Source organism: Aeromonas simiae (assembly GCF_014892695.1).
Lineage (GTDB): Bacteria > Pseudomonadota > Gammaproteobacteria > Enterobacterales > Aeromonadaceae > Aeromonas > Aeromonas simiae.
The window spans coordinates 1,771,892-1,828,102 of record NZ_CP040449.1 but is presented as its reverse complement, the minus strand read 5'-3'; the positions used below and the strand labels follow the sequence as shown (position 1 = coordinate 1,828,102).

Here is a 56,211-nt window from a genome sequence, read left to right as displayed (position 1 = left end):
TGTTGAAGTTGTATTTCTCTTTGGCGGTGAGCGCGTCTTGCATGGCGTCAAAAACCCGGGACAAAAACAGGCGGGTATTATAGCCGTGTCCCGGGTCAGGGCAAGTCAACCCTTGCGGCGGGTTGCGACGGGGCAGACGTAGTCGTCAGGCTTTAAGATCAGCATGTCGCAGTGGAGCTGATCCACCACCTGCTCGGCGGTATTGCCAAGCAGGGCCGCCGAGAGCCCGGTGCGACCAACGCAGCCCATGATCATCAGGTTGGCATTGAGCTCCCTGGCCAACTCGGGCAGCACCTCCTCTGGTAATCCCTCGCGGACTCGGGTCCATGCCTCGCCAATACCGAAGTGCGCGGCATGCTGATGCATCAGCTGCTCATGATGGGTACGGATGGCCTCGCTGTAAGCACGGGGATCAAACTCGGGAAGTTCGATGGCGACATTGACCGGGGTACCCGGGTAGGTGTTGACCAGATAGAGGCTGGCTCCCAGCAACTCGGCCACCTCGAGCCCCTCGGCCGTGATGCGCTCGTTGAGCTTTTGCTGTTCGGTGTCCTCACTGGTGCAGTTGATGGCCGCGATAATATGGCCGCCACGAACCCATTGCCCCTCCTTGACCAGCAAGATGGGGCAGGGGCATTTGCGCAGCAGGTGCCAGTCGGTCGGGGTAAAGATGAAGGTTTGCAGAAAGCTGTGATGGTGGGTGGCCTTGACCACCAGATCATACCCCTCGGTCAGCACCTCTTGCAGGATGCACTCGAACGGACGACTGTGCCACACCACTTTGCTGGCGACCTTGAGCCCTTGCGCCTGGTAGGGGGCAAGCAGTTGTTCGAGCCACTCGCGACGCTGGGCGATGACACCATCTTGCATCTCACGGCGCTCCTCGGCCGAGAGCATGGAGGTCATTTCATAGGAGAAGTCGTAGATGGGGAGCAGCAGGGTCAACTCGGCATCTTGCTCTAGCTCAGCCACCTTGACGGCGCGGCTAAGGGCAACCTGCAGCTCCTCTTCCGGGTTGGCGACAACCAGAATTTTGCGGTATTTGACCATATATCCTCCCTTGCAGCACAGCCTCGGTAGACGGTAGTTCGGCTATTTACAAGGGTAGATCAGATAGGAGAGAAGGGGCGTGGGCCGGATCACTTTGTGGTGATCCGGCGGGGGAGATCAATTGCAGTCGGTCGGGGTGCTGCCAGCCATGTTGGCCAGCGCTTGTGGATCGAGGACGGTGATGTATTTGCCCTTGACGCTGATGAGACCGGTCTTCTGGAAACGGCCGAGCAGGCGGCTGATGGTTTCCACCGTGAGGCCAAGATAGTTGCCAATGTCGCCACGGGTCATGGAAAGGCGGAACTCACGGGCGGAGAAACCCCGCTCGGAAAAACGCATCGACAGGTTGTAGAGGAAGGCGGCGAGACGCTCCTCCGCGTTTTTCTTGGAGAGCAGCAGGATCATCTCCTGATCGCCCATGATCTCATTGCTCATCAGGCGCATGATCTGCTGACGCAGCTTGGGCATCTTGCCTGAAAGGTCATCGAGGACATCGAATGGGATCTCGCACACCATCGCGGTTTCTAAGGCTTGCGCGAAAGAGGGGTGGGCCTGCTTATGAATCGCATCAAAACCCACCAGATCACCGGCCAGATGGAAGGCGGTGATCTGCTCATCCCCCTGCTCGGTGATGGTGTAAGACTTGATGGTACCGGAGCGGATGGCGTAGAGCGACTTGAGCTCATCACCTGCCTTGAACAGCTCTTCGCCCTTCTGGATCGGCTTTTTACGCTCGATGATGCTATCGAGCATATCCAGCTCATTGTCGTTGAGCGTGAAGGGGATACAGAGTTGGCTGATGCTGCAATCCTGGCAGTGGATGGCACAACCGCCGCTCTGCACGCGTCTGCCAGCTTTCTTTTCCGGTATCATAGGCGCTTCGAAAGAATTGATTTATGTCAAAGAGTCTACCATTAACCACCCACAGTTGGATAGAGTCCTAAAGGAGTCTAATTCCCACCCAGAGGGCATGCAGGCCGAACAGGATCAGCAAGATGGCACTGCCCAGGCGCAGGCTGCGCAGGGCGAGCCAGTAGCGCAGCCGATCGGCTAATCCTCCCAAGGCAAACAGGGTCGGCAGCGTGCCGATTCCAAAGCTGAGCATCACCAAGGCCCCCTGACCGGCGCTGCCGGCAGCGGCGCTCCAAGTCAGCATGGAGTAGACCATGCCACAGGGGAGCCAGCCCCATACCATGCCAAAAGGGAGGGCTGCCAGCGGGGTGCGTAGCGGCAGGCAGCGGTTGGCCAGAGGGCGGATCAGCGGCCACAGGCGGGCCCCGAGCCGTTCGATAGCCAATACCCCCTGCCACCAGCCAGCCAGGTAGAGCCCTACCGCCATCATCATCAGTGCGGCCACCAGTTGCAGGCCGACCAGGGCGTGACGGCTCTGGCCAAGTTCGGCCAGCGAAGCCAGCAGCCCGCCCGCAAGCGCCCCGGCCAGCACATAGCTGGCGATGCGCCCTGCGTTGTAGCAAAGCAGGTAGGCCAGACGCGGTGTGAAGCGCTGATGGTGGGCCGGAATGGCCATGGAGAGCGCCGCCGACACGCCGCCGCACATGGCAAAGCAGTGGCTGCTGGCGGCCAATCCCATTAAGAGGGCGCCGAGCAGATCAAGGTTCGCGCCGGTCATCCTGCGGCTCCTTGGTGGACGGCTCTTCGTCGTCAAACAGAATGCTCGAGCCTTGACGATCGAGATCCTCAAACTGCTCGGCACGGATGGCCCAGAAGAACAGTACCGCCGCGATGATGACGAACAAGATGGCGATGGGGATGAGCACGAAGATGATGTTCATAGCTTGCCGAGCCTCATGGAGTTGCCGACCACCACCAAGGAGCTAAGCGACATGCCGGCCGCCGCCAGGTAGGGAGGTAGCCAGCCACTGGCGGCCAGCGGCAGCACCAGCAAGTTGTAGCCGAGGGCCCAGGCGAAGTTCTGACGGATGATGCGCCGGGTGTGGCGGGCGAGGTGGCGCGCCTCCAGCAGCTTGGTCAGATCGTCGCCAAGCAAGATGGCATCGGCACTGTTTTTGGCCAGATCGGTGCCGCCGGCCATGGCGAACGAGGCGTGAGCGCCAGCGAGCACAGGGGCGTCGTTGATGCCGTCACCCACCATGATGCAGATATCTCCCTTGGCTTCGCGCCCCTTGAGGTAGGCGAGCTTGTCATCGGGGGTGGCCCCCTTGATCAGTGCATCGATCCCCAGTTCGCTGGCCACCCTGTCGGCTTGTGCCGAGCCATCGCCGGTGAGCATGGTGATGGCGAGCCCCTCCCGATGCAGCGCCTGAATGAGGCCGGGGGCATCGGGGCGCAGGGCATCGTCCAGCTCGAAGCGGGCCACCAGCAGCCCCTCCTCTTCCAGCCAGATACACAGGCCGCGCTCGAAGGCGGTGGGGGCCTTGAGCCAGTTGGCGCTGCCGAGACGATAGCGCTTGCCGGCGATGGTGCCGGCTACGCCATGGCCCGGAGTGAGGTGATAGTCGGCCACCGGGAGCGGCGCCTCATGGCGGCGAAAGGCGCGCGCGATAGGGTGTTCAGAGCGCGCCTCCAGGCTGGCGGCAATCCGCAGCAGCCGCTCGGCTGCCTCGGGCTGCATCGCCTGCACCCGGCTCAGGCGGATGGTGCCGCTTGTCAGGGTTCCGGTCTTGTCCAGCACCACCCGGGTGGCCTGGGTCAGCACCTCTAATACCTGAGCGCGGCGCAGCAGTATGCCGGCGCGGGTGAGGCGGGCGGTGGCCGAGGTCAAGGCGGTGGGGGTGGCGAGTGAAAGGGCGCAAGGGCAGGTGGCCACCAGTACGGCCAGGGTGATCCAGAAGGCCTTCTCGGGCGCGTGGACATGCCAGAAGGCCCAGACGGCGGCAGCGATGAGCAGTAGCGCCAAGATGAAGTAGCGCGAGAGGCGGTCGGCCATCACCGCCAATTGCGGTTTCTCCTCCAGGGCGGCTTCTTGCTGGCGCAGGATTTGGGCGATACGCGAGGCCGAGATGGGGCGGGAGACCTGTACCAGCAGCGGACTGTCGCTACAGAGGGTGCCGGCATAGACCGGCTCACCGGGGCGGCGAGCCACCGGCAGTGACTCGCCGGTCAGCATTGATTCATCTAGGCTAGCTGTCCCCTCGAGGATGAGGCCGTCGGCTGGCACGGTGGCGCCAGCCAGCACCCGGATGGTGTCTCCGACGGCCAGGGTCTTGGCCGCGACCAATTGCTCTTCGTTGCCGCTCACCCGTGTGGCCATCACCGGCACCATGCGTGCCAAGTTGGAGCTCGACTCCGAGGCCTTACGACGTGCCCGCAGTTCAAGCAGGCGGCCAAGCAGCAGGAAGAAGACGAACATGGTGATGGAGTCGTAGTAGACCTCGCCGGTGTTGAACACGGTGGCCCACATGGAGGCGAGAAAGGCGCCGATGAGGGCCAGCGATACCGAGACATCCATGGAGAGGTGCCCCTGTTTCAGGCTGCGCCAGGCCCCCACGTAAAAGGGTTGGGCCGAGTAGAGCATGATGGGGGTCGACAGCAGCAGGCTTATCCACTTGAAGTAGATGAGAAACTCCTCCTCCACGCTGACGAAGAGATCCATGTAGAGGGCGATGGAGCACATCATCACCTGCATCGAGCCGAGCCCCGCCAGCCCCATGCGGTAGAGGTAGCCCTTGACCTCGTGGGCGTAGCGCTCCTCCTGCCTGTGGGTCTGGAAGGGGTAGGCGCGATAGCCGACGGCGGCAAACCCCTTGAGGATCTCGCTTAACGGGAGTTGCTCGGGATCCCAGCGCACCCGAGCGCGGTGGGTGGTGGTATTGACGTTGACATAGCGCAGCCCCGGCAGGGTGAACAGATGGCGCTCGATGAGCCAGGCGCAGGCGGCGCAGGTGATCCCCTCGACGGTGAGCTGAATGTCGCGCTCGCGGCCATGCTCGCTGACAAAATCCTGCTGCACCTCGGCCAGATCGTAGTGGGCGAGGGCGGCCAGATCGGCCGGGAGCAGATCCCCTTTGGCGCCGGGAGCGCTGCGGTGCTCGTAATAGCTGGCCAGCCCGCAGCCGAGGATGGTGTCGGCCACCGCCTTGCAGCCGGGGCAGCAGAAAGGTTGCACCACGCCCTTTATCTCAAGGTCATAGCCGGGGGCGGTGACCGGTTCACCGCAGTGGAAGCAGGCGCTCATCTCAGCGCCCCTTGGGGTCGAAAATGTGGCCGTTCGCCAGGGGTAGGTGGACTGTCTCCTGCAAGCGCCACTCGCTGTCGAAGGCGTCGATGCGCACCTGCCACTTGCCGCTCAGGGGGGCGTCCAGATTCAGGCGATAGGTGCCGCTGCCGTCGGCCGTCAGCAGATAGGTGCTATCGCGTCCCGGCAGGGTGGGGTGAAAAAGAGAGAGACGCAGGGCCTGATGGGGGGGGATGGCGCCCGTCAGCTTGCGCAGGGTGATCTCGCGGCCGTTGACGGCCAGCACCATGGTGATGCCGAGCGCCTCGGCCCTGTCAAACTTGCTGAGATCCTGATTGATCTCCTTGCCCTGCTTGTAATAGTCCTCGGCCACCAGGTTGACCCCGTCGCGACCGGCGATGATGGCGGTGTAGATGCTGGCCACCACGGCGCACAGGGGCAGGAAGATGAGAAACCAGGGCCAGAATTGGCGATACCAGGGTTGGGGCATGAGCAACTACCGTGAAACGAATGATTAACCGCGCCGGTTAAAATTGGCCTCCCCAAGATAACAAAAAGCCCCGACGAGTCGAGGCCTTTTGCCGATAAGTCGCGGCAGAGTCACGCTTTTATGCTAGTGGGAGAGGCTGTAGACGTAAGAGGCGAGCAGGTGCACCTTGTCTTCTCCCAGCACCTCATGCCAGGCCGGCATCACGCCGTGGCGACCATAGGTGATGGTCTCCTCAACCGTTTGCCGCGAGCTGCCATAGAGCCAGCTATTGTTGGTCAGATCCGGGGCCCCCAGCATCGGGTTGCCCTTGCCATCCGGGCCGTGGCAGGCAGCGCAGATGGTGGCAAAACGCGCCTCGCCCTTCTTGGCCTGGATGGGGTTGACGGTGCGGCCAGAGAGGCTCAGCACATAGGCCGCCGCCTCCTTCACCCCGTCTTTGCCGAGCACGTCGCCCCAAGGGGCCATGATCCCCTGACGGCCGTTCATGATGGTGGTCTTGATCTGCTCAGGCTGGCCGCCCCACAGCCACTCGCCATCGGTCAGGTTGGGGAAGCCCTTGCCGCCACGGGCATCGGAGCCGTGGCACTGGGCGCAGTTTTGCAGGAACAGGCGCTGACCCACCTTAAGGGCGTTCGGATCGTTGGCTATCTGCTCGATGGCCTTGTAGGTCTTGCCGTCAGCCTCGTAGGTCAGCTCGCGGAACTTGGCGCCGTAGAGGGCGTCGGCCTTGGCCTGCTCGCGATCATACTGCACTGCCAGCCCCTGCTCGCGGGCGGCGGCGGTGGCCGCCTTGGAGTCGCTTAAGGAGCGCACGTCTTGGTTGGAGCTCTGCCAACCGAGCAGCCCCTTGAAGTTGCCAAGGCCGGGGTAGGCGATGAGATAAATGAGGCTGACCACGATGAGAATGATGAACAGATAGCTCCACCACTTCGGCAGCGGATTGTTGATCTCGGCGATGCCGTCGAAGGTGTGGCCCATCGGCTTACCCTCTTCGACCCCCATCTTATCCTTGAGGCACCACCACAGCAGGGCGAAGCAGCCCAGTATGGTACCGAGGGTGATCACGGTGACAAAAATACTCAACAGAGTGCTCATTCTTGTTTCGCTCCTGCGTTCTTATTCCCATCGCGGGTCGGCTCTTCGTCGGCGAAGATCAGGTTGGCGGCCTCATCGAAGCTCGCCTTGCGGCGTTTGCTGAAAGCCCAGAGGATGATGCCGACCATGAGGATGATCAGCAGCAGGGTGTAGAGGCCGCGGAAAGTGCCGTAATCCATATCCCTTGCTCCTTACTTGAGGGCCGTGCCGATGGACTGCAAATAAGCGATCAGGGCGTCCATCTCGCTCTTGCCCTTGACCGCCTCGCCAGCCCCTTGGATCTGCTCGTCGCTGTAGGGCACGCCGAAGTGATCGCGAAACAGGGCCAGCTTCTTGCCGGTCAGCTTGCCATCTAGCATGTTCTGCTCCAGCCAAGGGAAGGCGGGCATGTTGGACTCGGGCACGACCGAGCGGGGATCGCGCAGGTGGGCGCGGTGCCAGTCATCGGAATAGCGGCCGCCGACCCGGGCCAGATCGGGGCCAGTGCGCTTGGAGCCCCACAGGAAGGGGTGCTCCCAGACGCTTTCGCCGGCGACCGAGTAGTGGCCGTAGCGCTCGGTTTCGGCGCGGAACGGGCGGATCATCTGACTGTGACAGACGCTGCACCCCTCGCGGATATAGATGTCGCGCCCCTCCATCTGCAACGCGGTGTAGGGTTTGAGCCCCTCGACCGGCTCGGTGGTCTGCTTTTGGAAAAACAGCGGGGTGATCTCGACCAGGCCGCCCAGGCTAATGGCGAAGACGATCCCCAGCGCCAGCATCGGCACGCTCTTTTCAAATATCTCGTGGCGGTTGTTGTTGCTCATGACATTACCTCTTCAGTCAGGCCGGCTGGGCGATGGGCTCGAGCGAGCCTTTGGGGGCGGTGATGGTGCGATAGGCGTTGTAGGCCATCAGCAGCATGCCGGCCAGGAAGAAGCAGCCACCCAGGAAGCGCACGAAGTAGAAGGGGTAGGAGGCCTGCAGGGCTTCCACGAAGCTGTAGGTGAGGGTGCCATCCTCGTTGACGGCACGCCACATCAGCCCCTGCATCACGCCGGAGATCCACATGGCGACGATATAGAGCACGGTGCCGACGGTGGCCAGCCAGAAGTGGACATTGATAAGGCGCACGCTGTACATGCGGCTCTGGCCGAACAGGTTCGGGATCAGGTGATAGACCGAGCCGATAGAGACCATGGCAACCCAGCCGAGCGCGCCGGAGTGGACGTGACCTATGGTCCAGTCGGTGTAGTGGGAGAGGGCGTTGACCGTTTTGATCGCCATCATGGGCCCTTCGAAGGTCGACATGCCGTAGAAGGAGAGGGAGACGATCAGAAAGCGCAGGATCGGGTCATAGCGCAGTTTGTGCCAGGCTCCCGACAGGGTCATGATGCCGTTGATCATGCCACCCCAGGAGGGGACGAACAGGATGAGCGACATCACCATGCCGAGTGACTGGGCCCAGTCGGGCAGGGCGGTATAGTGCAGATGGTGCGGGCCGGCCCAGATATAGAGGGAGATGAGCGCCCAGAAGTGCACGATGGAGAGGCGGTAAGAGTAGACCGGTCGCCCGGCCTGCTTGGGCACGAAGTAGTACATCATGCCGAGGAACCCTGCGGTCAGCAGGAAGCCCACCGCATTGTGGCCATACCACCACTGCACCATGGCATCCATGGCTCCCGAGTAGAGGGAGTAGGACTTCATGGGGCTGAGGGGAACCTCCATGTTGTTGACGATGTGCAGCACGGCAACGGTGATGATGAAGGCGCCGAAGAACCAGTTCGCCACATAGATGTGGGAGGTGGTGCGCTTTATCAGGGTGCCGAAGAAGACGATGGCGTAGGCCACCCAGACCACAGTGATGGCCAGATCGATGGGCCATTCCAGCTCGGCATACTCTTTCGAGCTGGTATAGCCCTGTGGCAGGGTGATGATGGCCGAGAGGATGATGGCCTGCCAGCCCCAGAAGACGAACGCTGCCAGTGGCCCGCCAAACAGCCGGGTCTGGCAGGTGCGCTGTGCCACATAAAAGGAGGTGGCCATCAGGGCGCTACAGCCGAAGGCGAAGATGACGGCGTTGGTGTGCAGCGGGCGCAGGCGGCTGTAGGTCAGCCAAGGGGTGTCGAAGTTGAGGGCAGGCCAGATCAGTTGGGCCGCGATCAGTACGCCCACCGACATGCCGACAATCCCCCAGATGATGGTCATCACGGTGAATTGGCGGACAACGGTGTAGTTGTACTCGGGATGGGTTGTCGTATGGCTCATCGTTATATTCCGCTTCCGATGCTGTTGTTCTCAAACTGTGGTTCGGGTGGAACCGCTAGCAACTGGGTCAACGTGACGTCATTACCCGATCTGTTGCTCGTTGTTAATGAAACGAAAAGCAAAAGAGAGGGAAATGAAAACTCGCTGCTGATGATACTGAAGCAGTGGGTAAAATAACAGTATAAACAGTGATATATTTGGCTCAGAGCAGCGTCGTTACTGGCTTTTATCCATTCGTGGATTGAGGTGGCAATGGCCTGTTTTGACGGTTTTTTCAGTGTGGAAATGAGATGCAGGGCAAACTTACTCAACGGAAATTGTTACAAATTGTGATCATGTTGGCACTTTTGCTGGGACTGGTGGTGTATCGCACTCTCACCCCGCCGGTGACGACGCAGGTGCATGATGCCACGCCCTGCGATCTGTCACAGGGGGCGTGTCGCCTGCCATTGGGCGATAGCGCTGTGTTGGTGAGCAGCAGCGAGCAACCGATCCGTTCCGAGTCTCCTTTTCTGCTGCGCCTGCATGCGCCGGCGATCGCTCCGACAAACGCCTATATAGAGGGGCGCAGCATGTTCATGGGACGCATCCCGCTGCTGCTGCGGCAAGAAGGGGGGGATTGGGTCGCTGAGGGGATGGTGGGCGCCTGTACGCATGCCGGTATGGTGTGGCAAATCGTGGTCGAATTACCGGGCCATTCCCCCCTGATGATCCCTTTTTTGGTCGCTGATCAATGACAAGAGCATGAAAAATCATTTGAAATTTTTTCTGCGACAGTTAACGTGCATCCATTTCACCTCACGACATTAACCACATGAGTGACAAGAACGCCTTTTATTTGCGCCTGCAACAGCAGGTCAGCGCCCTCATTGAGGGGGAGTCGGACGCGATAGCCAACATGGCGAACATCAGCGCCCTGCTCAATCTTGAGCTGGAAGGGATTAACTGGGTCGGATTTTATATCCTGCGCGGCGACACCTTGGTGCTCGGTCCATTTCAGGGCAAACCGGCCTGCATCCGCATTCCGGTCGGTCGTGGGGTGTGCGGGACGGCAGCCGCCGAGAACGCGACCCAACTGGTCGCAGACGTGCACCAGTTTGCCGGTCATATCGCCTGCGATGCGGCCAGCAATTCGGAGGTGGTCATTCCGGTTCGTCATCAAGGTCGAGTGGTGGCGGTGCTGGATATCGACAGCCCACTTTTTAGTCGTTTCGATGCAAATGATGCGGCGGGTCTCGAGGGAATCGTGGCCATGTTGGAACGCGGTTGGTCATCCATCGCATGAGAAGTTCGCAAACCGGCCCAAGCTCTTTATAATGGGGCCTTTGTCGTACAGGGCTGAGCCCGGTCATTTTTAAGCCAAGGTTATACATGGAAAACACTGAAAAGCTGAAGAACAGTAAAGAGGTCATTGCCTATCTGGTGGAGAAGTTCCCCGCCTGCTTCATCGCCGAAGGGGAAGCCAAGCCGCTCAAGATCGGCATCTTCCAGGATCTGGCCGAACGTCTGACCGACGATCCCAAGGTATCCAAGACTCTGCTGCGCTCAGCTCTGCGTCAATACACCTCCAGTTGGCGTTATCTGCATGGCCTCAAGGCCGGTATGGCCCGTGTCGATCTCGACGGCAATCCCGGCGAGCTGCTGACCGAAGAGCACATCGAACATGCCAAGCAGGCACTGAAGGAGAGCAAGGACCGTGTCTTTGCCAGCCGTCGGGCCTCCAATGCTGCCGCCGGCAAGGCCGATAACGCCGACAAGGCGGACAAATCCGATAAGCCCAAGAAGCCCCGTCGTCCGCAGCCGCGCAAGGTGGCCGCTCCGGTGCTGACCCCGGTGAACGCTGGCGAGCTCAAGATTGAACAAGGCGTCAAGGTGGTTCTGGGTAAATCTCCGATGGCCGCCACCATCAAGGAGATCACCAAGGATGACGTGCAAGTTCAGTTGCAGACCGGCATGATGCTGCGTGTCAAATTTGAACACCTGGTCCTCTAAGGAGGCATTTTTTGAAGCAAGGCGTCATTCGTTATTCCATCATCGCCTGTAGCCTGGCCCTGGCCGGGTTTGCCCAGGCGGTCGAGCCCGTGCTCAAGGAGAGTGACCTGCCGGTTCTCAACCAGGAGAGTCAGCACGCCACTGCCAGCAAACGGATCACCAATCTGTTTACCCGCTCTCACTACAAGCAGTTCCAGCTGGATGCCGCCTTTTCCGGCCAGATCTTTGACAAGTATCTGGAGGGCCTCGATTACAGTCGCAACCTGTTTCTTGCGGCTGACATCGAACGCTTCGAGAAATACCGCAGCGGATTTAACAAGGATCTGGAGCGGGGTCGTCTCGATCCCGCTTATGACATGTTTAACCTGAGCCAGCAGCGTCGCTACGAGCGTTACGTCTATGCGCTCAAGCTGCTCGATACGCCGTTTGATTTCACCCAGAAGGACGAATACGTCTTTGACCGCGCCAAGTCGCCTTGGCCCAAGAGCAGCGACGAGCTCAACGAGCTGTGGCGGCAACGGGTTAAGTACGATGCCTTGAGTCTCAAGCTCTCCGGTAAGGAGTGGCCCGAGATCAAGGAGCTGCTGGCCAAGCGTTACAACAACGCCATCAAGCGCATGTCTCAGACTGAGAGCGAAGACGTGTTCCAGCTCTTCATGAACTCCTTCGCCCGCGCCATTGAGCCGCACACCAGCTACCTCTCCCCACGCAATGCCGACCGGTTTAACTCCGAGATGAACCTCTCGCTGGAGGGGATTGGCGCCGTGTTGCAGGCCGAGGATGACTTCACCATCATCCGCTCTCTGGTGCCCGGTGGCCCGGCCGCCAAGTCCAACCAGCTCAAACCCGATGACAAGATCACCGGGGTCGGGCAGGCGGACGGCAAGGTGGTCGATGTCATCGGCTGGCGCCTCGATGAGGTGGTCGATCTCATCAAGGGGCCCAAGGGGAGCAAGGTGCGCCTTGAGATCCAACGGGGCAAGGGGGCCACGGTCAAGACCGAGGTCATCGAGCTGACCCGTGACAAGGTGCGTCTGGAAGACAGGGCCGCCAAGTCCAAGGTGCTGAGCGCCGAGGGCAAGAAGATCGGGGTCATCGAGATCCCGAGCTTCTACGTCAACCTGCACGAGGATGTGATCAAAGAGTTGGCCACCCTCAACAAGCAGAAGATTGACGGCTTGGTGGTCGACTTGCGCAGTAACGGTGGCGGCGCCCTGACGGAGGCCTCCGCCCTGAGCGGCCTGTTCATCAATGCTGGCCCCGTGGTGCAGATCCGCGATCACATGGGGCGGATCACCGTCAACAGCGATGATGATGGTCAGGTCTACTACGGCGGCCCGATGAGCGTGCTCATCGATCGCTACAGCGCCTCGGCTTCTGAGATCTTCGCGGCAGCCATGCAGGATTACGGCCGCGCCGTCATCATCGGTGAGAACTCGTTTGGCAAGGGCACGGTGCAGCAGCACCGCAGTCTCGCCAAGGTGTATGACTTCTACGACGAGCCGCTTGGCCACGTCCAGTACACCATCGCCAAGTTCTACCGCATCGACGGTGGCAGTACCCAGAACAAGGGGGTGGTGCCGGACATCGCCTTCCCGACGGCCATTCCCCATGAGGAGACCGGCGAGAGTCAGGAGCCCAATGCCTTGCCGTGGGACAAGATTGCCTCGGCGCGCTATCAGCGGGTAGGGAGCTTCTCGTCCCTGCTGCCTCAGCTTGACGAGCGTTATCAGGCCCGCGCCGCGCGCGATCCGGAGTTTGCCTACCTGCAACAGGACATTGCCGAATACAAGAAGGAGAAAGACAGAAAGTCGGTCTCCCTCAATGAGGCAGAGCGCCGTGCCGAGCAGGAGAAGCAAGATGCGATGGCCCTGGTGCGTACCAACGAGCGCTTAAAGCGCATGGGTAAGCCGCAGGTGAAATCCCTAGATGCGCTGCCGGCTGACTATGAGGCGCCGGATGCCTTCTTGCAGGAGGCGGCGTATATCACCGCCGATCTCAGCAGTCGGATCACGGGAAAGAAAAAGGGTTAAATGCCCACAAACAAAAACGGCCAACAAATGTTGGCCGTTTTTTTATCCATCAGCGGATCAGCGAGCGCGCTTGAGCGAGAGCTGCACCGAGCCCACCGGTCGGCAGCAGCAGGGGAGGCACTCTCCGCTGGCCACGAAGGCCAGCGGTGTTTGCAGGTAGTCGACGGTCCCGGCCAGCAGCGGTGTGCGGCAGGCGCCACAGTAGCCGCTGCGACACTGATATTCGACCTCGATACCGTGGCGCTCGAGAGTCTCGAGCAGGGTTTCCCCCGGTGCCGGCTGCATGGGGCCCGCCTCGGTGTGGATCCGCGGACGTTGCTCGACGTCCAGCGGGCGCGCGATCACCGTCATCAGAGTTCGAAGTCGCCGAGATCTTCGTGGCTTACCTCACTGTCGATCTGGCCGACCAGGTAAGAGCTGATCTCGACCTCCTGTGGGGCCACCTGCACGTTGTCGGAGGAGAGCCAGGTGTTGATCCAGGGGATCGGGTTCTGCTTGGCGGCGAAGGCCGGTTGCAGGCCGACCGCACTCATGCGCAGGTTGGTGATGTACTCGACATACTGGCACAGGATGTCCTTGTTCAGGCCGATCATGGAGCCGTCTTGGAACAGGTATTCGGCCCACTCCTTCTCCTGGATGGCGGCCTCCTTGAACAGCGCGAAGCACTCCTGCTCGCACTCTTGGGCAATCTCGGCCATCTCGGGGTCGTCGTTGCCGCTGCGCATCAGGTTCAGCATGTGCTGGGTGCCGGTCAGGTGCAGCGCCTCGTCGCGGGCGATGAGCTTGATGATCTTGGCGTTGCCCTCCATCAGCTCGCGCTCGGCGAAGGCGAAGGAGCAGGCAAAACTGACGTAGAAGCGGATTGCTTCCAGCGCATTGACACTCATCAGGCACAGATAGAGCTTCTTCTTGAGCGTGCGCAGGGTCAGGTGCACTGTCTTGCCGGCAATGGTGTGGGTTCCTTCACCGTGCAGATTGTAAACGGCAGTCGCCTCGATCAGGTCGTCATAGAAGTGGCTGATGGAGCTGGCGCGCTTTAGGATCTGGTCGTTGGTCACGATGTCATCGAACACCAGCGCCGGATCGTTGACGATGTTGCGGATGATATGGGTATAGGAGCGGGAGTGAATGGTCTCGGAGAAGGACCAGGTCTCGATCCAGGTCTCCAGCTCCGGCAGCGACACCAGCGGCAACAGGGCGACGTTGGGGCTGCGTCCCTGAATGGAGTCGAGCAGGGTCTGGTACTTCAGGTTGGAGATGAAGATGTGCTGCTCGTGGGGGGGGAGGGCCTGGTAGTCGATGCGATCGCGCGATACGTCCACCTCTTCAGGGCGCCAGAAGAAGGAGAGCTGCTTTTCGATCAGCCGCTCGAAGACTTCGTGCTTCTGTTGATCGTAACGAGCCACATTGACCGGCTGGCCGAAGAACATGGGCTCTTTGAGCTGGTCATTCTTGGTTTGACTGAAGGTGGTGTAGGCCATGGCGATAGCTTCTTCTTTTCAAAAAATAAGTGGGAACGAGGGGATAAACCAAAGCAGCAGGGCGGGAGTATTACCTCCCGCCCATCGTATCAGATCTTGCATGCACCGCTGGCACAGCCGTCATCTTGCAGATCGGTCTGCGTGTCGTCGGCACCGTCACGGGTGTTGTGGTAGTAGAGGGTCTTGACCCCGTACTTGTAGGCGGTCAGCAGATCCTTGAGCAACTGCTTCATCGGCACCTTACCACCCTCGAAGCGGGCCGGATCATAGTTGGTGTTGGCGGAGATCGCCTGATCCACAAACTTTTGCATGATCCCGACCAGTTGCAGGTAGCCATCGACGCTCGGCTGTTGCCACAACAGTTCGTACTGATCCTTGAGGCGGCTGTATTCCGGCACCACCTGCTTGAGGATGCCATCCTTGGAGGCCTTGACCGACACCAGGCCGCGCGGCGGCTCGATGCCGTTGGTGGCATTGGAGATCTGGCTGGAGGTCTCGCTCGGCATCAGGGCGGTCAGGGTGGAGTTACGCAGACCCACGCGGCGGATCTCTTCGCGCAGCGATTCCCAGTCGTAGTGCAGCGGCTCGTTGCACAGGCCGTCGAGATCCTTTTTGTAGGTGTCGATCGGCAGGATGCCCTGGGCGTAGGTGGTCTCGTTGAAGGAGGGGCAGGCGCCAAACTCGCGGGCCAGCTGTACCGAGGCCTTCAGCAAGTAGTACTGGATCGCCTCGAAGGTGCGGTGGGTCAGGGCCAGACCGGAGCCATCGGAGTAACGGGCGCCGTTTTTCGCGAGGTAATAGGCGTAGTTGATGACGCCAATCCCCAGGGTACGGCGGTTCATGCTGCCCTTCTTGGCGGCTCCGATCGGGTAGTCCTGATAGTCGAGCAGGGCATCCAGAGCACGCACGGTCAGCTCGGCCATCTCTTCGAGATCTTCAAGCTTGTTGATGACGCCGAGATTGAAGGCGGAGAGGGTGCACAGGGCAATCTCGCCGTTCTCATCGTCGATGTTGTTGAGCGGCTTGGTCGGCAGCGCGATCTCAAGGCACAGGTTGGACTGGCGTACCGGGGCCACGCTCGGATCGAACGGGCTGTGGGTGTTGCAGTGATCCACGTTCTGGATGTAGATGCGGCCGGTGCCGGCGCGCTCTTGCATCATCAGGGAGAAGAGATCGACCGCCTTGAGGGTCTTCTTGCGGATCGAGGGATCTTGCTCGTACTGGACGTAGAGCTGTTCGAACTTGTCCTGATCGGCAAAGAAGGCGTCGTACAGGCCCGGCGCATCGGACGGGGAGAACAGGGTGATGTCACCGCCCTTGATGAGACGCTGGTACATCAGCTTGTTGATCTGCACCCCGTAGTCCATGTGGCGAACCCGGTTCTCTTCTACGCCGCGGTTGTTTTTCAGCACCAGCAGGCTTTCGACTTCGATGTGCCACAGGGGGTAGAACAGGGTCGCAGCACCGCCGCGCACGCCGCCCTGGGAGCAGCACTTTACCGCCGTCTGGAAGTACTTGTAGAAGGGGATGCAGCCGGTATGGAAGGCTTCACCGCCCCGGATCGGGCTACCCAGACCGCGGATGCGACCGGCGTTGATGCCGATGCCAGCCCGCTGGGAGACATAACGCACGATGGCGCTGGCGGTGGCGTTGATGGAGTCCAGGCTGTCGTCGCACTCGATCAGCACGCAGGAGCTGAACTGACGGGTCGGGGTACGCACGCCGCTCATGATCGGGGTCGGCAGGGAGATCTTGAAGGTCGATACCGCGTCATAGAAGCGCTTGACGTAATCGAGACGGGTGCTCTTCGGGTACTTGGAGAAGAGGCAGGCCGCCACCAGCATATAGAGGAACTGCGGGCTCTCGTAGATCTCGCCGGTGACCCGGTTCTGTACCAGATACTTCCCTTCCAGCTGCTTGACGGCCGCGTAGGAGAAGGTCATGTCGCGGTTGTGATCGAGATGCGCGTGCAGCTCGTCGAACTCGGCCTGGGTGTAGTCTTCCAGCAGGTGCTTGTCGTACTTGCCCATGTCGACCAGCTTGGCGATGTGCTGGTAGAGGTGGGGCGGCTCGAATTGGCCATAGGCCTTCTTGCGCAGATGGAAGATGGCCAGACGGGCGGCCATGTACTGGTAGTCCGGGCTCTCTTGGGAGATAAGATCGGCGGCCGCCTTGATGATGGTCTCGTGAATATCGGAAGTGCGAATGCCGTCGTAGAACTGGATGTGTGACTTGAGCTCAACCTGGGAGACGGAGACGTTATCGAGCCCTTCGGCGGCCCAATCCAGTACACGGTGGATCTTGTCCAGATCGATCGGCTCTTTATTGCCGTTGCGCTTAGTCACAAACAAGTTCATGAATTGACCTTCTTATTTTTGATTCCCGAAAACCCTCACCCGCGACAGCGAGGGCTGGCGGGTGAGGCACAAGATATAGTGTTATTTTCAAACCGGACTACAAGATAGTGAGTTAAACACGTCTTTGCAATCCATCTAAGGGTGCATTACCTGTGGATAAGGTGTGAGTCTGGCGTGGCTGTTAGTGTCTGCTCACAGCGAGGGAGTCGGCAACTCTTCCTTGCGCTTTTCCACTTCCTAGATCCGGGCAGAGGCAAAATTTATCGCAACTATTTTGCTTGCACCGAGAGGCACTTTTTACTAGTGCCAACGCACTGTTTATTGGCTGTGCAACCTCTGTCAGAAGTTGACGACACCCCGTGGGCTGGAAGGGGAGAGAGCAGGGCGACACACGCGCTCTTAGCGACGCATTCGCAGCCAGTGATGCAGCGCCTGCACCGTATCGAAGTGCAGATCGGCTTGCCAGTCTGCGGGATCTTCACGCTCATCGAGATATCCCCAGCCCGCGATCGCCGTCGGCATGCCGGCGTTGCGGCCGGCCTCGATGTCGCGCAGATGATCCCCCACATATAAGGTGGTGGCCGGGTTCACCCCGAGCCGTTCACAGGCATAGAAAAGGGGAGCGGGATCGGGTTTGCGCACTGGCAGGGTGTCGGCGCTGACCGTGACACCGCACCCCTTGAGGGCCGGCAACTGGGCCAGCAGCGGCTCGGTGAGAAAGCCGGGCTTGTTGGTTACAATGCCCCACGGCATGGCCTGCTCCTCAAGCCAGTCGATGAGATCGATCATCCCCTCATAGGGGCGGGTACCGATACAAAGATGGGCGGCGTAATAGTCGAGTAGGGCCGTGCGCAGGCGCGCGGCGCCGAGCTCTTCAAGCTGCTCGTCACCGAGGCCAGCCCGCAGCAGGCCGAGTGCGCCGTGGGAGGTGGTCTGGCGAATGATGTGTTCGCTCAAGGGGGCAAACCCCTCTTCCACCAACACGTGGTTAACGGCGGCGCCGAGATCCGGCGCCGTGTCGAGCAGGGTGCCGTCGAGATCGAACAGCACAGCGGTGACCTGGCTCATCGCTCTCCCTCCGGACGCACCAAGGAGACCATGTAGTTAACGTCGACGTTGGCACCGAGGCGAAAATCCCCCGCCAGGGGGCGGTAGTGGACGCCACTCATCGCGCGCACCAGCAGGCCGGCCCGCTCGGCCATGTGGCACAGCTCGGCCGGCATGATGAACTTGGCGTGGTCATGGGTGCCCTTGGGCACCATCTTCAGCAGATACTCGGCGCCGACGATCATCATGAGAAACGACTTGGGGTTGCGGTTGATGGTCGAGACCACCACCTGGCCACCGGGGCGCACCAGGGTGGCGATGGCGCGCAGCACTGATGCCGGGTCCGGTACGTGCTCGAGCATCTCCATGCAGGTCACCACATCATACTGACCGGCGGCCTCCAGAGCGTGGGCTTCGGCGGTGATCTGCCGGTATTCGAGCTCTACCCCCTGCTCGAGGGCGTGCAGACGGGCCACCGAAAGCGGCTCTTTGCCCATGTCGATGCCGGTCACGATGGCGCCGCGGCGGGCCATGCTCTCGGCCAGGATGCCGCCACCGCAGCCGATGTCGAGCACCTTCTTGCCAAACAGGCCGCCGCATTGGGTATCAATCCACTCCAGACGCACCGGATTGATCTGGTGCAGTGGCTTGAATTCCCCCTCGAGATCCCACCAGCGCGAGGCGATGGCCTCGAACTTGGCGATTTCCGACGAATCGACGTTGCCGCTGGCGGCGATCTGTTCAGCATTCATGCGCAACACTTCCTCTGGCTGACCGCCGGGGGGCGGTCCTGACATTTTGCGGGCATTATAACGGACACCCCCTGACAGGCCAGAACCGTTTTTGGCTTAAGCATTTAGGCGCCGTGTGTTAATATGACGCGCTGTTTAAGCCAAAGAACAACTAAATAGGGATTAAGGCTTTCTATGAGCGATCTGGCCAGAGAGATCACGCCGGTCAACATTGAGGAAGAGCTCAAGAGTTCCTATCTCGATTACGCCATGAGCGTCATCGTGGGACGAGCCCTGCCGGATGTGCGTGATGGCTTGAAACCGGTTCACCGCCGTGTGCTGTTCGCAATGAACGAGCTCGGCAATGACTGGAACAAGCCCTACAAGAAATCGGCCCGTGTGGTCGGTGACGTAATCGGTAAATACCACCCGCACGGCGACATTGCCGTGTATGACACCATAGTCCGGATGGCGCAGGATTTTTCCATGCGTTACATGCTGGTCGATGGTCAGGGCAACTTCGGTTCGGTCGATGGCGATAGCGCCGCGGCCATGCGTTACACCGAAGTGCGTATGGCGCGCATCTCCCACGAGCTGCTGGCCGATCTCGACAAAGAAACCGTGGACTGGGTGCCCAACTATGATGGCACCGAACAGATCCCGGCTGTGCTGCCGACCAAGGTGCCGAACCTGCTGGTGAATGGCTCCTCCGGTATTGCGGTGGGCATGGCCACCAACATCCCGCCTCACAACCTCACCGAGGTGATCAACGGCTGTCTGGCCCTGATCGAGAATGGCGACATCGGCATCGACGAGCTGATGGAGTACATCCCGGGCCCCGACTTCCCCACCGGCGGTATCATCAACGGTCGTTCTGGCATCCTGCAGGCGTACCGTACCGGCCGTGGCTCCATCTATGTGCGGGCCAAGGCGGACGTGGAAGTGGACGACAAGAGTGGTCGTGAGACCATCATCGTTCATGAGATCCCCTACATGGTCAACAAGGCGCGCCTCATCGAGAAGATCGCCGAGCTGGTCAAAGAGAAGAAGGTCGAGGGGATCAGTGCCCTGCGTGATGAGTCCGACAAGGACGGCATGCGCATCGTCATCGAGATCAAGCGCGGTGAGTCTGGCGAGATTGTGCTGAACAACCTCTACAAGCACACCCAGATGCAGACCACCTTCGGTATGAACATGGTGGCGCTGGATAACAACCAGCCCAAGGTGCTCAACCTCAAGGAGATGCTGGAAGCCTTCTTGCTGCATCGCCGTGAAGTGGTGACCCGCCGCACCGTGTTCGAACTGCGCAAGGCGCGTGATCGGGCCCACATCTTGGAAGGTCTGGCGGTCGCGCTGGCCAACATCGATCCCATCATCGAGCTGATCCGCCACAGCGCGACCCCGGCCGAGGCGAAAGCCGGCCTGGTTGCCAAGGGGTGGGCGCTCGGCAACGTGGCCGCCATGCTGGAGAAGGCCGGTGGCGACGCCGCCCGTCCCGAGTGGCTGGAGCCCGAGTTCGGTATCCGCGACGGTCTCTATCACCTGACCGAGCAGCAGGCCCAGGCCATCCTCGACCTGCGTCTGCACAAGCTGACCAGCCTCGAGCATGAGAAGATCCTCGAAGAGTATCAATCCCTGCTCGATCTCATCGCTGAACTGCTGCACATCCTGGCGAGCCCGACCCGCCTGATGGAGGTGATCCAGGGTGAACTGCTGGCCGTGCGCGAGCAGTATGGCGACGAGCGTCGCACCGAGATCAGCGCCTCCAGCGCCGAGATCAACATCGAAGATCTGATCACCCCGGAAGACGTGGTGGTGACCCTGTCCCACCAGGGCTACGTGAAGTATCAGCCGCTCTCCGATTACGAAGCCCAGCGCCGTGGCGGCAAGGGCAAGTCCGCGACCCGTATCAAGGAAGAGGACTTCGTCGAGCGCCTGCTGGTGGCCAACACCCACGACACCATTTTGTGCTTCTCGACCCGTGGCAAGGTGTACTGGCTCAAGGTCTATCAGCTGCCGGAGGCCTCCCGTGGCGCCCGTGGCCGTCCCATCATCAACCTGCTGCCGCTGGAAGAGGGTGAACGCATCACCGCCATCCTGCCGGTCAAGGAGTACGATGCGGACAAGTACGTCTTCTTTGCCACCGCCAACGGCACCGTGAAGAAGACCAGCCTCTCCGACTTCAGCCGTCCGCTCTCCTCGGGGATCCGAGCCATCAATCTGAAGGAAGGAGATGAGCTCATCGGTGTCGACATCACCGACGGCAGCAACGAGATCATGCTCTTCTCTGACGCCGGTAAGGTGGTGCGCTTCTTCGAAGGCGCCGGCCGTGCCGAGGATCAAGTGGAAGAGGGTGACGAGGCCGAGTCCGATGACGACGCCGCCGAAGGCGAAAGCAAGGGCGGCAGCTTCAAGGGTGTGCGCCCGATGGGCCGTACTGCTGCTGGCGTGCGTGGCATCAAACTGGGCGCCGCTGACAAGGTGGTCTCCCTCATCGTGCCCCGTGGCGATGGTGCCATCCTCACCGCGACCGAAAATGGCTACGGCAAGCGCACCGCGCTGGACGAATATCCGACCAAGAGCCGTGCCACCCAGGGCGTTATCTCCATCAAGGTGGACGAGCGTAACGGCAAGGTGATCGACGCGATCCAGGTCGACGAGACCGACCAGATCATGCTCATCACCGATGGCGGTACTCTGGTTCGCACCCGTGTCAGTGAAGTGAGCGTCATCGGTCGTAATACCGGTGGTGTGCGCCTTATCCGCACCGGTGAAGAGGAGTGCGTGGTCGGCTTGCAGCGTATCGCCGAGAGCGATGACGATGATGAGATCGAGCCGCTCGAGGGTGACGTAAGCACCGAAGGTGACGTGAGCGCCGAGGGCGAAAGCCCGGCAGACGACACCGCCGAGTAAGCCCCTCCCGATGAAAAAGAGCGCCTATTGGCGCTCTTTTTTTATCTCCGTCACGGGGATGTCATGGCGCTGTGTCAGGCTCGATGGCAACCATGATAAGGAGAGCGTGAGATGAGCAGTTGGATCTTCTGGGATCTCTGGTGCCTGATGTGGGGGGATGCGCCGTCGCAACCGCAGGCGTTGCAGGAGTGGGAGGTGCAGGAAGAGAGCCCCGGCGCGCCTCTGCGCGGCGGGCGCTAGAAGAGGGCAAGCTGCTCGCCAGGACGGCGGAAGCCGTCACAGCGCAGTGGTGCTGGCGAGCGATCGAGCCCGAGGCGGCGCACCGCTAGGCGAAAACGCTGAGCCAGCAGGGCGGCAAACTCCCCTTCACCCCGCATCCGGGTACCAAACGCCGGACTGTTGAGCGCCCCCTCGCGGCTCTGGCGCAGGATTGAGAGCACTGCCTCCTGACGCTGGGGATAGTGCTCGGCCAGCCACTGCGTGAACAGGGGGGCCAGCTCGTGGGGCAACCGGAGCAGTATGTAACCGGCGCAGTCAGCGCCGGCGGCTGCCGCGCCTTCCAAGATCCGCTCCAGCTCGTGTTCGTTGAGGCGGGGGATCATGGGGGCGGCCAGCACGCCGACCGGCACGCCGGCACGGTTGAGCTGCTCCATCACCCTGACTCTTCCCTGGCCCGGCGTGGTGCGTGGCTCGAGCCGCCGGCGCAGCTCCTCATCTAGTGTCGTCACCGACACCATCACTCGGCATAACCCCTCGGCCGCCAGCTCGGCCAGAATGTCCCGATCGCGCAGCACCATGGCGCTCTTGGTGATCAGGGTCACCGGATGGTGGTGATCGCGCATCACCTCGAGTAACTGACGGGTGAGCCGCAGCCGCTGCTCGATGGGCTGATAGGGATCGGTATTGGCGCCGATGCAGATCACCTCGGGCTGGTAACCGGGGCGGGCAAACTCGGCGCGCAGCAGCGCGGCCGCATTTTGCTTGGCAAACAGCCGGGTCTCGAAGTCAAGGCCGGGGGAGAGCTCTAGGTAGGCATGGCTCGGTCTGGCATAGCAGTAGATGCAGCCATGCTCACACCCTTGATAAGGATTGATCGAGGCATTGAAAGGGACATCGGGCGAGCGGTTGCGGCTGATGATGGAGCGGGCGTTGATCTCGGTGACCGAGGTGGTGGGGGCAGGGGCGCTATGTGCTTGCCACCAGCCATCATCGACGGTCTCGATGCGCTGCAAGGTAAACCGGTGATCCACATTGTTGCTGCTGCCACGCCCTGCCATCTGCATTACCATTGCACTGTATGAATAACCAGTATTGTGTGGGGAGGAGTGGGAAAAGGCAATGCACCTGCGCAGAAAAGAGGATGCCGATGGCAGGCATCGGCATGGTGGTATTAACGCTTGAGCGGCTGCTCTTTACCCGGTTGCTTGTCGCCAGGCTTGTGAGCCTGTTGATCTTTGCCCGGTTGCTTGTCGCCAGGCTTGTGGGCCTGTTGATCCTTGTTTGGCTGCTTGTTGCCGGGCTTGTGGGCCTGTTGATCCTTGTTTGGCTGCTTGTTGCCGGGCTTGTGGGCCGGTTGCTCCTTGCCCGGATGCTTGTTGTCAGACTGATGGGCCGAGTGGCTCTTGCTGGGCTGCTTGCTATCGTGCTGCTGGTGCGCAGCCTTGGCGTTGCCGCAGTTGTTATGAGCCTGTTGGCAGGGTTGCTTTTGCGCCGCAGCGGCGCCAAAGGAGGCCACGCCGAGCAGGGCAGCGGCAATGAGAGCGGAGTATTTCATGTTGAGTCCTCTGTCGTGACTGCGCAGCCGGCTATGAAAAAGCCCGGACTGCTTGACCCGGGCCATCCTATGCATCAGCCCCTATTGGGGCTAGTGACTTTACTGATCCTTTACCTAATAGCGCGTGTCACACCGCGTAGTGCTGAAACGCGATCTCGCCCGGTAGTGTCTTGATGACAGAGAGGGTGCCATCCAGCTGACTGATGAGGCCGGCCCGGTGTTCAACCAGCACCACCCGGCGGATGTCAGCGAGCGATGCGCCGGCCAGCACCGCATGGGTACAGGCCATCTGCATGGGGGGCAGGCTGGGGTTGAAGGCCGCATTCTCGGCGTAGCGCCCCTCGTAGATCTGGCCATTCTCGCACTCCACGGCCACACCGGCATAGCCCTGGCTGTAGGGGGCGTAGCTGCTGCGTGCCGCAGCCAAGGCGGCCAGTTCAAGGGGATCGCGGCTCTCAAGGTGCAGCGGATGCGCCTGCGGGCTCATCAGGGCATCGCTGATCTGCAGATCGCCCGGGCCAAAGGAGTGGGGCAGGAAAGCGTGCAGCGGGCTGTGATCATCTGGCAGGGTCACGGCCATGCTCTTGGCGGTACTCAGTTCGTTCATGAACTGGCGGCAGTGGCCGCACGGGGTGTAGTTGACAGTGATCTCACTTATCCCGGTCTCACCACCGAGCCAGGCATTGGAGATGGCTGATTGTTCGGCGTGGATCGAGTGAAACAGCCCCTGACCCGCAAACTCCATATTGGCCCCCAGATACCAAGCACCACTTAGGCCACTGGCGATGGCTCCCACATAGAAGCGTGAGATGGGCGCAACCGAGCAGGCGGCAGCCAGCGGCAGTAGCGCAAGGCGCAGCGCCCTGTCATCGAGCTGGCTGGCGCGCTTGAGTTCGACGATCTGGGCTGGGGTGAAGCGGGCGTTGAAATCCTGATCCAACAGGGGGGCGAGGGCATCCTGCAATGAGGCCGGCAGGTCGGCAAAAGGCTTGGCAAAACGGGGATGCATGACTCTTCCTCATGGCCAATCGGGGGGGCATTGTACGGCAGTGGCACAGGAGAACATAGTGATGGTGATCACGACCAGGGGGGCATCATTGCACCCCCTGGCAAGCCAAACGTTTATCAGGACAAAACTGTGCGCCAGCTCTCAGTGCGGAGCGGCTATGCCCCCAGCAGATGATAGAGGGCGAACAGCAGTGGGGCGGTCAGTGCGGTGAGAATACCGCATACCACCATGGCCAGTGAGGAGAAGGCCCCTTGTGTCACCCCTTGCTCAGCACTGGCGGCAGTCCCTATTGCATGGGCACAGGCGCCCATGGCCAGACCCTGAGCCTCCGGATCGGTCACCCGGAGCAGCTTGAGCAGTGGAAAGCCGATCAGCGCCCCGGTTACCCCGACAATGACCACCACAGCGGCGGCGATGGCAGGGATGCCACCGAGGGATTGGCTGACGCTCATGGCCAGCGGCGTGGTGATCGACTTGGTGGCGATGGAGGCCAGCATAGTGATATCAGCCCCCAGCAGGTAACCGATCAACAGCGTGGTGATGACGGAGATCAGCACCGAGAGCAGGCAACAGATCAGAATAGGCTTGAGCTTGGCACGGATCTGCCGTGCCTGTTGGTAGAGGGGCAGCGCCAAGGCGACCACGGCCGGCTCGAGCAGTATGGTCAGCGGTGTGGTGCCTTGCTGATACTGCTCGAGCGGCAGGTGGAACATGAGCAGCAGGGCGACGATCACTAAGGTGGGCAGCAGCACCGGATTGATCACGGGCCAGGAGAGATGACGATAGAGGGTGCGGGTCAGTGAGTAGAGCACCACGGTCAGTGGCAGGGCGAGCCAGAACATCATTGCTTGTTCATCCTCTGATAGAGATGGCCGACGCAGGCCAGGATCAACACGATGCCACTGAGGATGGTGATGAGGATAAGTGGCAGAGAGTCATGGAGCGGCTCGAGCCAGGCCACCAGCCCGACCGCGACCGGCACGAACAAGATCCCCATGTGGCGCAGCAACAAGGTGGCGCCGCGCTCGACCCAGGCCAAACGCACCAGCTGGGTGGAGAGCAACAGAAACAAGATCAGCATACCTATGATGCTGCCTGGAAAGGGGAAGGGCAGCAGGGCGGCGAGCCCCTTACCCAGCAGCAGAGCTGCCAGGATCACGGCCGCATCGCGCAGGTAGGCCAGCAATAAGGGAAACGACATGGGCACTCCCTCCTGAGAAATGTGAGCAAGGGCGCAGTTTAACAGATCCCCTCTCATGCTGAAGGGACAAGCGGGCGCAAAGGCCAAATAATCCGGCATCAGTTCCACGAAAAGAGAGGTATTCGTGACTCTGCTCGCGTCCCTGCGTACCCTGGCTTGTGGTGCGCCCCATCCCGGCATGCTGGCCACCGTCGCCTGGAATGGCCCCTGCGCCGAGGTGCGCCTCGACAACCTGACCCAGACGCCGTTGCCTTTGCAAGCGTGGCCCTTGTTTGACGGTGATCTCGGTCTGGCCGATGCCCCTATTTATGGCGAGGGTTTTCAGATGCTGGCCCAGACCATGGGCTCTTGGTCACACCCCGAGCCCGTTGGGCGCTGTCCCGATGCCGCCGTTTATCGCATCACCCGCGATGAAGGGTTTCACACCGTTCACAACCTGCTGCTGGTCGAGACGCCAACCGGCTGGCTGCTGCTCGCCTTCGCCAGTACCGAGCGCTTTGGCGGCGAGTTTCGCCTCTATCCCTGCGGGCGGTTACAGATCGTCATGCGCTGCGAGGGTCAACGCCTGCCGCCGAGCGGTCACTGGCACAGCGAGGTGCTGCTCTGTCTGGAAGGGCCGGATCGTGCGGCGCTCTTGAGCGAACTCGGTCGCCGCCTGGCTGAGCGCCACGGTGGCCGGGCAGGGCGCCGGCCAAGCGGTTGGTGCTCCTGGTATCACTACTATGCCGAGGTGACCGAGGCGGATATCCGCGAGAACCTGACCCAGATGCAGGCGCGTTTTCCTGAACTCGAATACGTGCAGATCGACGATGGCTATCAGGCCTTCATGGGGGATTGGCTGACCCCCTCAGCGCGCTTTGCCGGCGGCGTGCCGGGGCTGGCCGCCGAGATCCGTGCCGCCGGGCGCAAGAGTGCGCTCTGGGTCGCTCCCTTCATCGCCGAGCCGGGCTCGCAGTTGTTTCGCGACCACCCCGACTGGTTCGTCAAGGATGAGCAGGGTCACCCCTTGCCTGCTGAGGCGGTCACCTACGGAGGCTGGCGTTGCACTCCTTGGTATGTGCTCGACGGCACCCATCCCGAGGTACAGCAGCACCTCGAGAGCCTGTTTCGCACGCTGCGCCAGCAGTGGGGCATCGATTACTTCAAGCTCGACGCCAACTTCTGGGGGGCCATCCACGGCGGGCGCTTCTTCGATGCTGGAGCCACCCGTATCGAGGCCTATCGGCGCGGCATGGCGGCAGTGCGTCGCGGCGCCGGGGAGGCCTCCTTCCTGCTTGGCTGCAATGCCCCCATCTGGCCGAGTATCGGGCTGGTTGATGGCATGCGGGTGGGCGATGACGTGGAGCGAAATGGCCCGCGGATCCGCCAGATTGCCCGCGAGCTTTTCTGCCGTGCCTGGCAGGGGGAGCTGCTCTGGACGCTCGATCCTGACTGTGTCTGTTTGCGGGATCTCCCCGGCCAGCATGCCAGCGCCGCAGAGTATGCCTTCCATCTGGCGGCCATGGTGGCGGGCGGGGGCATGGTGCTGGCCGGTGATCGGTTGCGCGATCTGGCGCCCGAGCAGGCCGCGCGGCTGCACCGCTTGCTGGCGCTGTGCCAAGCGCAGGCGCCGGCGGCACACTTTGCCAGCCTGGACTTTGCCTGTGGCGAGCTGGTGTGGCATGGCCACCGCTTGCAGTGCCTGTTCAACTGGGGTAAAGCGAGCCGGCGTGTTTCACTGCCCGCCGGGGCGCGCTCGTTTTGGGACGAGCGCCCGTTGGGCACGACGCTGGAGCTGCAACCGGGCGAAGGGCAGGTGGTGTGGCTGCCCTGATCAACAAAAAGAGGCCCGCGGGCCTCTTTTTGTTTTCATCTGTGCGCCGGTGCGGCTAGAAGTGCCACTCCATGCCGACGGCGAGGTTGGCTGGCCCATAGCCCGGGATCTCGTTGGTCGAGGCGATGGCCTTGAGGGAGAGGGAGGGGCTGAGCGGCACACCGAGGCCCGCCCCCCCGGCAATCTGGTTCCGCTGGCTGCCCATCAGGTCGGCGCGGATCACCCCGTAGAGAGACTGATCCTCGCTCATGTGCACATAGCCCTGCGAAGCCTGGCTGTAGAGCTGACCGAATAGCTCGAACTGAAAGCCGTTGCGCGCCGTGATGGCGAGCGGCACCCCGGCGAAGTTGTAGAGATCGGAGTGGCTGAAGTAGCTGTTGGTGATGGTCGGGGTGAAGTCGGTGGCATTGTAGAGGTGGGAAAAGGTGCCGGCCAGTGCCCCATAGGCCTGGCTGGGTAGCTCCAGCAGATAGAAGGGAGCTGTCGGCGTTGCGGCCGCAGGCAGGGTCACCAGCAGCGCAGTCAACAGCAATCCAGAGCTCGTTTTTCCCATCCTATTCCTCGGCAGTCGCACGCAGGTCATCGTCTTGCAGTATGCCCGCTCTGCCCCCAGGCCGAAAAGAGAAAAGGCGAGAGCGGGCTCACAAAGTCACAGATTTTCCAGGTAAAGGTAGAGCTGGCGCAGCAGGGTAAAACGCTTCTCGTCGTCCTGATATTGGCTGGCCAGCGCCTCTAGGCGCGGAGCGTAATCGGGCAGACGAGTGGCGAAGTAGTCGGCGCAGTGGCTGCGCCAGCGGCGCGTCTCGTCGTCGTTTAAGGTGTGCGGCCAGTTGCGGGCCCGGTAGCGAAACAGCAGCTCGGGCAGGCGCGCATCGCTAAACGAGAAGGCCCGCTCACCGAGCAGCTCAGGGGGGGTGGCGCGCACCAACTCCATGGCCGCCTTGTCGCCCTGGCCGAAGAAGCCGGCATAGAGCTGGGTATCGGGGTCGCTGTCGGCCGGCCCTGGCCACTCCTGGCTGAATACCTCGACCAGCTTTTCGCGGATCTCTGGGTGACGGCGCAGCAGATCTAGGCTCTTTCGGCACTGCTCGCGATCGATGCCCAGCTCGTCGGCGCGCTCTGCCGTCAAGGTGGCGGCGGGCGCCAGCACAGGGCACTTGTTGATGTGCACCAGCTTGACCGGCACCGCGGCCAGCTCACCGAGATCCTCTTTACGGGTGTAGAGGCGCTCGCGCAGGGCGGGGGCGTCTAAATCGAGCAGCACCTGGGGATCGCGGGTGAGATCGACCACGATCACCGCGTTCTGGTTGGTCGGATGCCAGGCGAGCGGCGACACCCAGCTGGCGCACCCCTGCCAGGGGGAGAACATGCCCGAGACGTGTACCAGCGGCTTCATGTTCACCACGTCGATCAATGCCTTTACCTTGTGTTTGCTGCGCAGCTCAAACAGGTAGTCAAACAGGCGTGGCTGGGAGGTCTTGATGAGCTTGGCCATGGCGATGGTGGCCAGCACGTCCGAGAGGGCGTCGTGGGCCTGCTCGTGGCCGATACCGTTGGCTCGGGTCAGGTTCTCGAGCTTGAAGCTCGGCTTGCCCTCGTCATCAAAGCACCATTGGATGCCCTCTGGGCGCAGGGCGTAGCAGGCACGCACCATGTCGAGGATGTCCCAGCGCGAGTTGCCGTTTTGCCAGCTATAGGCGTACGGATCGTAAAAGTTGCGATAGAGGGTGTAGCGGGTCACCTCGTCATCGAAGCGAATGCTGTTGTAGCCGAGCACGCAGGTGCCCGGCGCGGCGAATTCGTCGTGGATCTGACGGATGAAGTCGGCCTCGCACAACCCGTCGCGCTGGGCCTTTTGCGGCGTGATACCAGTGATGAGGCAGGCTTCTGGCTCGGGCAGGTAGTCCGCCGGCGGCTTGCAGTAGATGACCAGCGGATCGCCGATGAGGTTGAAGTCGAGATCGGTGCGTACTCCGGCAAACTGGGCCGGCCGATCCCGGGCCGGGCTGATCCCGAAGGTTTCGTAATCGTGGAAGTAGAGGGTGGGCTGGGAGCCGGAATGTGCTGTTTTGCTCATGGTGTCCAAGATGGGGCGGCGTTGCCGCTCAAGGTTGGGCGGTGGCGGGCACCGCAGCAAGGTGTGACCATGGTAAACCAAAGCGCGGCAAATGGCTCGGCCTGCACCGCGTTAATCCGCCAGCCACTGCTGTTTGCGGTAGTGGCTGCGTAGGGTGCGGTCGCTGCATGCCTCGAGCTTCCAGCGGGTGCAGCCGTTGAAACGGGCATAATCGGCCAGCGCCGCTTCCAGTGCCGGCAGGAAGGGGCGCAGTCCGCCCGCTGCGTCATAGGCTGCGGGCTCCAGGGTCAGGCGGCGCAGGTGTAGCCGATGGCGCGCCCTGTCGGCTTTGACATCGAGGCGGCCGATGAACTGCTCCTGCCACAGCACCGCCAGGGTGTAGTAGCCAAAGCGCCGCTTCTCTTCGGGCAGATAGACCTCGAGCTGATAGTCAAAATCGAACCAGTGGCGCAGCCGCTCGCGCTGGATCAGCAGGTTATCAAACGGATTGAGCAGCCAGACCCGATCCGGCAGGGGCGGTGGCACCTGCAAGGCGGCATCAAACCAGTGGGTCTGACCATGGGCGCTGAAACAGGCCAGCTCGCCTGATCCGTGCAGCGCCGCCAGCGCGGCCTTGAGGTGTGGCTGCACATTGCGCCGCAGATAGCCCATCTGCTTCAAGGTGCCGTAGCCATGGGCCTTGATGAAGCGGCGCACCAGATGAAGGGCGAACTCCTCGTCACTCGGGGGACGGGTGTCGACGCCGGCCGGTAGCACCCGCTCGGTCAGATCGAACACCTTCTGGAAGCGCTCGCGCCGGCGCACCATCAAGGCCCCCTCCATGAACAGTTGCTCGAGCGCGCGCTTGGCCGGCTTCCACTCCCACCAGCCCCCCTTATGGCCTGGATGCTGGAAGTCGCTCGCCTTGAGCGGCCCTTCGGCACTGATGCGGGCCAGTACTTCCCCCATGACGGCGGCGTCGCGCTCGAACCAATGGCGCTGCCCTTCGCGCAGGGCCAGTTTGCGCGGCAGGCTGAAGCGGTAATCCTGCATCGGCAGCAGGGCAGCGGCGTGGGACCAGTACTCAAACAGCTCGCCTCGCTCGAGCGCCTCGTCCAGCATGGCGCCATGATAGCCGGGCAGGCGGCTGTGCAACACATGGTGATGAGCCCGCTCGACTACGTGGATGGCGTCGATCTGCACGTAACCGAGGCGCGCCACGGCCTCGGCCAAGCTGGCAGGTGGGGCCAGCAGCCCCTGGCGGCTCAGGTTGATACGGCGCCATTCAAGTGAGGAGAAGGGGTTATCCATGGGGCCTCCATGCCGTGGAAAGAGGAAAGGGCTTTACAATGATAATGCACTGTACAAAAATACAGTTGTTTTCACAATGCGTAACATGAGGCGCACACGGATGAAAGTTGAAATCATCATCGACCGCAAGCATCAGGTATCCCAGAGCATCATGGATGCCCTTTATCAGGCGCTGCTCACCCGGCTGGGAGAGCACTATCCCGACGTACAGGTCAGGGTCGCGGCCGGCAGTGCCATGGCCATGAACGTGACCCGTGCCAGCCGTGAGGAAAAAGAGGAGGTCGAGGCGCTGGTGCAGTCGGTGTGGGAGGATGCCGACAGTTGGATGCCGGAAGAGGAGTCCGCCGCCTGAGGTGACCCCATAAAGCGGGGCCTTGGGCCCCGCTTTATGCTCGGTGTGGGGGTGCCGCGATCGGCCCCGCCATGGGCGGCTGCGGGGCGAGCAAGGCGCTTGCTTAAGCGCTTTGGCAACTGGCCGGTCTCTCCATATCGAGGTAACACGCCACTCCCCACCCTGAGTCAGCCGCGGCTGGCGGGTTGCTCACAACCCGGCCCACTGGCGCAGACTCCCTTCGTTGACCCGGCGCGGCGCATCGCGCATCTCACCTTGCTGGCGCAGCCGGGCCAAGATGGCGGGCAGGGCTGCCCGCACTTCGCGTTCGTTCATGCCGCTACGCATCCCTGGGGAGTAGAGCATACGGATAAGCAGGTAGTCGAGCGGGCTGAGGAAGTGATCGATGCTGCGGTCATTGAAGATGGAGGGGAAGACCCGATCCGAATCGTTGGGTAGCCCCATCACCTGAGTCAGCTCCTCGACCACGCAGTCGAGCAATTTCCCCTTGTCGCGGGCCTGATCGGTGGGGATGAGGACGGTAGCGCGGACGATCCCCTGCTGGCCTCGGCTGCTAAAGTGGCCGAGGCAGAGCCCATTTTGACGTGCGGCCTGCACATCGGCGCTATCGCCCATCCGCCGCTCAATCCAGCTCCCCATCTGCGCTTGGCGCGTCATCACCACCACCAGATTGGCGGCCGCCTCATGTTGTACCGGTTGTATTGAAAGGTCGGTCAGGCGTGCCAGATGAGTCATCTGTACCGTTACCAGCTCGCGCTGCTGCGCCTTATCACCGCTCTGATTGACCAGAAAATAACGCAGCGGCTGCTCCCAGCGGGTGAGTGTCGCGTCCTGGCCGGGCTGGTATTCACGGCCGAGGGCACTGGTGATGAAGCTCTCGGTCAGATAGGCATCACGTTGCCAGCGCTCGGCGGCCAGTGATGCTTGCAGCAGCAGGGGAAAGAGCAGCAGCCAACGCAAAAGGGGCACGGATCACTCCTTGTCGAGATCACGCCAGGTGAGCCACAGGCGCATGTCAAATTCCCACTGATGATAGTGCGGACACATGTGGCAGCACAGTTGGTAGAAGGCCTTGTTGTGATCCTTTTCGCGCAGGTGGGCCAGCTCGTGCACCACGATCATCTCGAGAAACTCAGGAGGCGCCTCCTTGAACAGGGCGGCGATACGGATCTCGTTCTTGGCCTTGAGCCGGCTTCCCTGCACCCGGCTGACATAGCTGTGCAGCCCGAGGGCATCCTTGATGATGTTGATCTTACCGTCGAACACCACCTTGGAGAGGGGGGAGGAGCTTTTCAGGTAGCGGGCCTTGAGATCCATGGTGTAGTCGCGCAGGGCTGCGTCGCTCTGGGTGGTGTGGCGCTGGGGATAGCGTTTAGCCAGCAGGGGGCCGAGGCGCTGCTCGCGGATCAGGGTGCGTACCTGCTCGAGCAGGTGGTCGGGGTAGCCGCTCAGATAGGGCAACTGCATAAGGGTCTCCTCAAGCAAGGGGCCACCGGATGGTGGCCCCTGTGGATTTAGCGGCGACGGTAGAGGCCGTCGGCGACCTGCTCGTAGTGATCCAGCAGGTAGAGATAGAAGGCCTGGGTCGAGGGGGGTTGCTTTTGCAAGCTGGCGATCATCTCGTTAAAGCGTGCCTGCTTGCCGATGATGAACTTCGGCTGCTGGCGCTTGAGACTCTCCAAGGTGCGTTCGCGCACGTCATAGGGGGGATTGACGTTGGCAAAGAAGAGATAGGGCGAGGCCGGGGTGCGATCGGTCCAGAGGTAGTACTGAGGCCAGATCCCATCGACCCAGAGGGTGTCGCCGGGCTGACTCTCGGCCAGCACTCGATCGACGCGCAGTTGGGCCGCCGGATTGAACGGGCGCCCCATCTCGGTGCCGTCCCAGGCGTTGTCGATCATCACGATCAGCATGGCCAAGGTCGCCAGCCAAGGGGTGAGGCTGCGTACATCCCAGGCGCGCCACAGTGGCACCAGCACCAATACCGGCAGAGCCCACAGCAGGCTGGTACCCAGCACCTCGCGCACCCGCTCCAGTGACCACTCCTTGGTGCTCCAACCAAAGCCGAGCTGCTGGGCCAGCAGCCAAGCGGCGGTGAGGATCACGCTGCCGACACAGAGCAGGGCCAGGGCATCGCCTTGCTCCTTGCTGCGATCCAGCAGGCAGGCGAGCGGCAGCAGGCCCAGTTGCAGATAGAGCACGTCGTAGTGATCGAACACATGGCCCGAGACCGAGTTGGCGATCAGGGTGAACACCACCCCGAGCAGGGTGGCGGACAGTACCGGCAGGCTCCAGTGCCAGTTGCGCGCCAGCAATACCAGCACGAAGGCCGGCAGCAGCATGACAAGGCCGGTGCGAAACAGCCCGACGGCGCCGACCGCCAGCGAGGTGCCATTGCCGTAGCTCCCCTCGAAGAAGATGGAGAAGGAGTAGTAGACGAACTCATCGAGCACGCCGTAGTGGCGGAAGTAGGCGAGCAGCGGGGCGCCCACCAGCGCCAGGCATCCTAGGCTCGAGAGCAGCAGCAGCAGGGCACTGCGCCACTGGTTGTGGATGATCCACAGCACAAACAGGGTCAGATACCAGCCTCCCCACAGGGCGCCGTTGTTCATCCGCATCCAGGCCACGATGGCGAAGGTGAGGCCGGCCACCAGCGCCGGGAAGAGGCGAAAGCGTCCGTCGAGCAGCAGGGTGATGAAGGCCCACTGGCCGATGAGGGCGAGGTGGAAGGTCCAGTCTTCGGTCATGTTGCCGTAGTAATAGCGGGTGCCGTAGAGCGCCAAGATGGCAAGCAGGCTGCCAAGGCGAGTCCGGGTCGAGAGTTCGAGCTGTGCTAAGGCATGCCAGCTCGCCAGCAGGCCGAGCCAGCAGGCGAGCCACTCCAACCCCCAGATGCCACGAAAGCCGCCCAGCAGATAACCGAGGGCATCGATGGCGAAGATCATCGGCCCCTTGATGTCGATCATGTCGCGATAGAGCACGCCACCGTCGGCCCACATCTTGCCCATGACGGCGAACAGGGAGGCATCAAACCCCGGTGCCATGGCATAGACCAGCGGGTTACGCAGGCAAAAGAGCAGCGCCAGCAGGGCGGTCAGTATGATCACCGAGGGTGGCAGAAAAGGGTAGTGACGGGGCGGCGCGAGGCGCATCGGACGGTTCATCGGCAAAAAGGCGGTACGGATGGACAAGGTGCCGCTATCTTGCCCATCCCTGCCCCGGGAGACAATGGGGCCGCCGTGATTTCTTTACTTTTCAGGCGCGCCGGGGTTGGTAGTGTCCGAGCGGGGGGCGGGCGGTCAGGCTGCCCTGATGGCGGGCCCAGCGCACGAACGCATCGGCCAGGGTCAGCCCCAGCTCGCGGCGCGGGTGCGAGAGGGTGCGTCGCAGCGCCATGTAGCCCTCTTTGCCGGCCGCCGTATAGGCGCTCGACACGCCGCGATAGCGCGCCTGGGGGGCCACGTTTTCCCACTGGCCGGGCGCGGCCTCCCAGCGCAGATGGGTGATGCGGCGGCCAAGCGGCGCGTCGGCGTCATAGCGGTAGTCGAGGCCGGCCACATAGGGGAAGCTGCCGCTGCCGTTGCCGACCACGCCGTTGTCGGTGGCGTTGTTGATGGCCCCCTCTAGGGCATCGATCAGCTCCTGGCCATACACCTCGTAGAGGATGAGCGGGATGGCGAAGGGGAGCAGGCGCCCGGCGATGTCGGCCTCGGTGATGGGGCCTGCCTCTAGCGAGCAGCGCACACCACCGGCGTTGTGCAGGGCGAAATCGACCCGGCCGACCTGCTCGCGGGTACTCCAGCGCATCGCTTCGGCCACCAGCGGGGCCAGCTCGCTGCCATGGGGATGCTGGGCATCGGGCAGGCGCTGATGGTGCAGCGGGGCGGGCAGGGTGGCGATGGAGTGGCTCGCCATCTGGCTCAGCACGGGGCGATAGTGGTGCGCCAGGTGTTGCTCCAGGGTGGGCTCGGGGGCGATGGCCGTCAGGGCCGGCAGCTCGGCCACCGCCTCCCAGAGCAGCCATTCGGTGCGGCCATCGGCCTCGATAGCCCGGCCCGTGTCGTCAAACAGCAGGCGACAGACGCCGAGGGTCTGGGCACTGTGGCCGGCGTGAAACAGCGGTACGCCGGCGTGCCATAACGGATAGGGTTCGCTGTGGCTGATCCCGAGATGGGAGAGATCCCCAAGCAGGCTGTGGGTGTGGCCGCCGACAATCAGGCTCAGTTGGGGAAAACGCTCGGCCAGCTTCTTGTCTTGCTCTATCCCTAGGTGGCTCAACAGAATGATGTGGCGAATGCCGGCCCGTTGGATGGCCGCGAGGGTCTGCGCCAGCGTCTCTTCCACCGGCAGGAAGCGGGTGTGAAGATCCGGGTTGGCGATGTCGGCCATCTGGGAGAGGGTAATGCCAAGCAGGGCGAAGCGGGTACCGCCGAGGTTTTTCTCCAGCCAGGGGCGTTCGGCATCGAACAGGTTGGGCAGGCCGCGCAGCGGCGCCTGGGCATCGCTCGGCTCGTGGCGGCTGTCGAGGTTGGCGGCCAGCACCGGAAAGGGGACGGCGCGGATGAAGTCGCGCAGGGCCTCGTTGCCAAGATCAAACTCGTGGTTGCCGATCACCATGGCATCGGGGGCGAGTTGACCGAGCAAGGTGGCGTTGGCCCGCTCTTTGAACCGGTTGAAATAGAGCGAACCTTGGAACGTATCTCCGGCGTGCAGGAAGAGGTGGGGGATCGCGCAGGCCTGTGCCTCGGCCCGTAGCTGGGCAAGGCGGGTCGCTATTCTGGGATAGCCGCCGCACTCGCGCATCACACTCTGGCCATCCGGCGTCAGCAGGCGCAGCGGCGCCCCGTCGAAATGGGAGTGGCAATCGCTCATGTGAGCGAGATGAAGGGCTACAGGCATGGGCCTCCTTCGTCGATGCAGCAGGAAAGGGAGGCAAGTCTAACGCAAGGGCAGGGGGGAGGGCCAGCTTCGGCTGACCCTCATCGGGTTTAGAGCGGAACCATGATCTGGGTCGCCAGGATCACCACCAGCAGGCCGACTGCCACCGGCAGCGAGGTGCGCTTGACCACCTCGAACGGGGAGAGGTTGGCCATCCCTGAGCAGGCCACCACCACGCCGGAAACTGGCGAGACGGTGCGCCCCAGATTGGAGGCCTGTAGCATGGGGATCACCAGGTAGGCGGGGTTGATGCCAAGGCTGGTGGCCAGGCTTGGGATCAGCTCGACGAAGGCGTAGAAGGGGGCATTGCCCGAGCCGGTGGTGAAGGCGGCAAGGGTGGTGATCACCACCAGGGCCAGCATCATGATCATGGCGCCGGAGCCGAAGCTCTGGGCCTGGGCCAGCAGGGTATCGATAAAGCCGATGGTCATCAGGCCTTGGGCAAATACGCCAGCACCGACCAGCAGCATCACCACGCCGGCGAAGGCGTCGGCCATGTGACGCCAGCACACCTGCAAGCCGTCGAGCAGTAACCGGCCACTGCGAAGGCGCAGCAGCTCAAGCAGGCAGACCAGCACCATACAGATGACGATGATGGTGACGATGTCGAGCTGGGGACCCCATTTGCCATCGAAGATCAGCACCCCGATGATGGGGGTGAAAGGGAGGATGGCGTAGAAGGCGGGCGCCGTGGTCTTGAGCTCACTCGGCGCCACCGGCTCATTGTGCTCACCGGCGCGGCGATCCAGGTAACGCTGCCAGAAGAAGTGGGTCACCGCCATGCAGGCGATGGCGAGCAGGGAGATGGGCAGGGTCAGGCGAAAGGCAAAGTCGAGCAGCTCCATGTTGGCGGCCTGGGCGGCCATGACCACGTCCCCCGAGGTGGGGGCGAGGATGATGGCGGCCGGTGAGGCACACACGGCGGCGGCCGCGCCGCGCGAGATCCCCATGTTGACCATCAGCGGGAACAGGGTCGCCATCAGCAGTACACCGAGTCCGGTGGCTGAGCTGACGGCCAGCGACATGGCACAGGCGACCAGGTAGGCCGCCACCAGCAAGAGGTAGGGCGATCGAATGATGCGCAGTGGCCGGCTGGCCAGCTTGACCAGGATGTCGTTGGCGCCGATGTGGCCCATGTAGCCGGCAAAACCGCACAGCACCATGATCAGCATACCGAGTCCACCGCCCCGATCGTTGAGCAGGAAACGGACGTATTCGAAGATATCGGTGGCGAGATAACCGGTGCTGGCCACCTTGGCCGGCAGAATGGGACGACCCATCAGGGCGGTGATGGCCAGCAATAGCAGGCCCCCGCCGAGCAGCACGCCGGTGGCGGAGTAGCCTTTGAAGATGGCCCGGCCCACCAGCAGGGTGACCAGGGTGCCGATAAGCAGTGAGAGCATAGGAAAATCCTGTCAGAAAGGAGTCGGATGATTCTATGACGCTGTCGCCGATCCGGCGAGAATAAAGCGGGCCTATTTTGATTCAGCGCAGAATTTCTTGAGAATCATCGTATTGCGCTCACAATGCGGGGGACGTAGGGTGGTTATCATGAGGGTGAGATGTTGCCAAGCCGGAGGCCGAGAATGAAGAAAACAGGATACTGGTTGGGAGCATGGCTCCTGCTAGGAGCCCTGCCGGCTCAGGGCGCGATGGTGCAAAGTGAATCCTCCGTTCAGGTCAATTTCTACCCCATTACGGCGGCCACGGCGCGGCAGTGGCTACCGGCTCTGGGGATCCGCGCCCCATTGGTGGGGGATGTCAGGGTGCTGGGCAAAGCCTCTTACCGGCTTGACTGGCAGTTGGATCTTGAGCCCAGCGCGCAGGGGTGTCGGCTGCGGCAGGTGACCACTCGTCTGAAAGGGGAGGTTGCGCTGCCACGCTGGTATGAGCTGGAGACGGCCAGTGCCCACGAGCGGCGTGACTGGTATGCCCTGCTGGGGGCGCTGGCCGATTATGAAGGGGCGCAGCGGCGGTTGGTTCAGGATGGGGCTTGGCAGATCGGTTACGCCATCGCGGCGTTGCCAACGGCCGTCAGTTGCCCAGCGCTGCAAGAGGCCGCCTGGCAACAGGGCCAGCAGGAGCTCAAGCGAGTGCAAAAGGCGCTGAACGTTCAGGCCGAGCAGAGCGGCCATGGCCGCCGCTTCGGGGCGATCTGGCCACAGTAAGGCCCACCCGCCTGGATAAAAAAAGAGCGCCTGATGGCGCTCTTTTTGGTGGGATCAGGAGAGGGGTTTTCCCTTGATCAGTTTGCGCACCCAGTAGCGAGCCGGGTGCAGCGCGTTAAGGAGATCGCGGGATAACCCGATCGGCTCGCCACAGATCTCGGCGGCGAGCAGCTCACCACACAGGGGGGCAGAGCAGAGGCCGCGTGAGCCCAGCGCCCCGATAACGAACAGGCCAGGCCAGGTCGGCAATGGCCACTCTGGCTCGTCGGCATGTTCGCGCCATTGCGCCTCAAGGCGGTCAAGCCGTGCGAGCGGCCCCACGACCGGGAGGTGATCGCGGCTGGCGCTGCGCACCCCGACGCGGGCGTCGCCATCGGAGAGATCGACCCGCTGTGGCCAGCTCTGATCAGGCAGGCAGGCGATCAGGCGCTCCCGGTTGTCGGCCTGCTCCTCGGCGCGGTAGGTGAGGTCGGTCTGATTGCGGCCATAGCTGGCACCGATGCAGTGGCGCCCGGCATGGGCCGGAGTCAGGTAGCCGTCGTAGCAGAGCACTTGCTTGAGCGGGGCCAGCTCGGGGTTGCTTCTGGCGTGGCTCACCTGGCCGCGCACCGGATAGAGCGGCAGCTCGGCAAAGGGCAGTAGCTCCGGCAGGCGGTGGCCGGCGGCGACCACCAAGTTAGGCGCCTGCCAGCGTCCAGCGGGCCCCTCGGCAATCCATTGCTCACCCTCTTCGCGCACGGTCGTGACGGCGACCTGGTAATGACAGGTCAGCCGGCCTGTCGCGGCCGCCTCTGCCAGGGCGGCTCGGGTCAGATCGGCCGGACAGAGCCAGCCTCCTTGCGGGTAGCTGACCCCGTCACAGCCGGTGGCTAGGCCCACCTGGGCCTGCATCTGCTCGGCCGTTGTCCGCTGCACCAATTCAGGCGGGAAGGGGCCGGTCAGCATCTTGGCCAGCTTCTGGGCGGACTTCTCATCGTAACCCAGTTGCGTCACGCCGCAGAGATCGAAGGCAATGTGGTGGTGCTCGGCCAGATCATGCAGACGGGCGCGGGCAAACGGGAAGGCGGCGGCATAAAAGCGCGATAGCGTATCGTGTTCGCCGCCAAGGAGGGGATAGAGCGCCCCCTGGCGGTTGCCGGAGGCGCCCGCTGCCGGCGCCGCGTCGGCGCAAAGCAAGGTGACGTTTCTGCCGCGCCGGACCAAGGCGAGGGCCGTCATGGCGGATGCAATACCACCGCCCACTATGATGATCTCGCCTTCACGACCCGCCGGGCGGGGATAGCCGCGCTGCATGCCCGGTTCGGGCTGCTTATCTTGGCGCTGGCCAATCAGCATCTCGCGCTTGCTGCCATAGCCTTTTACCTTTTGCATGGCCCAACCGGCGTCAATCAGGCCACGACGCACAAAGCCGGCACAGGTGAAGGTGGCGAGGGTGGCGCTGCACCGAGCCAGACGAGCCAGCCCGGCAAAGAGCTCAGGCGTCCACATCTGCGGGTTCTTGGCTGGCGCGAAACCGTCGAGAAACCAGGCATCCACCATGCCTTCGGCCCCGTGGGGCACTAGGGGCAGGCAATCTTGAATGTCACCAAACCAGAGATCCAGGGTGATCCGTCCTGCATCAAATTGCAGGCGATGGCAGCCGGGTAGGGCCTGCGGCCACTGCGCGACCAAGGATGAGCTGAAATCGGCCAGCTCGGGCCAAGCGGCCAATGCCTGGCTGAGATCGCGCCGGGTGAGGGGGAATTTCTCGAAACTGGTGAAATGCAGCCGACGCGCCCCTTCATGGCTGGCGGCGAGATGGGTCGCAAAGGCCTGCCAACTGGCGAGAAAATTGAGTCCGGTGCCAAAACCTGTCTCGGCGATGACGAAAAGATCGCGATCGTGGTGCGAAAATCGTTCAGGTAACCGATTTTGCTGCAAAAATACGTAGCGGGTTTCGTTCAGCCCATTATCATTGGAAAAGTAAACATCCCCGAACTCGCTGGAGACTGGCGTGCCCGCCTCATTCCACTCCAGTTGGGCATGATGTAGTGATGTTTGGCTCACGTTGACTCCAACTCCCGTCACAAAACGCGGGCATTCTACGTGAAAGCAGACCAGTTTGGCAGCCGAAAGCGGGTAGACTCGGTGCCAGTATTACCAGACGAGATGGATTAATGAGAAGAGCAGTGATCACCGGTATCGGCGTCATCTCCAGTATCGGCAACAATAAGGAAGAAGTACTGGCCTCCCTGAAAGCAGGCAAGTCCGGGATTACCTATTCCGAGCAGTTTGAGCAGTACAACCTGCGCAGCCGTGTCTGGGGAAACATCAAACTCGAGCCGTCTGAACTGATCGACCGTAAAGTCATGCGTTTCATGGGTGACGCCGCGGCCTACGCCTACCTCTCCATGCAGCAGGCTATCGAAGATGCGGGCCTGCCGGAGGAGATGGTCTCCAACGAGCGCACTGGTATCGTCACCGGTTCCGGCGGCGCCTCCGGTAAGAACACCTCGGAGTCTGCGGACATCGCCCGTGAGAAGGGCGTCAAGCGCGTGGGGCCCTACATGGTGCCGCGCACCATGTCCTCCACCACCTCCGCCTGCCTCGCCACCCCGTTCAAGATCAAGGGGGTTAACTACACCATCAGCTCCGCCTGCGCCACCTCTGCCCACTGCATTGGTCATGCGCTTGAGCTGATCCAGCTTGGCAAGCAGGACATCATCTTTGCCGGCGGCGGTGAGGAGCTGGACTGGTCTTCCACTATCCAGTTCGACGCCATGGGCGCGCTCTCCACCAAGTACAACGACAACCCGGAAAAAGCCTCCCGTACCTATGACGCGGATCGCGATGGTTTCGTCATCTCCGGTGGCGGTGGCATCGTGGTGGTCGAGGAGCTGGAACACGCTCTGGCCCGTGGTGCTCACATCTACGCCGAGATCACCGGTTACGGTGCTACTTCCGATGGCTATGACATGGTGGCCCCGAGCGGTGAAGGCGCCGTGCGTTGCATGAAGATGGCGATGCAGGGGGTTGGCAAGGTGGACTACATCAATACCCACGGCACCTCCACCCCGGTCGGTGACACCAAGGAGCTGGAAGCTATCCAGACCCTGTTTGGCAGCAATGCGCCCAAGCTCTCCGCCACCAAGGCGATGACCGGCCATGCCCTGGGCGCCGCCGGCGTACACGAGGCCGTCTACTCCCTGCTGATGATGGAACACGGCTTCATCGCCCCCAGCATCAACATCGAGAATCTGGACGAGAAGGCCGTGGGTCTGCCCATCGTGCGCGAGTACGAGGCTGCCGATCTCAATACCGTCATGTCCAACAGCTTCGGCTTTGGCGGTACCAACGCCTCCTTGGTGTTCAGCAAGTTCAAGGGCTGATGAGCTTCGAATAGAAAAGGGCGCCTTCGGGCGCCCTTTTTGTTGTCACTGCGAGGGTCAGGCAGGCTCGGCAGTGCCAAGCCAGCGCTTCATAAACTGGGCTCCCGGGCCATATTCGCGCAGGCATTTGCTGGTGGGTGAGGGGGCAAATCCCTGGCGCAGCCAGTAGGCGGGGGCATCCTGCACCGCGACTAATGCCACCTCTTCATAGCCGTCCTGTCTGGCGTAATTGAGCGCGGTGTCGATGAGACGTTGGCCGATGCCAAGACCACGCGCGTTCGGCGAGATGGCCAGATCGTGCATATAGAAGAGTTCGTCCCCTTCGAGGTGGGTCAGCGCAGTAGAGAGTGAAGGGGGGGGGGCCATCGTGCCAGGGATGGCAGAGCAGGTAGCCGAGCACTTCCCGCGCATGCTCGGCCACCCAGCAGGTTGCGGGGGAGAGCTGCACTTTGTTGCGCAGGGCATCGAGGGGTTCCGGGGTCAGGGCGTGGTAGCATTGCGCCTGAATGCGCAGGATGGCGCTCCAGTCATCGTGCTGGATATTCCGTATCAAGACAGTCATTTTCCCTAAATTCTGCTGTTAAAAACACCAGTTATCGGTGCATGTTAACAAAATAGGGCAGAAAAGATAAGGGGCCGGAAGGCCCCTTATCTTTCGATGCTTAGTCGAGGAATTCACACAGGTACGCTGTGGCCTGTTTGACCTCCAGCTTGAAGGAGGAGTGACCAGGCACTTGGAAGGCCTGGCCAGCTTGATAGGTGTGCCACTCATCTTCATCCTTGAGCTGGATGGTCAACGCACCTTTGACGACCGTCATGCGCTCGGGGGCGGCGGTATTGAATTCATAATGGCCTGCGGCCATCACGCCGACGGTGGCCTTATCGCCCTTGTGCTCGAAACCGATAGACTTTACGTTTCCGTCAAAATACTCGTTGCTTTTCAACATCTTCTCGTCCTTGTAGCTGAGTGCTGTGGGCAAATTAGCATGCCATGGCGCCGTTTGTCATGGGGAATTTGCAGGGGGCTGCGTCCCCTGCGGTCGCACTATCAACATAAGGTGGGTTATCAATAGTGGAGGTGATGGTAACCCCCATTTAAAACGAGATTTAAATGTGAGATAAAACGTGCCCGCAGGGCTATGAACAGGAGTTGGTGGCCCTGTTTGGTCAAACATGTTGCACGTCTGTGCATGAAAAACTAATAAGGAAACTCTGTGTTGACAAAAGGATTCGTGAAAAATATTGGCTTTCAGGTCATGGTTGCCATGGTGCTGGGGGCGGCGGTTGGTGCGCTCATGGGTGAGCAAGCAGCGTCTTTGCACCGCTCGGTACCCTGTTTATTCAACTCATCAAGATGCTGGTGATCCCGCTGGTGGCGGTTGCCATCATTTCCGGTGCCGCTAATTTGGGGGCCAGTCCGGCAGCCGGCAAGATAGGTATCACCACCTTGGTCTTCTTCCTGGCCACTTCCGCCCTTGCTGTGCTGCTGGCACTGGTGATGGGTAAGCTGTTCCAGCCTGGGGTCGGCGTCGATCTCAGCAGTGTTGAGGGGATGTTCTCCGGCGACTACTCCGACAAGGGGGCGCTGCCCGATGCCGTCTCGACCCTGCTTGGCATGATCCCCACCAACGTGTTCCAGTCGCTCAATGAGGCGAACATCCTGCAGATCCTGGTGTTCTGCCTGTTCCTCGGGATTGCGATTGCCAAGCAGCCACGCGAGAAGTCCAAGCCGCTGGTCGATGGACTCAACACCCTGGTCGATGCCTTCGTGTGGATGATCAACAAGGTGATGCTGATTGCTCCTCTCGGGGTGTTCGGTCTGATGGCCGATGCCATCGGCACCTATGGTTTTGATGTGTTGACTGTGGTGATGAAGCTGTTTGTGGTCTACGTGGCGGCCATTCTCATCTATGGCTTCGTGGTCTACCCGGCGCTGGTCATGCTGTTTTCCAACACACCGGTGCTGCGTTACATGAGTGCGATGAAGAAGGCGCAGGTCGTGGCCTTCTCGACCGCCTCTTCCATGGCCACGCTGCCCGTTAACATGGAAGTGGTGGAAAAAGAGCTGAAAGTGACCAACGCTACCGCCTCGTTTGTGCTGCCCCTTGGCGCCACCATCAACATGAGCGGTAACGCCATCTATTACGGTCTGGTTGCCATCTTCTTTGCCCAGGTCTTCCAGATCGATCTGAGCATGGGAGCATGGGCTGCGATCATCATCACCTCGACCTTGGGGGCCATTGGTCAGGCCGGGGTGCCGGGGCCGACCTTCCTGGTGGTGGCGGTGCTGCTGGCGGCTGGTATTCCCATCGAGGGATTGCCGCTACTGTTCGCCCTCGATCGTATCTTCGACATGGTGCGCACTGCTCTTAACATTACTGGTGATGCGGCCTGCGCCATCATCGTCGATAAATACAGCCCGGATTACGATCCTGAGCGCTGGACCAAGTCGGCATGATAAGACACAGATAATGAGAAGGGGCCTTAAGGCCCCTTCTTTTTTGCCTCGGCATCACGGCCCAGTGCCCCTAGCGCTTCACGGCAGCGCTGCTCGGCGGCCTCCAGCTCCAGCAGCACGATGCGGATATCTTCCATCTGCTGCTCAAGGCTATCGCGACGCTCGTCAATCAGCGCCAACATGGTGGTGAGCTGGGAGTGACTGCTGCGATCGGCATCATAGAGATCAAACAGCTCGCGGATCTCAGCCAGGCTAAAACCCAGCCGTTTACCGCGCAGGGTGAGCTTGAGGCGAACCCGATCCTGACGGCTGTAGATGCGGGTTTGCCCGCGTCGGGTGGGGTGCAGCAGCCCCTGATCCTCGTAGAAACGGATGCTACGGGTGGTAACATCAAACTCCCGCGCCAGATCGCTGATGCTGTAGGTGTGTTGATCTTCCTTGTTTCCCATGCTCATTCCACGTGCTGTCCATCGTGCATGGCACCTTACCCAAACCCTTACAGGGGTGCAACCGGTTGTCTTGCAAGGGAGAAGTGATAATGTTGTGAAAATGTAAACAAGGAGGGGCTGTCATGGACGTGGTGATTGTCGAGGCGCTGCGCACGCCGATGGGCAGCTTTATGGGGGGGCTGGCGACGGTCAGTGCGCCGCAGCTTGGCGCTTGTGTGGTGGCTGAGCTGCTGGCTCGCAGCGGCGTTGCGCCGGCGGATGTTGACGAGCTCTACATGGGAAATGTGCTGCCAGCTGGCGTGGGGCAGGCGCCGGCACGTCAGGCTGCGCTGTTGGGAGGGCTTGATCACCGCGTGCCGTGCACCACGATCAACAAGGTGTGTGGCTCGGGGATGAAGAGCGTCATGCTGGCCGCCAGCCAGCTGCGGCAGGGCGAGGGGCGGGTGATGATAGCGGGGGGCATGGAGAGCATGAGCCGCGCTCCCTATCTCATCGATAAGGCTCGCTCAGGACTGCGTATGGGTCACCATAGCCTGCTCGATCACATGTTTCTCGACGGGTTGCAAGATGCCTACGAGGGACAATTGATGGGCCACTATGCCCAGAAGATGGCGGAGCGGCATGGTCTGACTCGCAAAGCCATGGATGAGTACGCCATCACCTCACTGGAGCGTGCCCGAGCGGCTATCGACAGTGGCGGATTCGTGCGAGAGCTGGTGCCGGTCAAGGCAAAATATCCGTGTTTGCTCGCGGTAGATGAACAGCCTGGGCGAGCCTGCATCGACAAGATAGCCCAGTTGAAACCGGCGTTTGGCGAAGGGGGAACCATCACGGCAGCCAATGCTAGCTCAATTTCAGATGGGGCAGCAGGGCTGCTGCTGATGTGTCGGGATGAGGCGCTGCGACGTGGCTTGAGACCTCTTGCTCTTATCCGTGGTTACGCCAGCTATGCAGCCGCGCCGGCCGATTTTACCACCGCGCCTATCGGGGCGGTGAATATGCTGCTCGATCGCCTCCATTGGCGTGTGGATGAGGTGGATCTGTTCGAGGTCAACGAGGCCTTTGCCATGGTTGCCATGCTGGCGATGCAGGGGCTCGGAATACGCCATGAGCAACTTAATGTGAATGGGGGGGCGTGTGCCCTCGGGCATCCCCTTGGGGCCAGCGGGGCTCGCATCCTGGTGACATTGACCCACGCCCTGCGGGCGCGGGGGTTACGCCGTGGAGTCGCGACGCTCTGCATCGGTGGGGGAGAGGCGACGGCGATTGCCGTGGAGTGTGAATAAGGTCGGGAGGCCGTCAAACATCAATCGACTCGTGTGAATGCCGCGCTCGCGATACCGAGCAAATCAAAAGGCGCCCGTAGGCGCCTTTGTGTATCGATGATGAGATTAAAACATCATGTTGAATTGGGCTGAGGCGAGGAACGCGTCGCCATGAGAGGAGCCCTGCCAGCGCGGCTCGCCCTCGTGAGTGATCATGCCCTCGTTGACCTTGACCTCTTTGCCATCGATGTACGTCATACCGAAATCGATGCTCATGTTCTGGTCGATATGATAGGTGGCACCGGCGCTGTACCAGACTCGATCTGAATCGGGGATGCTCAGGCTGCGATACTCGGAGCGGATCGGCGTGGTGTCATAGGCAAGACCGATGCGGGCCTCCCAGCTCGGATTGACGTACCAGGTTCCACCGATGGAGTAACGCCAACTGTCTTTGAAGTTCTCTTCCTTAAGCAGGCAGACACCATTGGCGCAGTCGTTGCTGGTGGCGCGCAGCTCATTGAAGGCGCTCCAGTCGGTCCAGTTGACCGAGTAGTGCACAGCAAAGTGAGGATCGATGCGGTGGTAGGCCGCAAACTCCGCCATCGCGGGCAGTTCAAGGTTCAGGGAGCCATCCACCTTCTGCATGCCGGAAGAGGTGCCCTTGTAGTCACCCTTGAACTTGATGTCGACTTTGGAGCGGTAGGTCAAGGCGACGCGGTGGTCTTGATTGAACTCATAGAGCATGCCAGCGTTCCAACCAAAGCCCCAGTCATCGCCCTTAAGATGGCTGACGTTGGTATTGGCAGGGATGGGCTGGCCAGCCAGTGCCGGCAGAACACCGGCATAGCGGTTGAGTTCTGCTTCGGCATAAACCAGGTTCAGACCGGCACCCAGACTGAAACCAGGGGCGACGCGATAAGCCAGGTTCGGGTTGATATTGAAGGTGGTCAGTTCGGTACTACCGCCAACGGTGCCGGCGTTGTAATTGCTGGGGTACTCGGTCGAGAGGCCATAGTTGGTGAACATGGCCAGGCCCCACACCAGATCGTCCTTGATCGGCTGGATAAAATAGGCTGCCGGGACGAAGGCATCAGGGGCGATGTTACTGCGACTGGCCTTAGCCAGCGGCATGCCACCATAGGTCACATCACCATCTACATCGACATCCGGGCGGATATAGGTTCCCGCGATGGACAGGGCCATCTTGTCGAAGCGAGTCATGGCGGCAGGGTTGCGAGCCAGCACCGATGCGTTGTCGGCAATGGCCGCCTCACCGGCATAGGCACGCCCCAGACCGGAGGCCGAATGTTCGTTCAGCTGAAAGGCCGCAGAGTGGGCCTGGCTGCTGGCCAGTGCAATGGCGACGGTGAGGATGCTCTTCTTGAAAAAGGCAGTAGTCATAGTGTTCTCTCTTATTTGGGGATCTTTCGCTGCCAGATGGTGGCTTGATCCACTGTTTTTTCAGCTTCTTCCATAATTACCGGCATGATTCTATGGATCTGGTAAGAGGTAAGAAATCAGACCAGTAGTGAGAGAATACACAAAAGATAATTAAATGTTAATGGTTTGTTTTGTGTTGTGCTATTAACGAGCGAAACGCGCGTTATCTCAGCATGTTGGCCAATAAATGACAGATGTTTTTTCCTCTGCCACCAGCCGCTGTTTGACTCAGTGACAGCCAAACAGCGGCTGGTCAGCAAAATTGAGTGGCATCGACAGTACCGGTTGCACGAAGTGGGCAAGCGCGCCCGAGCGGCGGCTGGCCTGTTCCAGTTTACGGTGATCCAGACAAACGCCTGCCGGTAACCAGCTTATCACTGCACTGAAACAACCATTCCCTAAGCTGGTTTCGAGGGTGCGTTGCCAATCCTTAATCCTGGACTCACCGATGACCAGCACATAGCGTGGATCAATGCCCTTGCTATGCAGCGTCTTGGCACTGACGCCCCCCGGCGGGGCGATCAGCAGAACCCACCCTTTCTTTTTATGGCTGATGTCGGCAAGGCGGGGCAGAAGATTATCCGTGCCGCGCAGTTGTTCCGGTTGCTGGGAGAGGCAGTATTGATGAAGCGGCCATTGTGGATGCATCGCGGGTGACTCCTTGCTCGACATGGGGGATATCATGGGTGCAAAAGCACTGTATGCGCATACAGTACATGGCTGTATTCACTTGTGCAACAGGTTCTGTTCTGGGAGAGGCAAGGTGGACAGGGGTATGCTTTGTGCTCACTCTTTACCTGTCATCATCAAAGAGGGAGAAACATCATGGATGCCAGCCAACTGCAACGTATCGACGTCAACATCCTGCTCGGTATTGTCAATGAGAAACTCCGGCTCGAATGCGATTCCTTGGCCGAGTTGCAGGCGTACTACGGACTGGATCAAGGGGAACTCTCCGAGCGCCTCTTAGCCAGCGGCTATCGATATGACCCCCTGAACAATCAATTCAAGAGCCTGTGAACGACGTGAAATCGCTTTCTTAATGAGGGGTTTGAGCTATTAATTTGGCAAAACCAATAAAAGTGAAAATCATGAAAACCTATTCACCCGCAGCACGACCTTGATTGCGTTTATCTGTATGATAAATATCAATAAAAATTTCTAAGTGTTGCGCTGAAAAAGAAAGGGTTTTCATTATTTAAAAGGCATTTTAAGCCGCCAAAGTGTGACTTTGGTTCACTTTTATTGTGTTTTGTTTCGATACTATCCTCACTACGCGTGGCATCCATGATAATTACAGTTTTCCCACAGCGGGACAGGCCACTCAGTTTCAGTAACGAAGGAATAAGGTTATGGCAAGCAAGAAGAAGACCGACATTGCACTGGATAAGGAGCAACTGAAGGCGAGCATTGTGCATCACCTTCGCTCCACCCTGGGCACCTGCGAAGAAAAGGCTTCTCAAGAATCCTGGTGGAAGGCGACGGCTGCGGCGGTCAATGAACAGGTGTACGAGCGTCTGACCCGTACCCAGCAGACTCACCGCAAGCAAGACACCCGCGCAATTCATTACCTGTCGGCCGAGTTCCTGATGGGGCGGCTGACTTCCAACAACCTGCACAACCTCTCTCTCTATAAGGTGTGTGATGAGGCGCTGCGCGAGCTTGGCCTGGATCTGGCTGATCTGTGCGAATGCGAAGCGGACATGGCGCTGGGTAATGGTGGCCTCGGCCGTCTGGCCGCCTGCTTCATTGACTCGCTGGCGACCCTGAACTATCCGGCCATCGGTTATGGCCTCCACTATGAGCACGGCCTGTTCCGTCAAGAGATCAAGGATGGCCGTCAGATCGAGCGTCCGGACTCCTGGCGCGAATATGGTAACCCCTGGGAAATCTGCCGCCCCGAATCGGTGCAGGAGATCCCGCTCTACGGTTACGTTGAAACCGTCTTTAGCGAAGATGGCTCCATGAAGAAGGTCTGGCACGCTGGTCGTAAGATCAAGGGTGTGCCCTGGGATATCCCGGTCGTTGGTTTTGGCGGCTCCACCGTCAACATCCTGCGTCTGTGGGAATCGCGTGCCTCCGAGTTCTTTGACTGGGACGTGTTTAACGCCGGTGGCTATGTCGATTCGCAAGCCGAAAAGGCGCAGGCAGAGACCATCTCCAAGGTGCTCTACCCCAACGATGAGACTGAAGCCGGTAAGGAACTGCGCCTTATCCAGCAGTATTTCTTCTGCGCCTGCTCGATCAAGGACATCATGCGCCGCTACAAGCGTGCCCATGGCAGTGACTTCAGCACCTTCGCCAGCCAGGTCGCCATTCAGCTCAACGATACCCACCCGACCGTGGCTATCCCCGAACTGATGCGTGTGCTGCTGGACGAAGAGGGGCTCAACTGGGATCAGGCCTGGGAGATCTGCTATCAGGTCTTCGCCTATACCAACCACACCCTGCTGCCGGAAGCGTTGGAGAAGTGGGCTGTGTATCTCTTCGAGCGCGTTCTGCCGCGTCACCTTGAGATCATCTATGAGATCAACCGCCGCTTCCTCTCCGAGAAGGTCGAGGCCGTATGGCCGGGTGATGACGCCATCAAGGCCAAGCTCTCCATCATCGAAGAGGGTGATCAGCGCAAGGTGCGCATGGGTAACCTGTGCGTGATCGGCTCTAACAAGGTCAACGGTGTGGCCGAAGTCCACTCCCGTCTGGTGCAGGAGGACTTGTTCCCCGAATTCGCCCAGATTTGGCCGAACAAGTTCTGCAACGTGACCAACGGTGTGACTCCGCGTCGCTGGCTGCTGGCCTGTAACCCTGAGCTTGCCTCTTTGTATGACGAAGTCGTGGGCAAGGAGTGGCCGCTCAAGCTGGATCTGCTGCGTGGCGTTCTCAAGATGGCCGACGACAAGGCATTCCAGAAGCAGTTCATGAGCATCAAGCGCCGCAACAAGGAGAAGCTGGTCAAGGTTATCAAGGCCGAAACCGGGATCGATGTTAGCGCCGAGGCGATCTTCGACATTCAGATCAAGCGCCTGCACGAGTACAAGCGTCAGCAGCTCAACCTGCTGCACATCATGGCTCTGTACCGCCGTCTGCTGGCCGATCCGGACTATGACATGCACCCGCGTGTGTTCATCTTCGGCTCCAAGGCAGCGCCGGGTTACAAGCTGGCCAAGGACATCATCTACGCCATCAACAAGGTGGCCGAGCGAGTCAACAGTGATGCGCGCATCAAGGACAAGCTCAAGGTGGTGTTCATGCCCAACTACCGCGTCAGCCTGGCAGAGAAGCTGATCCCGGCCGCCGATGTCTCCGAGCAGATCTCCACTGCCGGTTATGAGGCCTCCGGTACCGGCAACATGAAGCTGGCCCTGAACGGTGCCCTGACCATCGGGACGCTGGATGGCGCCAACATCGAGATCGCGGAAGAGGCAGGTGAAGAGCACTGCGCCATCTTCGGTCTGACCGTGGATGAGGTGAAGGCCATGAAGGCGCGCGGTTACAACCCGTACGACTTCTACTACGGTAACTCCGAGATCAAGGCGGTGCTGGACTGGTTCGATACCGACTACTTCACGCCGGGTCGTCCGGGCGAGCTCTCCTCCATCAAGCGCGCACTGCTTGAAGGTGGTGACACCTACTTGGCACTGGCTGACTTCGACTCTTACTCCGAAGCGCACAAGAAGCTGGATGCCTGGTATCGTGACCCTGAGCTGTGGGCCAAGAAGGCCATCATCAACTCGGCAACCATGGGCAAGTTCAACTCTGACCGCTCCATCCAGGATTACGTGGATCAGATCTGGAGCCTCAAGAGCTGCAAGGTAGACTGAGCGCAACGCTAAATTCAAACCCCGCCATCAGGCGGGGTTTTTTTATGCGCCGTTTTCGTGTGATGGGTGGGCCACGTCGCCATGCCCAACGAGGCGATTCAAGGAGAAAGCCTATCCCTGTGCGGGTTACTGTGGCGCCCTCATCGGAGCCGGCCTGTGGCTTGGCGATCGCAACGGCATGGGGCACGAAGAGAAGATGAAGACACGGCAAGGATAGGGGGGTAAGAGGGCCGGCTAACGAGCAGAGCGGCCGGCCTTTATCACCAGGGCAGGGAAGGGGACAAAGAAAAAGGGCCCCGCAGGGCCCTGATCCGCAAGGTGTTAGAGCAGTATGTTACCAACGAAGTAGGCGAGCAGGGTCAGGATCACGGTAAAGACCAGGTTCAATACCAGCCCTGCGCGCATCATCTCGCGCTGCTTGATGTGACCACTGGCAAAGACAATCGCGTTCGGCGGGGTGGCCACCGGCAACATGAAGGCGCAGGAGGCGCCAACGGCGATCAGCACCGAGATGACGATCGGGGAGACCCCCAGCGCCTCGGCAACCCCGGCAAACAGCGGCACCAACAGGGCGGCGGTAGCGGTGTTGGAGACCAGTTCGGTCAGGAAGACCACGAAGGCCGTGAGACAAAGCAGGATGATAAACAGCGGCATACCCGACAAGGTGCCCGAGAGGTGCTCAGCCAGGAAGGCGTTGGCACCGGTCTGCTTGAGAATGGCGCTCAAGGTCAGGCCACCACCAAACAGCATCAGCACACCCCAGTCGGTGTTTTGGTTAATGTCATCCCAAGTGGCGACCCGGCTCACCGCAATGGCCAGTATGGCGCCCATGGCGATCAGGGTATCGAGCTGGGCTATCCCCCCTAAGGCTTGCGAGATAGGCTGCGAGCCAATCCACAGCAGCACAGTGGTCAGGAAGATAGCCAGGGTGACCTTGCGCTGCCCCGTCCAACGGATGGAGACCGCTTCACTCTTGACCTGGTGGGACAGGTTGGGGCGCATGACCAGATAGAGTAATCCAATGCCGACCGGCATGAAGATAAGCACAACCGGAATACCGAACTTGAGCCAGTCGGTGAATCCAAGGCCCATCTGGGCGGCGGCAATGGCGTTAGGTGGGCTGCCCACCAGGGTACCGATGCCACCAATGCTGGCACTGTAGGCCACACCGAGCAGGACAAAGACCAAGGTGCGGCGCTCCTTGTGGATGTCCAGCCCTTTGAGCATCCCCAGGGCCAGCGGCATCATCATGGCGGCGGTGGCGGTGTTGCTGATCCACATGGAGAGCGCCGCCGTGATGGTGAAAAGGACGATGGCACCCCAGCCGAGGTGCCCCTTGGCCAGTTGCATCACCTTGGCGGCAATCTGGGTATCGAGCCCTTGTTTGGAGAGAGCGGCCGCCAGCGCAAAACCACCGAAGAAGAGGAACAAGACCGGGTTGGCAAAATCGGTGAGCGACTTGCTCATCTCGAACACCCCGAGCAGGGTGGCCAGCACTGGAATGGCGAGGGCGGTGATGGTGATATGCACCGCCTCGGTCAGCCAGAGCACGGCGATGAAGATGAGGATGGCTAGCCCCTTGTTGACGTTGGCATCGAAAGGAAGCCAGGCCAGCAGGGCAGCCAATAGCAGGAGATCGGCAATCAGTATGCCGGACTTGATGTCCAGCCACTGGCGAGGAGCTTGCGGTGCAAGCGGGTCGGGCTGAAGTTTAGGTTGTGTTTGCACGTTCATGGCCTCGGTAGGTTTTTGGTTGTTGTTGTGTTACCGATGCTACGTGATTGTTCTAGCGTGGAGGTAGTCTGTTACGTTTAAAACATGCCGCGACTCACAGTAATCTCCCTTTCTACAGCTGGCCGACCTAGCTCGGCCAGCATAATCTGTTTAAGCGCCAGTCAATTCCAGCAGCCACTCCTTAAACAGTGAAGGGGGCAGTGAGCCACTGCGCTGGGCCAGCATTTGCCCCGAACGAAACACCATCAGGGTCGGAATACTGCGAATGGCGAAGCGGGCGGCCAGTGCTTGCTGCTGCTCGGTATCGAGCTTGGCAAAGCGGATCTTGGGCTCCAGCTCGTGGGCCATCTGAGTGAAGACGGGGGCAAACTGCATGCAGGGGCCGCACCAACTGGCCCAAAAATCGATCACCACGGGAATGTCAGAGGCGATCAGCGTATCGATATTTTCGGCTGTCACGGTGAGGGGGGTATGGCTGGCCAGCGGCTGGTGGCAGCGGCCGCAACGCGCCTCATCGGGGGCCTTGTCGGTCGGCAGGCGGTTCTTGGCCAGGCAGTGGCTGCAATAGGTGATCATAAAGAAGGCTCCTATGGAACTGACGAGACGGCAGCATAACATGCACCCGCGTTCTCCCCCAGCCGGGGGCCATGCAATAAATGCGACGGCTTTTTGTTTATCCCTCGTTACAATGGCGCCACCGCCTTCATCTCCCGAGGAGTACTCGTGTCTGTCTTCTTCCGGCTCGGCTGGTTTTTCCGTGAACAGTGGCGACGCTACCTGACTGCCATCGTATTGTTGATGGCGGTGGCTGGCCTGACCGCCATTCCACCCAAGGTGGTGGGCTCAGTGGTCGACTGGGTTGCCAGCGGCGAGCAGGCCGAGCGGTTGCCCGGCGCCCTCGGTCTGCTGCTGGTGTTGGGGCTGCTTATCTATCTGCTGCGCTATGTCTGGCGGGTGATGCTGTTTGGCTCCTCCTATCGGCTGGCCTTCGTGCTGCGCAATCGGCTGTTTAGCCATTTTGCGGCCATGAGCCCTGACTTCTATCGCCGGCATCGCACCGGCGATCTGATGGCCCACGCCACCAACGATATTCAGGCCGTCGAGATGACGGCCGGCGAAGGGGTGTTGACCCTGGTGGACTCCTTCATCGTGGGTCTGCTGGTGCTGACCATCATGTGCACCCAGTACTCCTGGCAACTGACCCTGCTGGCGCTGCTGCCACTGCCCATCATGGCACTGTGTATGAATCGCTTTGGCAAGCAGATTTATAAGGAGTTCAAGCAGGCACAGGCGGCGTTTTCGCGGCTCAATGACAAGACCCAGGAGGCCCTCTCCGGGGTGCGGGTGCTCAAATCCTACGCGGTGGAGACGCTCGAGGATCAGGCCTTTGCCGAGCTGACCCGCCAAGCGGGGGAGCGCAACATGGCGGTGGCCCGCATCGATGCCAAGTTTGATCCGGTGATCTACCTCTGTATCGGCGGCTCGTACTTTCTGGCGGTGGCCGGAGGCAGCGTGCTGGTGCTGCGCGGCGCACTGACCCTGGGGGAGCTGACCAGCTTTACCATGTATCTTGGCCAGCTCATCTGGCCCATGTTTGCCATCGCCTGGCTGTTTAACATCATCGAGCGCGGCAGCGCCGCCTATTCGCGCATCGAGTCGTTGCTGGCAGAGCAAGGCGCCATCCGTGAGCCCGATACGCCGCTGCCCTTTTCGGCGGCGCTGCCACTGCAACTGGCGCAGATCGCCTGGCAACTGGAGGGGCGAAGGCTGTTGCATGACATCTCTTTTACGCTCACCGCCGGCGAGATGCTGGGGATTGTCGGGCGTACCGGCGCGGGCAAGAGCGCCTTGCTCAAGCTGCTGATGCGTTATTCCGACCCGGATGAGGGGAGCATCACTATGGGTGGGCAGCCGCTCCAGCGGTTGGCCCTGAGTGAGTTGCGCCGTCAGTACGCCTATGTGCCACAGGAGCCGTTTCTCTTCTCCACAACCATCGCCGCCAACATCGCGCTAGGGCGACCGCTGGCGAGCCAGGCGGAGATTGAACGGGTGGCCAGGGTGGCCTGCGTTCACGACGACATCGTGCGTTTTCCTAACGGTTATGCCACCGAGGTTGGCGAGAAGGGGGTGACCCTCTCTGGCGGGCAGAAGCAGCGCATCGCCATCGCCCGCGCCCTGCTGCTCGATGCCCCGATTTTGCTGCTCGACGATGCGCTCTCGGCTGTGGATGCGCACACCGAGCAGGCCATCTTGCGCGCGCTGGGGCAAGAGCGGCGCACCTTGATTGTCGCCTCGCACCGCATGACGGCGGTTGAGCAGGCCGGTGAAATTCTGGTGCTCGAGGGGGGGGGCGTGCGCGAGCGAGGCGATCACGACAGCTTGATGGCGCAAGGGGGATGGTACTCAGAGATGGTGCGTTACCAGCGTCTTGAGCAGGATGTGAAGGAGGGGCTGTGAATCCGACCGTTCAACGTCTATTGACCTATGCCATGGCGCATCGGGGCTGGCTGCTGCGCGGGCTGGGGTGGCTGCTGCTGGCCACCATGGCTGAGGTGGCGGGGCCGCTGCTCATCAAGATCTTTATCGACGACCATCTGGCGGTGCGCAACATGGTGCCGGGCGCCGTGCTGGCTCTGGCCGCCGGTTACCTCGGCCTGCAACTGCTCTCTGCCCTGGGGTTTTACCGCCAGTCGTTGCTGTTTAATCGGATTGCCCAGTCCGTGGTGCAGCGGCTGCGGGAGCAGGTCTTCTCCACCGCCATTCGTTTGCCGGCCAGTTACTTCGATCGCCACCGCTCTGGCGCGCTCATCTCGCGCATCACCAACGACACCGAGGCGATCATGAGCCTCTACGTGCAGGTGATCGGCCAGCTGGTGCAAAAGTGTGTGCTGCTGCTTGGCATCCTCTGCTCGATGGCGCTGCTCGATCTGCACCTGATGCTGGTGTGTGCCATGTTACTGCCGGCCGTGCTGGCGGTGATGTGGCTCTATCAGCGATTGAGTGTGCCGGTGGTGCGCACCACCCGTAGCCTGCTTTCCGAGATCAACAGCCGTCTCAACGAGTCGTTGCAGGGGATGGCGGTGATCCAGGCCATGGTGCAGGAGCGGCGCTTTGCCGAGGAGTTCTCTGCCGTTAATGGCGAGCACTGGGCGACCCGGATCCGCGGGCTCAAGATCAACGGGCTGCTACTGCGCCCGCTTATCGATCTCTTTTATATGTTGGTGCTGATCGGCCTGCTGGCCATCTATGCCAGAGAAAGTGGCCAGAGCAGCCCGATCCAGGTAGGGGTGCTCTACGCCTTCATCAGTTATCTGGGGCGGATGATCGAGCCCATCATCGAGATGACCAACCAGCTCGGCCAGTTGCAACAGTCCATGGTGGCCGGTGAGCGAGTCTTCTCATTGCTAGACGAGCCGCGCGAGAGCACGCTGGGGAGCCCGCTGGCGCTGGAGGGACGGATCA

Annotated in this window: 54 protein-coding genes and 1 pseudogene (2 of these 55 only partly in view); 18 read left to right on the top strand and 37 right to left on the bottom strand. The window is 61.1% G+C overall.

All coding sequences use genetic code 11. The features are described 5' to 3' along the window. From ttcA to ccoN, 11 genes are all read right to left on the bottom strand, one after another. Positions 1-43 carry the start of a tRNA 2-thiocytidine(32) synthetase TtcA gene (gene ttcA, locus FE240_RS08675; RefSeq protein WP_042045225.1) on the bottom strand. The gene continues 866 nt to the left of window position 1, outside the view, so 43 of the gene's 909 nt are visible here — the first part of the coding sequence; the start codon lies at positions 41-43; its stop codon lies off the left edge, out of view. 62 nt (positions 44-105) lie between these two features. Beyond that, positions 106-1,050, bottom strand: a complete 945-nt coding sequence (gene uspE / locus FE240_RS08670) for a universal stress protein UspE (RefSeq protein WP_193004182.1) — start codon at positions 1,048-1,050, stop codon at positions 106-108. Positions 1,051-1,167: 117 nt separating this feature from the next. Next, the gene (locus tag FE240_RS08665) at positions 1,168-1,923 is read right to left on the bottom strand and encodes an FNR family transcription factor (RefSeq protein WP_042045223.1); all 756 of its coding nucleotides are present in this window, start codon (positions 1,921-1,923) and stop codon (positions 1,168-1,170) included. 67 nt (positions 1,924-1,990) lie between these two features. After that, positions 1,991-2,680 (bottom strand): sulfite exporter TauE/SafE family protein, encoded by a 690-nt coding sequence (locus tag FE240_RS08660; protein WP_193004181.1) that lies wholly within the window; start codon positions 2,678-2,680, stop codon positions 1,991-1,993. Beyond that, entirely contained in the window at positions 2,661-2,843 is a 183-nt protein-coding gene (gene ccoS / locus FE240_RS08655) for a cbb3-type cytochrome oxidase assembly protein CcoS (RefSeq protein ID WP_193004180.1), read from the bottom strand. Before ccoS ends, FE240_RS08660 begins: the two co-directional genes overlap by 20 nt. Then, positions 2,840-5,206, bottom strand: a complete 2,367-nt coding sequence (locus FE240_RS08650) for a heavy metal translocating P-type ATPase (RefSeq protein ID WP_193004179.1) — start codon at positions 5,204-5,206, stop codon at positions 2,840-2,842. Before FE240_RS08650 ends, ccoS begins: the two co-directional genes overlap by 4 nt. A 1-nt stretch (position 5,207) precedes the next feature. Continuing rightward, the gene (locus FE240_RS08645; RefSeq protein WP_193004178.1) at positions 5,208-5,696 is read right to left on the bottom strand and encodes a FixH family protein; all 489 of its coding nucleotides are present in this window, start codon (positions 5,694-5,696) and stop codon (positions 5,208-5,210) included. 123 nt (positions 5,697-5,819) lie between these two features. After that, complete coding sequence (gene ccoP, locus FE240_RS08640; RefSeq protein ID WP_193004177.1) at positions 5,820-6,791, bottom strand: cytochrome-c oxidase, cbb3-type subunit III; 972 nt, start codon at positions 6,789-6,791, stop codon at positions 5,820-5,822. Continuing rightward, a complete protein-coding gene (locus FE240_RS08635) occupies positions 6,788-6,970 on the bottom strand; it encodes a cbb3-type cytochrome oxidase subunit 3 (RefSeq protein WP_193004176.1) in 183 nt (60 codons plus the stop codon). The genes ccoP and FE240_RS08635 overlap by 4 nt, the downstream gene beginning before the upstream one ends. Positions 6,971-6,982: 12 nt before the next feature. Further along, positions 6,983-7,597 (bottom strand): cytochrome-c oxidase, cbb3-type subunit II, encoded by a 615-nt coding sequence (ccoO, locus tag FE240_RS08630; protein WP_042045216.1) that lies wholly within the window; start codon positions 7,595-7,597, stop codon positions 6,983-6,985. 16 nt (positions 7,598-7,613) lie between these two features. After that, positions 7,614-9,038: a cytochrome-c oxidase, cbb3-type subunit I gene (gene ccoN, locus FE240_RS08625; RefSeq protein ID WP_193004175.1), complete on the bottom strand. Its 1,425-nt coding sequence runs from the start codon at positions 9,036-9,038 to the stop codon at positions 7,614-7,616. On the opposite strand from ccoN, the gene FE240_RS08620 reads away from it, so the two are divergent. The 5 genes from FE240_RS08620 (at position 9,030) to prc (ending at position 13,063) form a co-directional block, all read left to right on the top strand. Beyond that, the gene (locus FE240_RS08620) at positions 9,030-9,215 is read left to right on the top strand and encodes a hypothetical protein (protein WP_193004174.1); all 186 of its coding nucleotides are present in this window, start codon (positions 9,030-9,032) and stop codon (positions 9,213-9,215) included. The genes ccoN and FE240_RS08620 overlap by 9 nt on opposite strands. Before the next feature lie 158 nt (positions 9,216-9,373). Next, positions 9,374-9,775 carry a hypothetical protein gene (locus tag FE240_RS08615; protein ID WP_193004173.1) on the top strand — a complete coding sequence of 134 codons (402 nt, stop codon included), beginning with the start codon at positions 9,374-9,376 and terminating at the stop codon, positions 9,773-9,775. A gap of 77 nt (positions 9,776-9,852) precedes the next feature. After that, positions 9,853-10,323 carry a GAF domain-containing protein gene (locus FE240_RS08610; protein ID WP_193004172.1) on the top strand — a complete coding sequence of 157 codons (471 nt, stop codon included), beginning with the start codon at positions 9,853-9,855 and terminating at the stop codon, positions 10,321-10,323. 86 nt (positions 10,324-10,409) lie between these two features. Then, a complete protein-coding gene (gene proQ / locus FE240_RS08605) occupies positions 10,410-11,030 on the top strand; it encodes an RNA chaperone ProQ (RefSeq protein WP_193004171.1) in 621 nt (206 codons plus the stop codon). A gap of 11 nt (positions 11,031-11,041) precedes the next feature. Continuing rightward, entirely contained in the window at positions 11,042-13,063 is a 2,022-nt protein-coding gene (gene prc / locus FE240_RS08600) for a carboxy terminal-processing peptidase (RefSeq protein WP_193004170.1), read from the top strand. A 57-nt stretch (positions 13,064-13,120) separates the two neighbouring features. On the opposite strand, the gene yfaE is transcribed toward prc, so the two are convergent. From yfaE to ubiG, 5 genes are all read right to left on the bottom strand, one after another. After that, complete coding sequence (yfaE, locus tag FE240_RS08595; RefSeq protein ID WP_042045209.1) at positions 13,121-13,414, bottom strand: class I ribonucleotide reductase maintenance protein YfaE; 294 nt, start codon at positions 13,412-13,414, stop codon at positions 13,121-13,123. Beyond that, a complete protein-coding gene (gene nrdB / locus FE240_RS08590) occupies positions 13,414-14,544 on the bottom strand; it encodes a class Ia ribonucleoside-diphosphate reductase subunit beta (protein WP_193004169.1) in 1,131 nt (376 codons plus the stop codon). Before nrdB ends, yfaE begins: the two co-directional genes overlap by 1 nt. Before the next feature lie 89 nt (positions 14,545-14,633). Next, a complete protein-coding gene (gene nrdA, locus FE240_RS08585; RefSeq protein ID WP_193004168.1) occupies positions 14,634-16,901 on the bottom strand; it encodes a class 1a ribonucleoside-diphosphate reductase subunit alpha in 2,268 nt (755 codons plus the stop codon). 399 nt (positions 16,902-17,300) lie between these two features. Beyond that, the gene (locus tag FE240_RS08580) at positions 17,301-17,969 is read right to left on the bottom strand and encodes an HAD family hydrolase (RefSeq protein ID WP_193004167.1); all 669 of its coding nucleotides are present in this window, start codon (positions 17,967-17,969) and stop codon (positions 17,301-17,303) included. Beyond that, positions 17,966-18,700: a bifunctional 2-polyprenyl-6-hydroxyphenol methylase/3-demethylubiquinol 3-O-methyltransferase UbiG gene (ubiG, locus tag FE240_RS08575; protein WP_156991638.1), complete on the bottom strand. Its 735-nt coding sequence runs from the start codon at positions 18,698-18,700 to the stop codon at positions 17,966-17,968. The genes FE240_RS08580 and ubiG overlap by 4 nt, the downstream gene beginning before the upstream one ends. Positions 18,701-18,874: 174 nt before the next feature. Between ubiG and gyrA the strand changes: the two genes are divergently transcribed. Together gyrA and FE240_RS19000 are read left to right on the top strand one after the other, a co-directional pair. Then, positions 18,875-21,592, top strand: a complete 2,718-nt coding sequence (gene gyrA / locus FE240_RS08570; RefSeq protein ID WP_193004166.1) for a DNA topoisomerase (ATP-hydrolyzing) subunit A — start codon at positions 18,875-18,877, stop codon at positions 21,590-21,592. 111 nt (positions 21,593-21,703) lie between these two features. After that, positions 21,704-21,832, top strand: a complete 129-nt coding sequence (locus FE240_RS19000) for a hypothetical protein (RefSeq protein ID WP_264293188.1) — start codon at positions 21,704-21,706, stop codon at positions 21,830-21,832. On the opposite strand, the gene FE240_RS08565 is transcribed toward FE240_RS19000, so the two are convergent. From FE240_RS08565 to FE240_RS08545, 5 genes are all read right to left on the bottom strand, one after another. Further along, complete coding sequence (locus FE240_RS08565) at positions 21,829-22,869, bottom strand: PA0069 family radical SAM protein (RefSeq protein ID WP_193004501.1); 1,041 nt, start codon at positions 22,867-22,869, stop codon at positions 21,829-21,831. The two genes, FE240_RS19000 and FE240_RS08565, sit on opposite strands and share 4 nt — an antisense overlap. Before the next feature lie 113 nt (positions 22,870-22,982). Beyond that, on the bottom strand, positions 22,983-23,366 hold the full coding sequence (locus FE240_RS08560; protein WP_193004165.1) for a hypothetical protein: 384 nt from the start codon (positions 23,364-23,366) through the stop codon (positions 22,983-22,985). A gap of 127 nt (positions 23,367-23,493) precedes the next feature. Further along, positions 23,494-24,375 carry a cytidine deaminase gene (gene cdd / locus FE240_RS08555; RefSeq protein WP_193004164.1) on the bottom strand — a complete coding sequence of 294 codons (882 nt, stop codon included), beginning with the start codon at positions 24,373-24,375 and terminating at the stop codon, positions 23,494-23,496. A gap of 155 nt (positions 24,376-24,530) precedes the next feature. Continuing rightward, positions 24,531-25,220: an LrgB family protein gene (locus FE240_RS08550; protein ID WP_193004163.1), complete on the bottom strand. Its 690-nt coding sequence runs from the start codon at positions 25,218-25,220 to the stop codon at positions 24,531-24,533. Beyond that, entirely contained in the window at positions 25,217-25,576 is a 360-nt protein-coding gene (locus FE240_RS08545; RefSeq protein WP_193004162.1) for a CidA/LrgA family protein, read from the bottom strand. The genes FE240_RS08550 and FE240_RS08545 overlap by 4 nt, the downstream gene beginning before the upstream one ends. Positions 25,577-25,754: 178 nt before the next feature. Between FE240_RS08545 and FE240_RS08540 the strand changes: the two genes are divergently transcribed. After that, positions 25,755-27,389 (top strand): glycoside hydrolase family 36 protein, encoded by a 1,635-nt coding sequence (locus tag FE240_RS08540; RefSeq protein ID WP_193004500.1) that lies wholly within the window; start codon positions 25,755-25,757, stop codon positions 27,387-27,389. Between the two features lie 55 nt (positions 27,390-27,444). Here the strand turns inward: FE240_RS08540 and FE240_RS08535 are convergent, their stop codons facing one another. The 3 genes from FE240_RS08535 to FE240_RS08525 form a co-directional block, all read right to left on the bottom strand. Beyond that, on the bottom strand, positions 27,445-27,942 hold the full coding sequence (locus tag FE240_RS08535) for a hypothetical protein (RefSeq protein WP_226799072.1): 498 nt from the start codon (positions 27,940-27,942) through the stop codon (positions 27,445-27,447). Between the two features lie 96 nt (positions 27,943-28,038). After that, on the bottom strand, positions 28,039-29,466 hold the full coding sequence (sbcB, locus tag FE240_RS08530) for an exodeoxyribonuclease I (protein WP_193004160.1): 1,428 nt from the start codon (positions 29,464-29,466) through the stop codon (positions 28,039-28,041). Positions 29,467-29,577: 111 nt separating this feature from the next. Next, positions 29,578-30,756 (bottom strand): winged helix-turn-helix domain-containing protein, encoded by a 1,179-nt coding sequence (locus FE240_RS08525; RefSeq protein ID WP_193004159.1) that lies wholly within the window; start codon positions 30,754-30,756, stop codon positions 29,578-29,580. 100 nt (positions 30,757-30,856) lie between these two features. Here FE240_RS08525 and FE240_RS08520 point away from each other — a divergent pair, with 100 nt between their 5' ends. Next, positions 30,857-31,108, top strand: a complete 252-nt coding sequence (locus FE240_RS08520; RefSeq protein WP_193004158.1) for a DinI-like family protein — start codon at positions 30,857-30,859, stop codon at positions 31,106-31,108. 189 nt (positions 31,109-31,297) lie between these two features. Here FE240_RS08520 and FE240_RS08515 read toward each other — a convergent pair whose 3' ends face one another. From FE240_RS08515 to dcuC, 5 genes are all read right to left on the bottom strand, one after another. Beyond that, positions 31,298-32,077 (bottom strand): DUF2927 domain-containing protein, encoded by a 780-nt coding sequence (locus FE240_RS08515; RefSeq protein WP_193004157.1) that lies wholly within the window; start codon positions 32,075-32,077, stop codon positions 31,298-31,300. Between the two features lie 3 nt (positions 32,078-32,080). Then, complete coding sequence (locus FE240_RS08510) at positions 32,081-32,575, bottom strand: YgjP-like metallopeptidase domain-containing protein (RefSeq protein ID WP_193004156.1); 495 nt, start codon at positions 32,573-32,575, stop codon at positions 32,081-32,083. 47 nt (positions 32,576-32,622) lie between these two features. Next, a complete protein-coding gene (locus FE240_RS08505) occupies positions 32,623-34,272 on the bottom strand; it encodes a hypothetical protein (RefSeq protein WP_193004499.1) in 1,650 nt (549 codons plus the stop codon). Between the two features lie 91 nt (positions 34,273-34,363). Then, positions 34,364-36,007, bottom strand: coding sequence for a bifunctional metallophosphatase/5'-nucleotidase (locus FE240_RS08500; RefSeq protein ID WP_193004155.1), 1,644 nt, complete (start codon positions 36,005-36,007; stop codon positions 34,364-34,366). 89 nt (positions 36,008-36,096) lie between these two features. Beyond that, positions 36,097-37,449, bottom strand: coding sequence for an anaerobic C4-dicarboxylate transporter DcuC (dcuC, locus tag FE240_RS08495; protein ID WP_193004154.1), 1,353 nt, complete (start codon positions 37,447-37,449; stop codon positions 36,097-36,099). Between the two features lie 183 nt (positions 37,450-37,632). Between dcuC and FE240_RS08490 the strand changes: the two genes are divergently transcribed. Beyond that, positions 37,633-38,214: a DUF922 domain-containing protein gene (locus tag FE240_RS08490; protein ID WP_193004153.1), complete on the top strand. Its 582-nt coding sequence runs from the start codon at positions 37,633-37,635 to the stop codon at positions 38,212-38,214. 54 nt (positions 38,215-38,268) lie between these two features. On the opposite strand, the gene mnmC is transcribed toward FE240_RS08490, so the two are convergent. After that, the gene (mnmC, locus tag FE240_RS08485; protein WP_404800067.1) at positions 38,269-40,281 is read right to left on the bottom strand and encodes a bifunctional tRNA (5-methylaminomethyl-2-thiouridine)(34)-methyltransferase MnmD/FAD-dependent 5-carboxymethylaminomethyl-2-thiouridine(34) oxidoreductase MnmC; all 2,013 of its coding nucleotides are present in this window, start codon (positions 40,279-40,281) and stop codon (positions 38,269-38,271) included. A gap of 89 nt (positions 40,282-40,370) precedes the next feature. Here mnmC and fabB point away from each other — a divergent pair, with 89 nt between their 5' ends. Further along, positions 40,371-41,582: a beta-ketoacyl-ACP synthase I gene (gene fabB / locus FE240_RS08480; RefSeq protein WP_042045190.1), complete on the top strand. Its 1,212-nt coding sequence runs from the start codon at positions 40,371-40,373 to the stop codon at positions 41,580-41,582. Positions 41,583-41,639: 57 nt separating this feature from the next. On the opposite strand, the gene FE240_RS08475 is transcribed toward fabB, so the two are convergent. After that, on the bottom strand, positions 41,640-41,948 hold the full coding sequence (locus tag FE240_RS08475) for a GNAT family N-acetyltransferase (protein ID WP_319016753.1): 309 nt from the start codon (positions 41,946-41,948) through the stop codon (positions 41,640-41,642). Positions 41,949-41,958: 10 nt separating this feature from the next. Here FE240_RS08475 and FE240_RS18935 point away from each other — a divergent pair, with 10 nt between their 5' ends. Continuing rightward, positions 41,959-42,153 (top strand): hypothetical protein, encoded by a 195-nt coding sequence (locus FE240_RS18935; RefSeq protein WP_226799173.1) that lies wholly within the window; start codon positions 41,959-41,961, stop codon positions 42,151-42,153. Between the two features lie 91 nt (positions 42,154-42,244). Here the strand turns inward: FE240_RS18935 and ppnP are convergent, their stop codons facing one another. Further along, positions 42,245-42,529 carry a pyrimidine/purine nucleoside phosphorylase gene (gene ppnP, locus FE240_RS08470; RefSeq protein ID WP_042045187.1) on the bottom strand — a complete coding sequence of 95 codons (285 nt, stop codon included), beginning with the start codon at positions 42,527-42,529 and terminating at the stop codon, positions 42,245-42,247. 267 nt (positions 42,530-42,796) lie between these two features. On the opposite strand from ppnP, the pseudogene FE240_RS08465 reads away from it, so the two are divergent. Next, a pseudogene (locus FE240_RS08465) lies at positions 42,797-44,040 on the top strand (dicarboxylate/amino acid:cation symporter). 26 nt (positions 44,041-44,066) lie between these two features. On the opposite strand, the gene FE240_RS08460 reads toward FE240_RS08465, so the two are convergent. After that, a complete protein-coding gene (locus tag FE240_RS08460) occupies positions 44,067-44,489 on the bottom strand; it encodes a MerR family transcriptional regulator (protein ID WP_193004151.1) in 423 nt (140 codons plus the stop codon). Positions 44,490-44,611: 122 nt separating this feature from the next. Here FE240_RS08460 and FE240_RS08455 point away from each other — a divergent pair, with 122 nt between their 5' ends. After that, on the top strand, positions 44,612-45,775 hold the full coding sequence (locus FE240_RS08455) for a thiolase family protein (protein ID WP_193004150.1): 1,164 nt from the start codon (positions 44,612-44,614) through the stop codon (positions 45,773-45,775). A 105-nt stretch (positions 45,776-45,880) separates the two neighbouring features. Here FE240_RS08455 and FE240_RS08450 read toward each other — a convergent pair whose 3' ends face one another. Together FE240_RS08450 and FE240_RS08445 are read right to left on the bottom strand one after the other, a co-directional pair. Continuing rightward, on the bottom strand, positions 45,881-47,155 hold the full coding sequence (locus FE240_RS08450; RefSeq protein ID WP_193004149.1) for an outer membrane protein transport protein: 1,275 nt from the start codon (positions 47,153-47,155) through the stop codon (positions 45,881-45,883). Between the two features lie 267 nt (positions 47,156-47,422). Further along, positions 47,423-47,842 (bottom strand): cell division inhibitor, encoded by a 420-nt coding sequence (locus FE240_RS08445; protein ID WP_193004148.1) that lies wholly within the window; start codon positions 47,840-47,842, stop codon positions 47,423-47,425. A 177-nt stretch (positions 47,843-48,019) separates the two neighbouring features. Between FE240_RS08445 and FE240_RS08440 the strand changes: the two genes are divergently transcribed. Together FE240_RS08440 and FE240_RS08435 are read left to right on the top strand one after the other, a co-directional pair. Further along, complete coding sequence (locus tag FE240_RS08440) at positions 48,020-48,214, top strand: DUF4250 domain-containing protein (protein WP_193004147.1); 195 nt, start codon at positions 48,020-48,022, stop codon at positions 48,212-48,214. A gap of 332 nt (positions 48,215-48,546) precedes the next feature. Further along, positions 48,547-51,015 carry a glycogen/starch/alpha-glucan phosphorylase gene (locus FE240_RS08435; RefSeq protein ID WP_193004146.1) on the top strand — a complete coding sequence of 823 codons (2,469 nt, stop codon included), beginning with the start codon at positions 48,547-48,549 and terminating at the stop codon, positions 51,013-51,015. A 321-nt stretch (positions 51,016-51,336) separates the two neighbouring features. Here the strand turns inward: FE240_RS08435 and FE240_RS08430 are convergent, their stop codons facing one another. Beyond that, positions 51,337-52,749 carry an SLC13 family permease gene (locus tag FE240_RS08430; RefSeq protein ID WP_193004145.1) on the bottom strand — a complete coding sequence of 471 codons (1,413 nt, stop codon included), beginning with the start codon at positions 52,747-52,749 and terminating at the stop codon, positions 51,337-51,339. Positions 52,750-52,899: 150 nt separating this feature from the next. Continuing rightward, a complete protein-coding gene (trxC, locus tag FE240_RS08425; protein ID WP_226799070.1) occupies positions 52,900-53,325 on the bottom strand; it encodes a thioredoxin TrxC in 426 nt (141 codons plus the stop codon). A gap of 147 nt (positions 53,326-53,472) precedes the next feature. Between trxC and FE240_RS08420 the strand changes: the two genes are divergently transcribed. Both FE240_RS08420 and FE240_RS08415 read left to right on the top strand, forming a co-directional pair. After that, a complete protein-coding gene (locus FE240_RS08420) occupies positions 53,473-55,206 on the top strand; it encodes an ABC transporter transmembrane domain-containing protein (RefSeq protein ID WP_193004143.1) in 1,734 nt (577 codons plus the stop codon). Further along, on the top strand, positions 55,203-56,211 hold the 5' portion of the coding sequence (locus FE240_RS08415; protein ID WP_193004142.1) for an ABC transporter transmembrane domain-containing protein. It continues 758 nt past the right edge of the window; 1,009 of the gene's 1,767 nt are visible here — the first part of the coding sequence; the start codon lies at positions 55,203-55,205; its stop codon lies off the right edge, out of view. Before FE240_RS08420 ends, FE240_RS08415 begins: the two co-directional genes overlap by 4 nt.

Coding starts and splice junctions, on each gene's coding strand:
- uspE (WP_193004182.1), bottom strand. CDS start 1,050: ATGGTCAAATACCGCAAAATTCTGGTTGTCGCCAACCCGGAAGAGGAG.
- FE240_RS08665 (WP_042045223.1), bottom strand. CDS start 1,923: ATGATACCGGAAAAGAAAGCTGGCAGACGCGTGCAGAGCGGCGGTTGT.
- FE240_RS08660 (WP_193004181.1), bottom strand. CDS start 2,680: ATGACCGGCGCGAACCTTGATCTGCTCGGCGCCCTCTTAATGGGATTG.
- ccoS (WP_193004180.1), bottom strand. CDS start 2,843: ATGAACATCATCTTCGTGCTCATCCCCATCGCCATCTTGTTCGTCATC.
- FE240_RS08650 (WP_193004179.1), bottom strand. CDS start 5,206: ATGAGCGCCTGCTTCCACTGCGGTGAACCGGTCACCGCCCCCGGCTAT.
- FE240_RS08645 (WP_193004178.1), bottom strand. CDS start 5,696: ATGCCCCAACCCTGGTATCGCCAATTCTGGCCCTGGTTTCTCATCTTC.
- ccoP (WP_193004177.1), bottom strand. CDS start 6,791: ATGAGCACTCTGTTGAGTATTTTTGTCACCGTGATCACCCTCGGTACC.
- FE240_RS08635 (WP_193004176.1), bottom strand. CDS start 6,970: ATGGATTACGGCACTTTCCGCGGCCTCTACACCCTGCTGCTGATCATC.
- ccoO (WP_042045216.1), bottom strand. CDS start 7,597: ATGAGCAACAACAACCGCCACGAGATATTTGAAAAGAGCGTGCCGATG.
- FE240_RS08620 (WP_193004174.1), top strand. CDS start 9,030: ATGGCTCATCGTTATATTCCGCTTCCGATGCTGTTGTTCTCAAACTGT.
- ccoN (WP_193004175.1), bottom strand. CDS start 9,038: ATGAGCCATACGACAACCCATCCCGAGTACAACTACACCGTTGTCCGC.
- FE240_RS08615 (WP_193004173.1), top strand. CDS start 9,374: ATGTTGGCACTTTTGCTGGGACTGGTGGTGTATCGCACTCTCACCCCG.
- FE240_RS08610 (WP_193004172.1), top strand. CDS start 9,853: ATGAGTGACAAGAACGCCTTTTATTTGCGCCTGCAACAGCAGGTCAGC.
- proQ (WP_193004171.1), top strand. CDS start 10,410: ATGGAAAACACTGAAAAGCTGAAGAACAGTAAAGAGGTCATTGCCTAT.
- yfaE (WP_042045209.1), bottom strand. CDS start 13,414: ATGACGGTGATCGCGCGCCCGCTGGACGTCGAGCAACGTCCGCGGATC.
- nrdB (WP_193004169.1), bottom strand. CDS start 14,544: ATGGCCTACACCACCTTCAGTCAAACCAAGAATGACCAGCTCAAAGAG.
- nrdA (WP_193004168.1), bottom strand. CDS start 16,901: ATGAACTTGTTTGTGACTAAGCGCAACGGCAATAAAGAGCCGATCGAT.
- FE240_RS08580 (WP_193004167.1), bottom strand. CDS start 17,969: ATGAGCCAGGTCACCGCTGTGCTGTTCGATCTCGACGGCACCCTGCTC.
- ubiG (WP_156991638.1), bottom strand. CDS start 18,700: ATGAATGCTGAACAGATCGCCGCCAGCGGCAACGTCGATTCGTCGGAA.
- gyrA (WP_193004166.1), top strand. CDS start 18,875: ATGAGCGATCTGGCCAGAGAGATCACGCCGGTCAACATTGAGGAAGAG.
- FE240_RS19000 (WP_264293188.1), top strand. CDS start 21,704: ATGAGCAGTTGGATCTTCTGGGATCTCTGGTGCCTGATGTGGGGGGAT.
- FE240_RS08565 (WP_193004501.1), bottom strand. CDS start 22,869: ATGGCAGGGCGTGGCAGCAGCAACAATGTGGATCACCGGTTTACCTTG.
- FE240_RS08560 (WP_193004165.1), bottom strand. CDS start 23,366: ATGAAATACTCCGCTCTCATTGCCGCTGCCCTGCTCGGCGTGGCCTCC.
- cdd (WP_193004164.1), bottom strand. CDS start 24,375: ATGCATCCCCGTTTTGCCAAGCCTTTTGCCGACCTGCCGGCCTCATTG.
- FE240_RS08550 (WP_193004163.1), bottom strand. CDS start 25,220: ATGATGTTCTGGCTCGCCCTGCCACTGACCGTGGTGCTCTACTCACTG.
- FE240_RS08545 (WP_193004162.1), bottom strand. CDS start 25,576: ATGTCGTTTCCCTTATTGCTGGCCTACCTGCGCGATGCGGCCGTGATC.
- FE240_RS08540 (WP_193004500.1), top strand. CDS start 25,755: ATGCTGGCCACCGTCGCCTGGAATGGCCCCTGCGCCGAGGTGCGCCTC.
- FE240_RS08535 (WP_226799072.1), bottom strand. CDS start 27,942: ATGGGAAAAACGAGCTCTGGATTGCTGTTGACTGCGCTGCTGGTGACC.
- sbcB (WP_193004160.1), bottom strand. CDS start 29,466: ATGAGCAAAACAGCACATTCCGGCTCCCAGCCCACCCTCTACTTCCAC.
- FE240_RS08525 (WP_193004159.1), bottom strand. CDS start 30,756: ATGGATAACCCCTTCTCCTCACTTGAATGGCGCCGTATCAACCTGAGC.
- FE240_RS08520 (WP_193004158.1), top strand. CDS start 30,857: ATGAAAGTTGAAATCATCATCGACCGCAAGCATCAGGTATCCCAGAGC.
- FE240_RS08510 (WP_193004156.1), bottom strand. CDS start 32,575: ATGCAGTTGCCCTATCTGAGCGGCTACCCCGACCACCTGCTCGAGCAG.
- FE240_RS08505 (WP_193004499.1), bottom strand. CDS start 34,272: ATGAACCGTCCGATGCGCCTCGCGCCGCCCCGTCACTACCCTTTTCTG.
- FE240_RS08500 (WP_193004155.1), bottom strand. CDS start 36,007: ATGCCTGTAGCCCTTCATCTCGCTCACATGAGCGATTGCCACTCCCAT.
- dcuC (WP_193004154.1), bottom strand. CDS start 37,449: ATGCTCTCACTGCTTATCGGCACCCTGGTCACCCTGCTGGTGGGCCGG.
- FE240_RS08490 (WP_193004153.1), top strand. CDS start 37,633: ATGAAGAAAACAGGATACTGGTTGGGAGCATGGCTCCTGCTAGGAGCC.
- fabB (WP_042045190.1), top strand. CDS start 40,371: ATGAGAAGAGCAGTGATCACCGGTATCGGCGTCATCTCCAGTATCGGC.
- FE240_RS08475 (WP_319016753.1), bottom strand. CDS start 41,948: ATGGCCCCCCCCCCTTCACTCTCTACTGCGCTGACCCACCTCGAAGGG.
- FE240_RS18935 (WP_226799173.1), top strand. CDS start 41,959: ATGGCAGAGCAGGTAGCCGAGCACTTCCCGCGCATGCTCGGCCACCCA.
- ppnP (WP_042045187.1), bottom strand. CDS start 42,529: ATGTTGAAAAGCAACGAGTATTTTGACGGAAACGTAAAGTCTATCGGT.
- FE240_RS08460 (WP_193004151.1), bottom strand. CDS start 44,489: ATGGGAAACAAGGAAGATCAACACACCTACAGCATCAGCGATCTGGCG.
- FE240_RS08455 (WP_193004150.1), top strand. CDS start 44,612: ATGGACGTGGTGATTGTCGAGGCGCTGCGCACGCCGATGGGCAGCTTT.
- FE240_RS08450 (WP_193004149.1), bottom strand. CDS start 47,155: ATGACTACTGCCTTTTTCAAGAAGAGCATCCTCACCGTCGCCATTGCA.
- FE240_RS08445 (WP_193004148.1), bottom strand. CDS start 47,842: ATGCATCCACAATGGCCGCTTCATCAATACTGCCTCTCCCAGCAACCG.
- FE240_RS08440 (WP_193004147.1), top strand. CDS start 48,020: ATGGATGCCAGCCAACTGCAACGTATCGACGTCAACATCCTGCTCGGT.
- FE240_RS08435 (WP_193004146.1), top strand. CDS start 48,547: ATGGCAAGCAAGAAGAAGACCGACATTGCACTGGATAAGGAGCAACTG.
- FE240_RS08430 (WP_193004145.1), bottom strand. CDS start 52,749: ATGAACGTGCAAACACAACCTAAACTTCAGCCCGACCCGCTTGCACCG.
- trxC (WP_226799070.1), bottom strand. CDS start 53,325: ATGATCACCTATTGCAGCCACTGCCTGGCCAAGAACCGCCTGCCGACC.